We start from the raw sequence: 55,638 nt of genomic DNA on the forward strand, positions 1-55,638 counted from the left end.
CGCGCCGCCGGCGAAGAGCGCGCTCATGTGCGCGCGCCGGCCGAACGCGCGGATCACCCGGATACCCTGCGCGGACTCCTCGACCCGGGTGGTCAGGTCGCCGATGGAGTCCTGCAGCTCGCGGGAGGCGGCGAAGTACCGCGCGGTGAACCGGCGCACGATCAGGAACAGTGGGATCGCGCTGAGCGCCACGAAGACGCCGAGCGGCCAGTACAGGTGGATCAGCAGGCCCGACACCGCGACGTACGTGGCCAGGTTGAGCACGAAGAAGAACAGCCCGAACGACAGGAACCGCCGGATCGAGGACAGGTCGGCGGTCGCGCGCGAGAGCAGCTGGCCGGACTGCCACTTGTCGTGGAACTCGATCGGGAGGCGCTGCAGGTGCGCGTACAGGTCCTCGCGCAGCCGGGCCTCCATGCCCACCGACGACGCCGACTGCGCCCACCGGCGGACGAAACTGAGCACACTCTCGGTCATCCCGAGCAGGATCGCCAGCCCGCCGAGCAGCAGCAGCCCGCGGGTGTCGCCGTGGCGCACGGGCCCGTCGACGACCCGCTGGATGAGCAGGGGGATCGCGAGGCTGGCGGCGGTGGAGGCGACCGCGGCGACCATCGACCAGGCGGTGAGCGCGTAGTACGGCCGCAGGTACACCCGCATCCGCCACAGCGCGTGCGCCTTGCCGCTGGACCGGCCACTGGACCGCCGCGCCTGCGGGGGCGCGGCGGTCGTGGGCATCACTCAAAAGTACGTGCCCGTTACATTGGTGCCAACCGATATTCAGATGGCTTCATGATCGAGCAGCCAGCGCTTGACCGGCAGCCCCCAGCGGAACCCGCCGAGCGTCCCGTCCAGGCGCAGCACGCGGTGGCAGGGCACGAACAGCGCGGCGGCGTTGGTCGCGCACGCCGACGCGGCCGCGCGCACCGCCGCGGGCCGGCCCGCCCGCTCGGCGAACTCGGTGTAGGTGACCGGTTCGCCCGCGGGCACCTGCCGCAGCACGTCCCACGCGTGCGCGATGAACTCGCCGCCCCGCTGGCGCACCGCGACGCCGTCGATCGCCTTGACGTCACCGTCCAAATAGGATTGCAGAGCCTTCAGCGGTACTCCCGGATCGCCCCGCTCCTCGGGCGTACCCGAGAGCCTGGCGAGCCGCATGAGCTCGGCCACGTCGGTCGTCCAGCCACTGGCCAGCACCGTCTCGTCGGGGTCGGTCAGCATCGTGAACGGGCCGGCGGGGGTGTCGGTCGTGGTGAAGTACACGGTCACAGCATCCTCCAGAGTCGAATGGCGGCGTAGGACCGCCAGGGCCGCCAGCGCTCGGCGTGCGCGGCCAGGGTCTTCGGGGTGTCGGGGAGCCCGGCGGCCTTCGCGCCGCGCAGCACTCCCAGGTCGGTCGGCAGGAAGGCGTCGGGATCGCCGAGGGCGCGCATCGCCGTGTACTGCGCGGTCCAGTCCCCGATGCCGGGCAGTGCCTTGAGCCGCTCGACGGTCTCGTCGCGGTCGCTGCCGCCGTCGAGGTCGAGCTCCCCGGACGCGACCGCGGCCGCCAGCCCGCGCAGCGTGCGCCGCCGGGCCTCCGGCATCGCGAACGCGTCGTCGGGCAGTTCCAGCAGCTCCTGGGCGCTCGGGAACAGCCCCGCGTCCGCGGCGATGAGCTTGCGCAGCACCGTGCGCGCGGCCGCCACCGAGATCTGCTGGCCGACCACGGCCCGCACGGCGATCTCGAACCCGTCGGTGGCCCGCGGCACCCGCACGCCCTCCTCCTTGAGCACGCTCGGCGCGAGCGCCGGGTCGGCCCCGAGCACCGCGTCGACGGCGGCCGGGTCCGCGTCGAGGTCGAACAGCCGCCGGCAGCGCGCCACCGCCGGGGCGAGGTCGCGCAGGTCGGCCAGGTGCAGGGTCGCGGCGACGTGGCCGACCTGCGGGGCCAGCGTCACGCGGCCGGTACCGTGGGGGAGCCGCAGATTTCGGTGGTACCCCTCGTCGTCCAGCGCGTCGATGCCCGTCACCGCGCGGTCGCCGAGGAACGTGAGCAGCGCCTCGGCGTGCAGCGGCGCGCGGTACGGCAGCCGGACCGAGACCACTCCCTCGTCCAGCTCGGGTTGGGTGCGCCGCTCCCGCAGCTGCGACGGGGTGCGGCCGTAGATCTCCCGGATCGTGTCGTTGAACTGGCGCACGCTGCCGAACCCGGCCGCGAACGCGATGTCGGCCAGTCCCAGCCGGGTCGTCTCGATGAGCACCCGCGCCGTCTGCGCGCGCTGGGCCCGGGCCAGGGCGAGCGGCCCCGCCCCGACCTCGGTGGCGAGCATGCGGTGCAGGTGGCGTTCGGTGTACCCGAGCCGCCCCGCCAGCCCCGGCACGCCGTCGCGGTCCACCACGCCGTCGGCGATCAGGCGCATCGCGCGCCCGACCACGTCCCCGCGCACGTCCCAGTCGGGCGAGCCCGGGGCCGCGTCAGGCCGGCAGCGCAGGCAGGCCCGGAAGCCCTCGCGCTGCGCGGCCGCGGCGGTCGGCAGGAACCGCACGTTCTCCCGCTTCGGCACGATCGCCGGGCAGGACGGGCGGCAATAGATCTTGGTCGACTTGACCGCGGTGACGAACACGCCGTCGAAGCGCGAGTCACGGCTGGTCGCCGCCTTGCGGCAGGTTTCGAAGTCGAGTTCCACGCCATCCATCCTGCCCCGCCCCGGACCCGTCGACTGGCGGGTTTCGGACGTCCATGTTCCGGGCCGTACCACCTAATCTGGTGGCCATGACTGAGCACGAGGCCACCGAGGGACTCGAGGCCGCCGACCACGGCACCTCGCACGCCGGACTGGGCGCGGCCGATGAGGCCAACGAGCCGCGGATCGTCCAGGTGCACGGCGAGCACGGCGAGACCATCTACGCGCTGGACCAGGACGGCGACAACGTGGCCGACGCGGCCGCGTACGACGACGACAACGACGGCGTGATCGACCGCATCGCGATCGACACCGACGGCGACGGCACGCTCGAGACCGAGCTGCGCGATCTCGACGGCGACGGGCGCATCGACGCCGTGTTCGTGGACACCGACGGCGACGGGCACAAGGACGTGGCGGCGCTGGACACGGACGGCGACGGCCGCTTCGACCGCGTGATCGTGGATTCCGACGGCGACGGCCGGATCGACACCGACATCCGCGACACCAACCACGACGGGTCGGCCGACTGGGTGGCCCGCGACGAGGACGGCGACGGCCGGCGCGATTACGTGGTGACCGACAGCGACCACGACGGCACGTTCGACACCGTCCATTACGACGACCCCAAGAACAATCCGTTGGCGCAAGCCTAGAAAGCTTTCCGGCGATTGGAAGATCGGCTTACGAATCGGTGGCCGCCCCTCGTCACGGGCGGCGGCCGTTCGTAGGCTGGCGATCATGTCCGAGGACACGGAGCTGCTGGATCCGGCCGAGCAGAGTGTGTACCGGCTGCTGGTGCGCCTTGCCGTCGCCGGCGCCGACGACCTCGCCGACCGCGCCGACATCCCGGCCGCCGAGGTCACGCGGCTGCTGGAGTCGCTGCGGGCCAAGGGCCTGGCGCGCGGTGGGCCGATCTTCGAGCCGCTGCCGCCCGACGTCGCGCTCGGTGACGCCCTGCTGCGCCGGCAGCGGTCCCTCGACTCGGCGCGCCGGGTGGTGGCCGGGCTCACCGAGGAGTACCGCGCGACCTCGCGCCGCCGCATCGCCGACCACCTCGTCGAGATCGTGGTCGGCGCGGCCGCGCTGCGCGAGCGGCTGCGCGACATGCAGGAGTCGGCCCAGGACGAGATCCTGTGGTTCTGCCGCGTGAACCCGATCGCGATGAGCGGCCCCGACAACGTCGAGGAGGGCACGGCGCTGGCGCGCGGGGTGCGGTACCGCGCGATCTACGAACGGGCGCTCATCGAGATGCCCGGCGAGCTGGAGGGCATCTCGTCCTCCGTGCGCCGCGGCGAGCGGGCCCGCGTGGTGGAGGCGCTGCCCGTCCGGCTCGCGATCGCCGACCGCAGCATGGCGATCTGCCCGCTCGTCCCGGACCACGAGCGCGACCTGGGTGAGCCGACTGCCGCACTGGTACGCCGCAGCGAGCTCCTGGACGCGCTCGTCGCCCTGTTCGAGAGCGTGTGGGAGCGCGCGACCCCGCTGCTCGACGGCGACGCGGGCGACGACCCGCTCGGGGCCGACCGGCTGCTGCTGTCGCTGTTCGTGGCCGGCTTCCCCGACAAGGCCATCGCGTCGCAGGTCGGCGTGAGCAAGCGCACAGTTCAGCGGCGCCTGGAACGCCTCATGCTGTTGGCGGGCGTCGATACGAGGGCGGGCCTGGCGTTCGAGGCGGGCCGGCGCGGGTGGCTCGGCTGAGCTGGGTCCTGAGTTCGGTGCCGCGGAACGAAACAGATGTCCACATCGCGCCATGTCCGCATTGCGGCACAGGCCGGACATGTCGCGAGAATGCTTCGGGATTCAGACTTCTCGGTCGGGTGGCCCGGACAACCCCCCCTCAGTCCGTGCGCCCGCGCAAGGGCCGCGTGTCGTCGTTCAGCCCTCCACCTCAGCGACGCCGCGCGGCCCGACCCCCGCATTCGCGGCCCGCAGCGACAGCCAGTGGACGCCGAAGTCGACCAGCCGCCGCTGCCGCATCAGGCGGCCGGTCCCGGCCCCGACCGGCCCGGTCAGCTCGCCGCCCGTGATCTCGGCGAAGTCCTTGCCCAGCGGCTCGAAGAGCGACGTGTCGCCGGCCAGCTCGCGGTAGGTGACCCAGCGCCGCTCGCCGTCGACGAGGACCGGGGAGCCCTGGCGTTCGTACCGCTTCGGGCCGTCCGCGCGGTACTCGGCCAGGTGCAGCGAGGTGTTGTTGTCGTGCCCGACGCCGAGCAGGAGGACCCAGGCGTCCAGCTCGTACAGCCGGGCCAGCGGGGAGCCCTCGCCCAGCCCGTCGTCCAGCTCGTGGCCGGCCGTGACGCGCTCCGCCCGCGGGCCGAGCGCGGCGAACGAGACCGTCGGGTGGGCGCTGCGCAGGACGCCCGGGAACGTGCGGAAGCAGTCGACGATCGCGCCCATGTACCCGGGCGGGCTGGTGCGCGGGTCGAACGCGGGCGTCTCCGCGCGGATCGTCGCCCACCAGGACTCCGGTACCGGCGGGTTGCCCCAGTCGGACGGCTCGGTCAGGTGCCGCGTGTGGGTCGGCATGACCAGCGTGCCGTCCGGGCCGATCGCCTCCAGCAGGGCCAGCACGACCGCGTGGGCGCCGCCCGCCACCCAGCCCAGGCGGGACAGCGACGAGTGGGTGACGACCGTGGCGCCCGCCGGCAGGCCGAGCGCCCGCACCTGAGCGGCAATCGTGCTGGTCGTGCCCGGTCGGGTCGTGCGGGCCACGGCATCGGCTTCCATGTCTCCCATAATTACGGGCATGGTGCGGTGGACGCTGTCCGGGTTCGGGGACGAGATCGACGCAGATCCGGCGGTACAACTGCCGGTTCTTCTGGCTCTTGGGTCGCGGCACGTCGAAGTGCGCAGCGCGTGGGGCGTCAACGTGGCCGACCTGGCCGACGAGGAGGTCGCGCGGCTCGCGGACCTGCTGGCCCGGCACAGCATCGGGGTGTCGGCGATCGCGTCGCCGATCGGCAAGAGCGGCGTCTACGACGACCCGGCGACCGAGCTGGCCCGGCTGGAGCGGGTGGTCTGGGTGGCCCGCAGGCTCGCCGCACGGTACGTCCGGATCTTCTCCTTCTACCGCCCGGACGGCGTCGACGTGGCCGCCACCCGCGACACGGTCCTGAGCCGGATGCGCGCGTTCGCCGACGTGGCCGAGCGCGAGTCGGTCGTCCTGGTGCACGAGAACGAGAAGCTCATCTACGGCGACACGCCCGAGCGCGTGCTGGACCTCGTGGAGTCGGTGGGGTCGTCGGCGCTCAAGGTGGCGTGGGACAACGCCAACTTCGTGCAGGTCGGGGTGCGCCCGTTCAGCGAGGGCTATGCGATGCTGCGGCCCTTCATCGTGTACCTCCAGGTGAAGGACGCCCGCGCGCCCGACGGCATCGAGGTGCCCGCGGGCCTCGGCGACGGTGAGCTGCGCGCGACCCTCACCGCCCTGCGCGACGACGGGTTCGTGGGCTTCGCCTCCCTGGAGCCGCACCTGTCCGATCCCGCCTTCCCGGACGTCCTGTCGGGCCCGCGGCGCTTCGGCGAGGCCGCGCGGGCGTTCCGGGCGCTCACCGATGACCTGGGGATCGAGCTGGGCTGAGAGCGGGCCGCGGCGTTGCGTAAGCTGACATGTCGTGGCACTCAGCATCGGCATCGTCGGCCTGCCCAACGTGGGCAAGAGCACCCTGTTCAACGCCCTGACCAAGGGGGACGCGCTCGCCGCGAACTACCCGTTCGCGACCATCGAGCCCAACGTCGGCGTCGTCGGGCTGCCCGACACGCGGCTCGGGCGGCTGGCCGAGCTGTACGACTCGCAGAAGATCATCCCGGCCCCGGTGTCGTTCGTCGACATCGCCGGGCTGGTGCGGGGCGCCTCGAAGGGCCAGGGCCGCGGCAACGCCTTCCTGGCCAACATCCGCGACGCCTCGGCCATCTGCCAGGTGGTGCGGGCCTTCTCCGACGAGAACGTGGTGCACGTCGACGGCAAGGTGTCGCCGCGCGACGACATCGAGACGATCAACACCGAGCTGATCCTGGCCGACCTGCAGACCATCGACAAGGCGCTGCCGCGGCTGGAGAAGGAGGCCAAGGTCCGCAAGGAGCGCGCGGGCATCGCGGCCGCCGCCAAGGCCGCGGGCGAGGTGCTGAACGAGGGCAACACGCTGTACTCGTCCGGCTTCGACGTCTCCGAGCTCGGCGAGCTGCACCTGCTGACGGCCAAGCCGTTCCTCTACGTGTTCAACGTCGACGAGGCCGGCCTGGCCGATCCCGCCTTCCTCGACGAGCTGCGCGCCCTGGTCGCCCCGGCCGAGGCCATCTTCCTCGACGCCAAGATCGAGTCGGAGCTCACCGACCTCGACGAGGAGGAGGCGCTGGAGCTGCTGGCGTCCATCGGCCAGCCCGAGCCGGGCCTGCACCAGCTGATCCGGGTGGGCTTCCGGACGCTGGGCCTGCAGACCTACCTCACCGCCGGCCCCAAGGAGGCCCGCGCCTGGACGATCCCGATCGGCGCGACGGCCCCGGAGGCCGCCGGCGTGATCCACTCGGACTTCCAGCGCGGCTTCATCAAGGCCGAGGTGGTGTCCTTCGACGACCTGATGGCGGCGGGCGCGATGAACGCCGCCAAGGCCGCGGGCAAGGTGCGCATCGAGGGCAAGGACTACGTCATGCAGGACGGCGACGTGGTGGAGTTCCGCTTCAACGTCTAGGGGGCACAGCGTGTCGTACGTGGTCGACTTCGAGAACGTCTCCACCACCGGCCTGGAGTCCTCGCCGGTGGCGGAGGCCCTGGCCGGGCTGCGCGCCAACGAGGCCCGGTACTTCAAGAACAAGTACGACCACGTCTTCACGGTCGAGCCGGCGGCCTCGGTGCCGGAGACGGTGGAGTACGTGCACCGCATCCTGCGCGAGGATCGGGACATCGCGATCGGCTCGCCGGCGCTGGAGGCCACGTCGTTCGAGGTCGAGGGCGTGCGCTGGACCTACGTGTTCTACGCGTCGGGCCTGTCGATCAACGTGCTGTACACCCTGGAGGACGGCGGGAAGCGCGCCGTGGGGTTCAAGCTCTCGGACGGCATGGACGTGCCGGAGGAGCTGGCCGAGCGCTTCAAGTTCGTCCGCCAGCGGTCGAAGCTCGCCGGGACCATCCGCGGCTCGTACTTCGTGATCAAGGGCGAGTACTAGACAGGGTGCCTAAGCCGCCCCGGCGATGATGTTCTTGTAGAGGTCCTCGATGCGGGCCGCGAGGGTCACCTCGCCGGGCGAAAGGTCCGAATCGTCCGATCCGGGGACCCGTAAGCGAATTTGGGTGTATCCGTCCAGGCGGCGGACGTCGGGGCGGACGCCGACGGCATCCGCGACCACTTTCATTCGCTCGGTCAGTGCCGCATGCTGGGAATCGTCGATTTGCAGCGTCCGGCGGATCTCGCCGCCGTCGTGCGTCCAGCCCTGTAATAAGGCCAGCGCATCGCTGAGATAGTCGCGGTGATCGTCGCTCCACCGGGCCCGCATGTCGACCTACCCTCCCTCGGCATCGTTGCCGGCTTGTGGCCGATTCGAAGCCTGCCCGTCATCAACGGTGTCTGCAAGTCTGACTAGCAACCGGTGGATCTGTCCACGGCCACTTTTCCCTCGTCTGGTGAACAACAGGGCATAGCCAGCCACCGGAACTTCATGTGGATCTGGCACCCTGGTTGCCCGTGCAGACCGAACGGTTGATGCCACGGATCATCGTCGGCGCGGCGATCATCTCCAACGGGCGAGTTTTGGCGTGCGAACGGGCCCAACCGCCCGAAATGGCCGGAAAGTGGGAGTTCCCCGGCGGCAAGGTCGATCCGGGCGAGACCGAGGTGCAGGCGCTGGTCCGCGAGTGCCAGGAGGAGCTCGGGGTCGACGTCGCCGTGGGCGACCGCGTCGGCGACGACATCGCCATGCTCAACGGCACCGCGATTCTGCGGGTGTACGTCGCGACGCTGCTCAACGGCGCCCAGCCCTTGGCCCTGGAGCACAGCGACCTGCGCTGGCTGGGCGTCGACGAGCTGGACAGCGTGCCGTGGCTGCCGGCCGACGCGCCGATCGTGCGCGCGGTGGGCCCGCTGCTGCCGCAGTAATCTCGTGCCCGTGGATGTGACCTACCCGGAGGTCGGCGCGACCCGCGAGGGACCGCTGCCGCCCGGCTATCACCATGTGACGCGCCGGGTCCGGCTCACGGCCGGCTTCGCGGAGGCGGTGGAGGCGCTGGCCCAATGGCGGCCGCAGCGCGGGGCGGGCCTGAGCGTGCGCACGGAGGCCGAACGGGCCGCGCTCGGGGTCGAGTTCGCCTCCGGCATCGGCGTGGGGCCGGTGCGGCTCTGGGTGCCGTGCAGGATCGTCTGGATCGTCGACAGGCCCACCGAGTACGGCTTCGGCTTCGGGACCCTGCCCGGCCACGTGGAGACCGGCGAGGAGGCGTTCCTGCTCTCCGCGGACGCGGCCGGCGACGTGTGGTTCGAGGCGCGGGCGTTCAGCCGCCCGGCGCTGTGGTGGGTGAAGCTGGGTGCGCCGATGGCCCGCCTGGTGCAGGCGCGGGTCACCGACCGCTACGCGGCCGCGATGCGGAGCCTCTGACCCCGCATCGCGGCCGGTACCGCTAGTGCGCGTCCGGGTGGTTGTACCGGATCTGGTCCGGCGGCAGCGGGAACTCCTGGTCGTCGCCGAACGGCGAGGCCGCCGCGGCGCGGTCCAGGTAGAGCTCGGCCACCGTGAGCTTGCCGTCGGCACCCACCGAGGGGTCCTGCGGCACGGGGCCCTGCTGGTTCCAGTGCGAGCCCGTGTCCGCCGCCGCGCCCGCCGGGCTCGACGCGTGGGCCAGGGCCGGCTCGTCGAGCTGGTCACGGCGGAAGATCTTGCGCCCAAGCCAGGTCACCGGGTCGTACCTCCGATCGACAACGCGTTCCTTCATGGGAATGATCGCATTATCAGTGATCTTGATGTGCTCCGGGCAGACTTCGGTGCAGCACTTGGTGATGTTGCAGTAGCCGAGGCCCTGTTCCGCCTGGGCCATGTCCTTGCGGTCGTTGCGCGCGTCGAGCGGGTGCATGTCCAGCTCGGCGGCCCGGATGAAGAACCGGGGACCGGAGAAGGCCCGCTTGTTCTCCTCGTGGTCGCGGATGACGTGACACACGTTCTGGCACATGTAGCACTCGATGCACTTGCGGAACTCCTGCGAGCGCTCCACGTCCATCTGCTGCATGCGGTACTCGCCGGGCTCCACGCCCTTCGGCGGCGCGAAGGCGGGCATCTCCCGGGCCTTCTGGTAGTTGAAGTTGACGTTCGTGACCAGGTCGCGGATCACCGGGAAGGTGCGCAGCGGGGTGACGGTCACGGTCTCGGTGTCGCCGAACGTCGACATCCGGGTCATGCAGCCCAGGCGCGGCTTGCCGTTGATCTCCATCGAGCAGGAGCCGCACTTGCCGGCCTTGCAGTTCCAGCGGACCGCCAGGTCGGGGGTCTGGGTCGCCTGGAGGCGGTGGATGACGTCGAGGACGACCTCGCCCTCGTTGACCTCCACCTGGAAGTCCTCCAGCGAGCCGCCCGTGTCGTCGCCGCGCCAGACGCGGAAATGGCGCTGGGTACCCATTACAGCTCCTCGTCGGTCATGTACTTGGACAGCTCGCTGTTGTCGAACAGGTCCTGCAGCTCCCGGCGCATCACCGGCAGCGGCTTGTGCTCCAGGCGGACGTCGTCGCCGTCGAGCGAGCAGACCAGGTTGACCTTGCGCCAGTTCGGGTCCATCTTCGGGAAGTCCTCGCGGGTGTGCCCGCCGCGCGACTCGTTGCGCTCGAGCGCCGCCTTCGCGGTGCACTCGGAGACGACGAGCATGTTGCGAAGATCAAGAGCCAGGTGCCAGCCCGGGTTGTACCGTCTGCCGCCCGTCGCGCCGACCTTCTGTACCCGCTCCCGGAGCTCGGCCAGGCGCACCAGCGAGTCCCGCAGCTCCTGTTCGCGGCGGATGATGCCGACCAGGGTGCCCATGATGTCCTGCAGTTCCTGGTGCAGCGTGTACGGGTTCTCGCCGCTGTCACCGCGCTGCAGCGGCGCGAGGGCCGTCTCCACGGCCGCCTCGACCAGCGCCGGGGACGGCTTGCGCCGGCCGGTCTCGGTCGCGTACGCCGCCGCGTGCTCGCCCGCCCGCTTGCCGAACACCAGCAGGTCGGACAGCGAGTTGCCGCCGAGCCGGTTGGAGCCGTGCATGCCGCCGGAGACCTCGCCCGCCGCGTAGAGCCCGGGCACCGCCGCGGCCGCCGTGTCGGCGTCCACCTCGACCCCGCCCATCACGTAGTGACAGGTCGGGCCGACCTCCATCGGCTGCTTGGTGATGTCGACGTCGGCCAGCTCCTTGAACTGGTGGTGCATCGACGGCAGCCGCTTGGTGATCTGCTCGGCCGGCAGGCGGCTCGCGATGTCGAGCAGCACGCCGCCGGCCTGGGTGCCGCGGCCGGACTTGACCTCGTTGTTGATCGCGCGGGCGACCTCGTCGCGGGGGAGCAGCTCCGGGGGGCGCCGGTTGTTGTCCGGGTCGGTGTACCAGCGGTCCGCCTCCTCCTCGGTCTCCGCGTACTGCTTGCGGAAGACGTCGGGGACGTAGTCGAACATGAACCGCTTGCCCTCGGTGTTGCGCAGCACGCCGCCGTCACCGCGGACCGACTCGGTGACCAGGATGCCCTTGACGGACGGCGGCCAGACCATGCCGGTCGGGTGGAACTGCAGGAACTCCATGTTGATCAGCGTCGCGCCGCTGCGCAGGGCCAGCGCGTGGCCGTCGCCGGTGTACTCCCACGAGTTCGACGTGACCTTGTAGGACTTGCCCACGCCGCCGGTGGCCAGCACGATCGCGGCCGTCTCGAACAGCACGAAGTCGCCGGACTCGCGGTAGTAGCCGAACGCGCCGGACACCGCGCCGTTCTCGATGAACAGCTCCGTGATCGTGCACTCCTGGAAGACCCGGATGCGCGCCTCGTAGTCGCCGTGCTCCGCGTAGTCCTCCTGCTGCAGCGACACGATCTTCTGCTGCAGGGTGCGGATCAGCTCCAGGCCGGTCCGGTCCCCGACGTGCGCGAGGCGCGGGTACTCGTGGCCGCCGAAGTTGCGCTGGCTGATCTTCCCGTCCTTCGTCCGGTCGAACAGCGCGCCGTAGGTCTCCAGCTCCCAGATCCGGTCCGGGGCCTCCTTGGCGTGCAGCTCGGCCATCCTGAAGTTGTTCAGGAACTTGCCGCCGCGCATGGTGTCGCGGAAGTGCACCTGCCAGCTGTCGTTCGCGTTCACGTTGCCCATGGCCGCGGCGGCGCCGCCCTCGGCCATGACCGTGTGCGCCTTGCCGAACAGCGACTTCGAGATGATGGCGGTCTTCTTGCCGGCCAGCCTGGCCTCGATGGCGGCCCGCAGCCCGGCGCCGCCCGCACCGATCACCACGACGTCGTAGGTGTGTCGCTCGATGTTCGTCATCGGGGGGTCCTAATTCCAGATTCGAAGGTCGGTGATCCAGTTCGCGGACACGGCCATGATGTACGCGTCCGTCAGGATGACCGTGAACAGCGACGTCATGGCGAAGGTGCCGTGCCGCGTGTTCAGCTTGGAGATGAGCGTCCAGAGCCGGTAGCGCACCGGGTGCTTCGAGAAGTGCTTGAGCCGCCCGCCCATGACGTGCCGGCACGCGTGGCAGCTGGCGGTGTACCCGGCCAGCGCGATCACGTTCACCAGGATGATCAGCGACCCGAGCCCGATGCCGAACCCGCCGTCATCCCCCTTGAACGCGTGCCCCGCGTCCCAGATGTTGATCAGCAGGATCAGCGACGCCACGTAGAAGAAGTAGCGGTGGGAGTTCATGAAGACCAGCGGGAAGCGCGTCTCGCCGCTGTACTTCTTGTGCGGCTCCTGCACCGCGCACGCCTGCGGGGACAGCCACAGCGAGCGGTAGCCGCTCTTGCGGTAGTAGTAGCACGTCACCCGGAACCCGGCCACGAACGGGAACGCCGCCAGCCCGAGCGGAAGCCACCGCGGGAACTCGCCGAACGGGGTGCCGAAGTGGCTCGACCCTTCGACGCAGGAGTCGCTCAGACACGGCGAGTACAACGGCGTGAGGTATCCGTGGGCCTCCACGAAGTACCACTTCGCCATGAAAATCCGGATCGTCGAATAGACGATGAAGAACAGCAGAATCGCCGCGATGGACAGCGGGGAGGTCCGCCACCCGTCCGTCCGCAATGTCTTGGCGCCGATCGCTGCGCGCGCCCCCGCGCCAGCTACTGACCGAGGCCGGGTAGGCGTCGTCGTCATGGTGAGTACTCCCTGGACGGGCTGGTGAAGAGTTCTCTGATGTACCGATCTATGGTCGGTGCACACGTTACGCCCGATCCCGCAGCGACGTGCGTTGGGAGTCTGGCGTGTAACGAGCGGCTTCGGAAAGACCTTCCGGAAATCGGAGCCGCCCTTGTGCAGAACTTCACTCAGCCCGCTTCGGCCACACCATTCACATGATCAAAAACTTTGGTAAGCATTACCTAACTTCACGGTTTTGCCTGTTCGCTTTACCCACCCTGGGCCCGATTGCGAACACTTGATCCACTTTGACGCCGAACACTACGATGATCAACTCCGCGCGGGCCGCTTCGACCGCACCGCGACGCCCCTTTGGATGGCGTCCACGGCCTTCCGCTTCGGCTGCTTCGGCTGCGTTCGGCTGCTTCGGCTGCTTCGGCTGCGTTCGGCTGCTTCGGCTGCTTCGGCTGCTTCGGCCGGTTCGCTTCGTTCGCTTTGCATGCGCACCGAGCGGCTCCACGGCGCGTGCCCACGCCTGATGGCGCTTGCCGCACCGCCACGTCTCGGCCACCCGCGCCGCGCGTGTCCGCCCGGTCCTCCCGGGCAGGTTGGTTTCGCCGCGCCCTACCCTGCGCTGCCCCTGCGCTGCCCCTGCCTTGGCCTGGCCGGTCTCACGGCGCGTTCGCCTCGGCGCTCCTGCCTTCGCCCCTTCGTCACTGTTCGCGCGGGCCGAGCAGCGGATCTGCGGCAGCCTCTGGCGGCGGCGCCGGTTCAGCCCCCTGAGGCGCCCGTCGCGGCCCCGCGCCGATCGGGGGCCGCCCCCTCCCCGCGTCGGCCTCTGGCCGCTGCGCTCGCTCAGCCCGAGGCGCCTCCGGTGTAGTTCCAGGACGCCAGCCGCAGCGCCGGCGCCACGAAGCCCGTCTCCATCCACGGCCCGGGCATCTCCACCGCGTGCGACCCGACCCCGAGCACCGCGCCCGGCCCGAGCGCCTGCGGGTACGACTGGGTGAACCGGAAGTTCCGCACCGGCGTCGTGATGACCCCGTCCTCGATGAGCCACACGCCGTTGCGCGTCAGCCCGGTCACCACCAGCGTCCGCGGGTCGAGCACCCGCGTGTAGTGGTTGTCCGTCACCAGCAGCCCGCGCTCGACGCCCGCGACCAGTGCCGCCACCGTCGAGTCGGCCGCCGGCCCGTCGACCTCCGTGGGTGCCGCCCCCGCCGACGGCAGCAGCCGCAGGCTCGACGGAATCGCCCCGAAGCTGGCCCCGCCGGGAATCGCGTGCCCGGTCGACGAGGCTCCGTTGCCGGCCCGCGCCGCCGTACGCCGGTCGTGCACCACCGCCGCCGACACGCCCCCGTCCACCAGCACCACCCGCCGCCGCGGCGTCCCCTCGGCGTCGAACGGCGTGGCGGTCGCATCCGGCTGCCCCGGGTCCTCGACGAGCGTCACCGCCGGGTCGAACTGCGCCTCGCCCACCTGCAGGAACGACTGCCGGTCGAGCACCATCTTGGCGTTGAACCCGTACATCGCCAGCATCTGCAGCACATCGGCGACCGCGGCCGCCTCCAGCACCACCTCGTACCGCCCCGGCGGCAGCTCCACCGGCTCCTGCCCGGCCCGCGCCTTCGCCGCCGCCCGCGCCCCGAGCACGGCCCCGTCGATGTCCCCGATCCGCACCGCCGCCAGCCGCGCCAGCCCGTCGGACGTCGAGGTCCGCGCGATCCCGTCCATGGCCGCCGCGCTGCGAGCCGCGGCCAGGTGCTGCCCCGCCGAGTTCGCGTACACCACCCGAGCCGCGGACGTCCGGCAGTACCCGGCCGTCTCCAGCCCTTCCGCCTGCGCCACGAACGCCCGCACCCGAGCCGCCCGATCATCCGGCGACGCGCTCGCGGTCTCCTCGTCCAGGTTCCCCCCGGCCAGCAGCGGCTGCGCCGGCGCCAGCCCCGGCCAGGTCGGATCGGCGGGCGCGAGCCGCATCGAGGCAACCGTCCGCCGCACGAGATCCTCGAGCCCGTCCAGCACCGTCGTCGACGCACTGGCCGTCCGCCCGTCGGCATGCAGCCGCAGCCGCACCCCGGTGACCTCGTCGGCCACGTTCTGATGGATGTACGACCCGGCAAACCGCGTCAGCGCCAGCGCCTGCCGCTCCACGGTCACCTCTGCCTCGATCCCGGCCCCGACCAGCTCCAGCACCCGCTGCGCCAGGTCGGTCTCGGTCGCCGTCACACTCATCGCCGCACCCCCACGCGCCCGTCCACGTCTGCCTCAATCCGGTCCGCCGCCCGGCCTGTGGCCCCGGCCGCGCCCTTGCTCCAAGCCGTCCTTGCCGCGCTGGCCACCGACGTTCCCGCCGCACTGGCCACCGACGTTCCCGCCGCACTGGCCACCGACGTCTCCGCCGCGCTGGCCACCGACGTTCCCGCTGCGCCTCGCACAACGCGATTGCCCGCATCCGTCACGGTCGTGCTCGCGACCCGGTCGGTCACCCCAGCGGCGTCCCGCGCGGCGCGACTACCCGCATCGGTCGTCAGCCTGTTCGCTGCCTCGGCCCTTTGTGTCGCGGTGACCGCCGGGTGCCGGTGTTCGAGTGCGGGCGTCATCCGCGGACTCCCACGCGGACGTTCTGGAAGCGGGCCGCGGCGGCCGGGTGCCCCGTGTGGCCGATCTGCCCCGGCTGGCCCTTGCCGCAGTTCGGCGTGCCCCAGGAGACGCTCTCCGAGCTCAGCATGTCCATCGAGCCCCAGAAGCGGGGGCCGATCCCCGTGTAAGTCGGGTTGCGGAGCATCCGGCCGCGCTTGCCGTTCTTGATCTCCCAGCCGATCTCGCAGCCGAACTGGAAGTTGAGCCGCTTGTCGTCGATCGACCAGGAGCGGTTGAGGTCCATGAGCACGCCGTCGTCGGTGGCCGCGATCATCTCGTCCAGCGTGTGCGGGCCGGGCAGCAGGCCGACGTTGGTCATGCGGACCATCGGCAGGCGGGCCCAGCCGTCGGCGCGCACGCTGCCCGCGTAGTCCAGCCCCGCGACCGCGGCCGAGTCGCGGCCGGCGAGCGTGCCGACCCAGATGCCGTCGCGTACCGCGAAACGCCGCTGGGCCGGAGTGCCCTCGTCGTCGTAGCCGAACGAGCCGAGGGCCCCCGGGATCGTCGGGTCGATCGTGATGTTCATGAGCTCAGAGCCGTACCGAAGCTGGTTGATTTTGCTCAGGTCCAGCCATGACGTGCCCGCGAACGCCGCCTCCCACCCCAGGATGCGGTCCAGCTCGATCGCGTGCCCGACCGACTCGTGGATCTGCAGCGCCATCTGCTCGCTGCCGAGGATGAGCGTCGTCTCGCCCGCCGGGCACTGCGGCGCCGTCAGCAGCGCCCGCGCCTCGTCGGCGATGCGCGCGGCGTGGGCGGTGAGGTCCAGTTCGTCGACGAGTTCCCAGCCGCGGGTGCCGTACTGCCCGCGGTACGAGGGATAGGAACGGCGCTGCGTCTCGCCGTCACCGATGACCGTGGCCGAGATTCCCGCCCCGGCCTCGCGGATGTGCTGGTCGATGCGGTGCCCCTGGGAGGAGACGAACCACTTGCGCGTGTCCCAGATCTGGTAGAGCCCCTCGGCGATGTCCGCGCCGGCCTTGTGCGCCTCGGCGGTCGCGCCCGTGAGCAGGTCGCCCTTGACCGACAGCGCCACCCCGAGGGGGTCGACGGCGCACGCACTCGCCCAGGAGTCCACCCGCGCCTCGACGTTCACCAGGTCGACCGCCGGCCCGGGCACCGTGGCCGAGGCCCGCGCGATCGCCGTCGCCCGCTCCCCGGCACGCTTGGCGGCGGCGGAGCTCAGATCGGGTACCGCGAAGAAGCCCCAGCTAGACCCCACTAATGCGCGCACGCCGACGCCCGCGTCCTCGTCCTGACTGAGCTCCTCGATCTCGCCATTGCGCGCGGTCATCGACTCGGAGCGGCGGTGCATCACGCGAGCATCGGCATACCGGGCGCCGGCCGCCAGAGCCGCCTCCACCGCCGCGGTCGCCACGTCGAAGTGGGTCATGGTTGGACCCTACCGAGGGGGTACGACACTTTGGGCGGACACGACCCTACGTCGATGTCCCGCTCACCCGATCAACTCGTTGATCTGCCCCGCGAGCGCGACATCCTTCTCCGTCACCCCACCCGCCGAGTGCGTCGACAGCCGGAACGTCACCGTCCGCCAGCGAATGTCGATGTCAGGATGATGATCGGCGTTCTCGGCCACGTGCGCGACCTCCGCGACCAGCCGAATCCCGTCCAGGAACGATGAAGCGGTCACCGAACGCTCGATCCCCTGCGCATCGCCGGACCACCCCGCAAGCTTCTCGAGCGCCGCGGAGACCTCGTCGTTGCCGAGTACGTCAGCCATGCCCCCGAACCTACCTCCGTTGCCGCCGCCCGCGGATGATGATCTGCAGTACGGCAATGAACACCATGACCAGGACGGCCACACCGATCGCGGCGATGACCGCCGGACCCTTGCCACTCCCACCCTCCGACGGCGACGATGGTCGGGGTGAGGCGGCGGGTGTGATTTCGGCGGTCAGCGCCTTGACGATGTCGAGGACGCCGTAGCCGTACACGGGATCGCGGCCGGGTTCGCCCTTGTCCTGCGCGGTCAGGGTGAGCCGGCGCACCACCTCGGGCCCGCTCAGCTGCGGGTACTTGGACCGGACGAGCGCGACGGCCCCGGAGACGATCGCGGCCGAGAAGCTGGTGCCGACGCCGTTGACCGCCGAGCCCCCGAGGGTGCGGGACACGATGTCGGTGCCGGGCGCGACCAGCGCGATCTCGGGGCCGGCGACCGAGACCGTGGCGCGCTCGCCGCTCCGGTCGACGGCTCCGACTGCGAGAACGCCAGGCACGCTTGCCGGGAACTCGATGTGGTCCGACTTCGACTTGTTGCCCGCGGCGGCGATGACCACGACGTCCGCGTCGATAGCCTTCTGAACCGCCGTGCGCACGGCGGCGAGCTCGTTGGTGCCGAGGGAGATCGATATGACCTTGGCGCCGCGGCTGACCGCGTAGTCGATGCCGGCCGCGAGATTCTTCCCATCGCCGGTGAAATCAAGACCGGGCTGCACTTGTACTGGAAGAATCCTGGCCCGCGGCGCGATGCCCAGCACGCCTTTGCCGACGCCTTGACCGCGACCCGCGACGAGTGTGGCCATCGCGGTGCCGTGGCCGTCGGCGTCACGACGGCCGTCACCGGAACCGCCTCCGATGTCCTTGCCGGGCTCAAGCGCGCCCGCGAGTTCCGGCACGCTCGCGTCGACACCGGAGTCCTCGACGGCGACCAGGACTCCGTCGCCTTGGCTGACTTGATGCGCCTCGGCGATGTGCAGGAAGTCCAGGTACCACTGCTGGTCGCGCACCGAGTCGGCCCAGGCGGCAGACGGGAAGGCGGAAGCCGCCAGCACCGCCGCCGCGAGGGCCGGCGCGATTCGCCGCAGGGTCAACGGTCGATTCCGATCACGCCCGGCGGTGGGTCATTGGGCGGCGGCGGGGGCGGCGGCGTGATAACCGGTGGAACTCCCTCGGCAACAGGCCACAGCTCGTCGCCGTCCCGCTGCCTGCGCGGCCGGCGTCGGGTGTATTCCTCGTAACTGCGGTCCCGCCAGCCGCCGCCCGCCGCGCGTTCGCCGGACCGGGCCGAGCGATCGGTGGTACCCCCGGCAACCGGCCGGCGAGGTCCGGCGGCGGCGGTCTGCCCCGGACGGCCGCCGATGAAACCGTTCGGCGACATCGGCGTTCGGCCGGACTCGCCCTCGACCGGGCCGGACCGCGTCACGCCGGCTCGGGACGATGGTCCGCCGATGACGCCGGGGCGGGTGATGGGCGGGCCGAACGGGCCCCATGCGATCGGCGGACTGGGAATTGGGGGTCGTACGGGCGAGACGACGGGCGGCGCGAGCGGAGGTGTGAGCACCGGCGGGCTGGCGACCTGGGCCGGCGATCCAGTCAGGAACGGGCCCGGATCAAAGGTCGCCGGCCCCGATTCCAGGTCTCCACTCACGCCCACCGGATCGGCGTTCGGCGCAGGTGGATCGAAGACAGGTGCGGCGATGTGACGACCTCCCCCGGCGCGATCCTGATTGGCCGGAGGGGGCAGGGTGGTCATAGTCTCGCCAAGGTCGGCGAACCGTGGCATGTCAGTCTCGCGGCTTGTGGCGGCGGCGACCTTCTGATCAGCCTGTTCCATAATCGCGCGGGCCTGCTCGTCGAGGCGAGACCGGTGCAACTTCATGACCGCGAAACCGGCCGCCTCGGGCATACCCGTGCTCGGTGACCAGTCGGCCGGCATGAATTTCAGCAAGCCGCCGGCCGGGGTGCTCAGGAGGAAATCGCGCCAGGCGACCTTCTCGTCGTCGTAGGCCGCCCGGAGCCGCCCCATCTGTTTTTTGGCTTCCAGCAATGCCTCCGTGACCGCTGTGTAGGAGTCGCGAGTCTCGATCGCGGCCTGTCGTGCACGCTGCATGACGGTGATGGTCTGGGTCACCCGGTCGGCGAAGGCTCGGGCCGCCTCGCTGTGCTCAGGTCGCCAGGCGTCTTCGAGCAGCCCTTTGAGCTTCTCGAGATGTCCGATCTGCGCCCTGAGCATCGACTCCTTGCGGTTCCAGGCCGCGCGATGCTCGTCGCCCGCGGATTCGCTCTCGTGGGCGAGCATTTCCCACAACGCGCGGACGTCGTATCCGTCGTAGGCCCCACTCATGCCTTCCCCCCGTGTAGGTCGCGGTGTTCGCTCAGCGCGGCGAGACGATCGTGCTCCGCCGCACGGCGATCGGCCTCAGCAACTGTCTGCTCGGCCCTCGACTGCGCCTTGGAAGCACCGTTCTCGATCGACCTGAGCGCCACGAGCGAGTCGACGTCGGCGTTGTGATACGTCGTTACGACGTCGATCGCGGCGCGCGCCATCGAACCGGTGAGGTGCGTGAGACCCTCCAGAAAGTCGATGCCGCCTTCCATCTGGTGCCAGTAGCGCAGGGCTGCGGCCTGGACCGCTGGGCTTGCGGTGTGGACGCCGAAGGGTGCCGCCCCCGTGAGTTGATGTCGTACCAAGCTGGCCGTCGGGGCGATGTCCTTGTCGACCAGGCTCTGCAACTGCGCGCTGAAGTCGCGCATGCCCTCTTGATCGATCTCGATGCGCTTGCCGTCTGCCACGGTGACCCTCCCCCGTCTGTGGTGACTTGCTCACCGTAGCGGGGGGCGGGTGGGGTAGAAAGGACGATATGTCGATACGTGCGGTAACGCGGGAACTGCTCGTGCGCTGCGTTGACACGTGGGCGCCCGCCAATTTGCATGCTCCGCATGGTGCTGCGTTTCTCTATGCGTCGGGTCGTGGGATCGATCACGATACCGCCGAGGCCGCGGTCCGGGCGTTCGGGGAATTTGGGGACCGGCTGCGCGGGCGGCTTACGCTGCTGTTCGTCGCGCCCGGGACCGAAGGGTTGCAAGGGCGGCTGGCGGATGTGCAGCGTGAGCTCAGTACACCTGCGGCATTGGCGGTTCACGTTGTTCCGAACACGAACGTCGGCGCTGTTCTGAAGGCGGCCGGGGCCGGTAGTGGGCCGGTGCTGGCGATGGTGGACGACAGTGTCGACAAAAGCTTCAAAGCGGCGGTCGTACTCCTCACCGCTCCCGCCGGTACCTGGGAACAACAGCGCGGGGAATTGCAGCGGGCGGGGCTGGAATTGACCGCCGGGGTTGAGCTCGTGGAGAAGGACGGCGAATTACTGATCGGATTCGGGACTCGGTCGGGGAAGAGTCTCGAGGCGTTCAAGGGCGAATTGTGGGCGCTGGACGAGTACGCCGGAGTGCGTTATCGCGATCCCAGGGATCCCGAGGGGCATCTCATGGACATATCGCTGGAGCCGAATCCCGGGGCGCTTCGGCGGGAACTGTTGGCGCGGCTCAAGGAAAACAGCCTGACGGTCACCGAGTTGAAGCGGTTTGCGCTCACGGACACGGTGTATCGGGCCGCTGATGCGCAGAAGGTCATTGTGGCCCTGCTGCATGCGGGGGCGGTGCGGCGGAATCCCGACGGCGGGCGGCTCGGCGGGGACGTCGTGATCAGTCTTGCGGGGGCAGCGAACGGCGGATGAAGTCGAGCTCGATGCGCAGGAGCTTCTCGGCCAGGCCGCCGGCGGCCATGTGGGTGGCGCCGGTCAGCGGGATCATGGAGTGCGGGCGGCCGGCGGCGAGCAGGGCGGCCGAGAGGCGCAGGGTGTGTGCGGCCACCACGTTGTCGTCGACCAGGCCGTGGACGAGCAGCATCGGGCGGGCGTCGTCGGGGCGGATGGGGGGTTCGGCGGCGAGTTCGACCAGGGAGTTGTGCGCGTACACCTCGGGGGCGTCGGCGGGCAGGCCCAGGTAGCGCTCGGTGTAGGCGGTGTCGTAGAGGGCCCAGTCGGTGACCGGGGCGCCTACCACCGCGCAGTGATAGACATCGGGGCGGCGCAGGACCGCGAGCGCTGACAGCCAGCCGCCGAAGGACCAGCCGCGGATCGCGACGCGGCCCAGGTCGAGGTCGGGGTGCTTGCCGGCCAGGGCCTCCAGGGCGTCGACCTGGTCGGCCAGGATGACGTCGGAGAAGCGGCGGTGGATGGCCTTGTCGAAGCTCGGCGCCACGCCGGGCGTGCCGCGGTTGTCGATCGACACGACCGCGAATCCCTGGTCCGCCCACCACTGCTTCTCCAGCCAGCGCGCCCGGGCCGCGACGACCTCCTGGTGGCCGGGGCCGCCATAGATGGCCACCAGCACCGGAAGTCGACGTCCGGCCACATGGTTTCGTGGGTACACCACGCCGGCCGGAACCCGCCGATCGGTCACGCGCTCCAGGGCCGGCCGCGGGGCGAACGGGGGCTGGGCGGCCTGCGATTCGATCGTGCCGATCTGGTCGCCGTTGTGCAGGATGCGGTACTCCCAGCCCGGGCGCTCGAGGGTCTGCGAGCCGATGACGACGGTACGCCCGGCCGCCTGGGCCACGTGCCAGCCCGGCTCGGTCGTCAGGCGCGTCGCGCGGGGGCTGGACTGGGTCACCGGGATGTGGAAGATGTGCTGCTCGCTCGGCTCGCCCTCGCTGGCCTCCACGATCAGGTCCCCGTCGAGGCGGCCGGCGACTCTCCGGACGTACAAGTTGGGCGGGGTCATGAGGCTGCCGTCGGCGAACAGGCAGCGGGCGTCGTAGCCGTCGTGGGCGAGTTCGCCGCCGACCAGCACGCGGCCGTCGGCCAGGTGGGCGGGGGTGCCCGGGACCGGCTCGACCCAGCGCGGGTCGGCGAGCTCGGCGTGGACCTGCGTCTCGCCGGTGCGCGGGTCGACCGCGATCACGAGGCCGTGTTGCTGCAGGCGGCGCAGGACCGCGAGGAGCGGGCCGCCCTGTTCGGTCCAGTTCGCCGCGACGAGGTACGGGTACGTCTCCCGATCCCAGTGCACGTCCACCCACCCGCCGTCGAGGTCGAGCACGTGCAGGGTGACCTTGGCGTTGGACGCGCCGGCGTGCGGGTACGCGATCGTGGTCGGCGGCTGCTCGGGCTGCGACGGGTCGTGCAGGTGCCAGCGGGGGACGCGGGACTCGTCCACGCGGGAGGTGAGGATGCTGCGGCCGTCGGGCGACCACCAGTACCCACGGAAGCGGTGAAATTCCTCGGCCCCGATGAACTCGGCGAGGCCCCAGGTCACGCCCTCCTCGCCGGCCAGCACGGCGTCGGTGCCGTCGACATCGATCACGCGCAGGGCGCCGCCGGTGACGTAGGCGATCCGGCGGCCGGTCGGGTCGAGGCGGGGGTCGACGACCGGTCCGGCGGTGTCGATCTCGGTGACGTCGCCGGTGAGCAGGTCGGCGCGGAACAGGCGGCCGCCGAGCGGGAAGACGGCCAGCACCCCGGCGCCGTCCAGCGCGAAGGCGCCGATGCCGCCCGCGGACAGGCGCAGCCGCTCGCGCAGCGCGCGCTCGGCCGGCGGCAGGTCGGGCTGGTCGCGCAGCAGCGTCGCCGGGTCGGCCAGGCAGCGCTCGGAGCGCGCGGCGACGTCGAAGACCCACAGCGCGTCGCTGGGGTCCTCGGGGCCCGAGGAGCGCAGGAAGATCACCCGAGCCCCGTCCGGGCTCACCGTCACGGCGCGGGGTGCGCCGTAGGAGAAACGTCGGGTTCGCGCGGCCAACTCCGGATAGTCCACCCCGGAATGTTGACTCCTGCCCGCCGGATTGTCATGTGATTGGGCCGGAACCGAGGATTGTCGTCACTCCTGGTATGCGCATGCTCACGCCCGACGTGGCGGTTGGGAAAAGTGTCAGAGGCAGGCCGTAGAGTTGCCCCCGTGACCGCTCGGAGCATCTTGTTCGTCCATGCACACCCCGACGACGAGTCGATGGGGACCGGCGCGTCCATGGCCCGCTACGCGGCCGAAGGCGCCCACGTCACCCTCGTGACCTGCACGCTCGGTGAGGAAGGCGAGATCCACGTGCCCGCGCTGGCCGGGATCGCCGCCGCCGAGGGGGACCAGCTCGGCGGCTACCGCATCGCCGAGCTCGACGCCGCCTGTCGCCACCTGGGCGTGACCGACCACCGCTTCCTCGGCGGGGCGGGGCGCTACCGCGACTCCGGGATGATGGACACCCCGGCCAACAAGCACCCGCGCGCCTTCTGGGGGGCCGACCTCGAGGTGGCGGCCGGCCTGCTGCTCGAGGTGATCCGCGAGACCCGCCCGCAGGTCGCGGTCACCTACGACCCCAACGGCTTCTACGGCCACCCCGACCACATCCAGGCCCACCGGGTGCTGACCCGCGCCGTCGAGCTCGCCGAGGCCGAGGGCATAGGGCCTTCCAAGGTGTACTGGACTGCTGTACCCCGTTCGGTCCTGATGGCCGGCATGGAGCAGTTCCGGGGGTCCTCCGACAACCCGTTCGCCGAGATCGAGCGGCCGGAGGACCTGCCGTTCGGCACGGCCGACGAGGACATCGCGGCGCGGGTGGACGGCCACGAGTACGCGGAGGAGAAGACGGCCGCCCTCAAGGCGCACGCCACGCAGATCCCGCCGTCGTCCTGGCTGTTCTCGATCGCGGGGAACTTCGGCGCCGAGTTCATGGGCGTGGAGTACTACCAGCTCGCGCGCGGCACCAAGGGGCCCGGCGTGGGGCCGTTCGGCTGGGAGGAGGACCTGTTCGCGGGGCTCGACGTGGCGGCCGCGGTGCGGGCGCCCGGGCCGCGGGCGGGGCTGGAGACGGCGGCGCTGGGTTCGGCGGGGCTGGAGGCTTCTGAGGCGTCGCATGCGGTGCTGGGGACGTCGGCGCTGGGGTCGTCGTCGGGGTTGGAGCCGGAGGAGTCGTGAGCGCGAAGCGCAATGGGCCGCCGCGGCCGGCCCCGGCTTTGGAGCAGCCTTTGCCGGAGCCCGTTGAGGAGCCTTTGGAGAAGCCTTTCGAGGAGCCTGCGGGCGTGGTCTGGCCTGAGCCGGAGCAGGAGCCGGCGGCGTCTCGGCGGCGGCTTTCGCCGGAGGCGGAGCGGGTGCTCGACATCTCGATCACGGTCGGGGGGCTGATCGTGGCCACCCTGCTGGGGGCCGGGCTGGCGATCGTGGAGGCGCTGTACTCGCCGTTGCGCGTGGGCGGGTTCCGGGTGCCGGTCTCGCTGCTCATGGCGATCGTGACGAACCCGCTGCTGGGCTGGTTCGCGTTCACCACGACGCGAAGCCGGCTGGCCGCCCTGTTGCCGGCGGCGGCGTGGTGCGTGGTGTGGATCCTCTCGGCCGGGCGGACCTCCGAGGGCGACCTGATCATCACCGACGACAACTGGGTGGGGCTGCTGACGCTGTTCGCGGGGCCGCTCGCGTTCGCGATCGGCATCTACCTCTCGGCGATGCGACCGCGGGCCGCCGCGCCGAGCACTCCGGACCCGTCTGCTCCGGCCGCGCACTGACCGTTCCGGGGCACCGCCCGGGGGCGCCGCCAAGTGTCGGGAAGACGGGGTTCAGCGAACTCTGAGGTGGCGGGTCTTGCGCGCACGCAGTGTAGACGGGTAAACACGTTCCCGCGCCGAGATTGCCAGGGTTCGGCGAATCGGGGAACTCACGTGACGGAGGCTGGCGATGAAGGAGCGGTGGTTGCCCGTCGGGCTCGTCGCGGCGGGCCTTTTCGTGGTCAACGTCATTGCGCGGCTCGTGGTGCGGGTCGGGGCCGGCGACGATGACGCGAAGCAGATCACCATCGGGCTGTGGGCGCTGTTCGCGGTGGGGGCGGTGATGATTCCCGTCGCCTTCTGGTACGGGCGGCGCGTGCCCATGATCCGCGTCGTCGGCGAGCTCGGGCTGGCGGTCGTGATCGCGTGCCTGCTCGCGGTGCTCATCGGGCCGTTCGTGTCCGGCGTGGGTCCGTTCGAGAACGGCGTGGGGCTGGTGTTCCGCCAGTTCTTCTACTTCCTCGGGCTGTCGGCGATCGGCGCGGTGATCGGGCTCGGCATCCTGATGACGACCGGGCTGGACTACAAGTCGCAGTCCTGGAAGCGGTACATCGAGCGCAACGACACCAAGCCCCGCAAGGCCGTCCGCCGCTAGGGCAGCAGGCGGCGGCTCGAGTACGCGTGGTGCACGGTGAAGCCGAGGCGCGTGTACAGCGCCACAGCCGCCGTGTTGCGCTGCTCCACCTGCAGGTAGACGTCCCGCGCGCCGACGGACTGGGCCCACTCGGCCAGGGCCGCCATCAGGCGCTGGGCCAGGCCGCGGCGGCGCAGCGACTCGTCCACGCCGATCAGGGACAGGCCGAGCCAGCGGGACTCGTCGTCGGCCACGCAGCCGCGGGCGGTGGCGAGGAGGGTGCCGGCTTCGTCGTACCAGTGGGCGAATCGCACCTGGCGGACCGCCGTCAGCACGTGCAGCGCGGAGTCCGGCAACTCGCCCTTGCGGCCCGCGACCGAGGCCAGCCACGCCTCGGTCGGCTCCGTGGCCAGCTCCAACCGCCCCACGGGCGCTGCGAGGTCGGAGCGTGCCTGAACGGCGGCGAGCAGCGCCGGGAGCGGGATCGTCATCACCTGGGAGACCGGCATCGCCGTCCAGCCGCGGCGCTCCAGTTCCTCGTCGAGGCGCTGGAAGAGCGGCACCGAGATGGAGAAGGCGGGGGTGAGGGAGCGCTCGCGGTACCAACGCTGCACGAAATCGATCGCCTCGCCCGTCGGCAGGTCGGGGGAGCCGATCGCCAGCACCGAGTTGCCGCGCTGGGTCCAGCCGTCGGTCGCGCGCAGGAGCCAGTCGCCGAGGTGGCCCTGCTCGCGGGCCGGCCAGCCCTGGGCCGCAGCGGCCTCGAGGGCTTCAGTCGGGGTGAAACGGCGGCGCGGCGGGACCGGCTTGGCCCGGGCGATCTCATGCAATGGAACGCGCACCGCTCCGGCGCGGGCACGGACTGTGATATGCGTCTCGGTCGCTTCGAGAAGCTCGCCCAGAATGTCCGAAAACACGGGTCGTGCGTCGCGCATCCCGGCGATTCGGCGTACCACAACGCGTTGTCCCACATGTTGTGGCCCGAGCACGATCGACCTCCCGTGAACCTGGATACTAGGCTCGTACCGCCGCGGTAGGGATGCGGCGGGGCTTGCCAACCCCAGGCTGGCAGCCTCAGGCGCGAAAGAGGGCGACCCGTGACATACATCATCGCCGAACCTTGCGTGGACCTGCTCGACAAGGCCTGCATCGAGGAGTGCCCTGTCGACTGCATCTACGAGGGCAACCGCATGCTCTACATCCACCCGGATGAGTGCGTGGACTGCGGCGCCTGCGAGCCGGTGTGCCCGGTCGAGGCGATCTTCTACGAGGACGACGTCCCGGAGAAGTGGAAAGACTTCACCGGCGCCAACTACGCGTTCTTCGACGACCTCGGCTCGCCCGGCGGCGCGTCGAAGGTCGGCAAGATCGAGAAGGACGCGCCGTTCGTGGCCACCCTCCCGCCGCAGGAGCGCGAACACTGACCGGCACCGCTTTCGGGGCCCGGCGCGCGCTCGCGGCCGGGCTTCCCGACTTTCCCTGGGACCGGCTCGAGCCGGCCAAGGCCACCGCGTCCCGCCACCCCGACGGCCTCGTCGACCTCTCGATCGGCACGCCGGTCGACCCGGTGCCCCCGCTGATCCGCGCGGCGCTGGCCGAGGCGTCGGACGCGCCCGGGTACCCGCTGACGGCCGGCACCCCGGCCCTGCGCGCGGCGATCCGGGCCTGGGTGACGCGCTCGTGCGGCCCCGCGTCCGACGAGTTCGGCGTGCTGCCCACGATCGGCTCGAAGGAGCTCGTCGCCTGGCTGCCGACGCTGCTCGGGCTGGGCGAGGGCGACACCGTGGTGATTCCGCAGGTGTGTTACCCGACGTACGAGGTGGGCGTCCTGCTCGCCGGCGCGCGCGTGGTCCGGGCCGACGCGCTGACCGCCCTCGGGCCGCAGCGGGTCAGCATGGTGTGGGTCAACTCGCCGTCCAACCCGACCGGCAAGGTGCTGCCCGAGGCGCACCTGCGCAAGGTCGTGACCTGGGCGCGGGAGCGCGGCGCGATCGTGGTCAGCGACGAGTGCTACCTGCCGCTGCCGTGGGAGTCCGAGCCCGTGTCGATCCTGTCGGTCTGCGACGGGAACTACGACGGGGTGCTCGCCGTACACTCGCTGTCCAAACGCTCGAACCTCGCCGGCTATCGGGCCGGGTTCGTGGCCGGCGACCCCGCGCTCATCGACGAGGTGCTCGCCGCGCGCAAGCACGCCGGCATGATCGTGCCCGCACCGGTGCAGGCCGCGATGATCGCCGCCCTCGGGGACGAGGAACACGTGCAAGAACAGCGGCAACGGTACTCCCGGCGCCGCGCCGTCCTCCGCCAGGCCTTCGAGCGCGCGGGGTTCACCGTCGAGCACTCCGAGGCCGGCCTGTACCTCTGGCTGACCCGTGGCGAGGACTCCTGGGCCACCGTCGGCTGGCTCGCCGAGCGCGGGATCCTGGCGGCGCCGGGCGCGTTCTACGGTCCGGCGGGCGCGGAGTACGTCCGGGTGGCGCTGACCGCCACCGACGAGCGCGTCGATTCGGCGGCATCGCGGCTCTGACCTGCGATTTCAAAGATCACCGTGAGCACTGAAAGCGACACATCCCCCGTCGGGGTATAAATCCGGATATGTCGCGGCGCGCCAGCGCCCGACATATCAGGCCCCAACCCGGGCGGGCCTGCAGCAAGCCCGCCCGGGACAAAGGCTCAGTTCGCGTGCAGCGCGGCGTTCAGCTCGATCCCGCGACCCTGCCGCTCGCGGACCTCCAGGCGCCCGGAGACCGAGTTGCGGATGTACAGCAGGTTCGGCACGCCCGACAGCTCGCGGGCCTTGACCACGCGGCCGTCCGGCAGGGTCAGCTTGGAGCCCGCGGTGATGTAGCAGCCGGCCTCGACCACGCAGTCGTCGCCGAGCGAGATGCCGATGCCCGCGTTGGCGCCGAGCAGGCAGCGCTCGCCCAGGGCGATGGTCTCCTTGCCGCCGCCGGACAGGGTGCCCATGATCGACGAGCCGCCGCCCACGTCGGTGCCGTCGCCGACCACGACGCCGGCCGAGATGCGGCCCTCGACCATGGAGTTGCCGAGGGTGCCGGCGTTGAAGTTCACGAAGCCCTCGTGCATGACGGTGGTGCCCGGGGCGAGGTGCGCGCCCAGCCGGACCCGGTCGGCGTCGGCGATGCGCACGCCCGACGGGGTCACGTAGTCGACCATGCGCGGGAACTTGTCGACGGCGAAGATGTTGAGCCGGCGACCGGCCCGGCGCTCGGCCACGCGCAGCTCGTCGACCTGCTCGGGCAGGCACGGGCCGGCCGAGGTCCAGGCGACGTTGGGGAGCAGCCCGAAGAGGCCGTCGAGGTTGGCCTGGTGTGGCCGGATGACGCGATGCGAGAGCAGGTGCAGCCGCAGGTACGCCTCGGCCGTGCTCGCCGGCGCGTCGCCGAGCGAGCCGATCTCCACCCGCACGACCTCGGTGCGCGAGCCGAGCGGGCCGTCGCCCTCCGGGAGGTCCGCGAAGTCCGTGCCGGCGCCGGTCGGGCCGGAGGCGGCCACGGCGGCGGAGACCGCGGCGGCGGCGCTGCCGGGATCGAGGACGGAGGCGGCGGTCGCGGCGGCGGCCGTGGCCGGGTCGAGCCCGGTCGCGGTGGTGCCGGCGGCGGCGTGGGGAGCTTGGCCGAGGCCGAGGTTGCCGGCCGGGAACCAGGCGTCCAGCACCTGGCCGGAGGCGGTCACGGTGGCCAGGCCCAGCCCCCACGCGGGCGAGTCGATGTAGGCGGTCGTCACGTGGTCGAACGCTACCGCACCCGCCCAGCGGCCCGTCCTACTAAGGTCGAGTCATGCTCACGCGCGCCACTCTCACCGATCCCGTGGCCCTGACCCGGGCGCTCGTCGACATCGAGTCGGTCTCCGGCAACGAGGCCGAGATCGCCGACCGCGTGGAGGAGGCCCTCGCCGGCACCGCGCTCAAGGTCGAGCGCTTCGGGCACACGATCGTCGCGCGGACCGAGCTGAACCGGCCGCAGCGGGTCGTGCTCGCCGGGCACCTCGACACCGTGCCGCTGCACGACAACTTCCCCTCGCGGACCGAGGGCAACCTGCTGTGGGGCTGCGGCACGTCGGACATGAAGGCCGGCACCGCGATCGCCCTGCACCTGGCGGTGACCGAGCCGGAGCCGCGGCACGACGTGACCTTCGTCTTCTACGAGTGCGAGGAGGTCGACTCCGCGCGCAACGGGCTGAACATCCTGGCCAAGCGCAGCCCGCACCTGCTGACCGACGCCTCGTTCGCGGTGCTGCTGGAGCCGACCCACGGGCTGATCGAGGGCGGCTGCCAGGGCACCCAGCGCATCCTGGCGCGGACCTACGGCAAGCGCGCCCACTCGGCCCGGTCCTGGCTGGGGGAGAACGCCATCCACAAGGCGGCGCCGATTTTGCAGCGGCTGGCGGAGTACGAGGCGCGCACGGTTGTGATCGACGGCTGCGAGTTCCACGAGGGCCTGAACGCGGTCCGCATCTCCGGGGGCGTGGCCGGCAACGTGATCCCGGACGGCTGCGAGGTGGAGGTCAACTTCCGGTTCGCGCCGGACCGGGACGAGGCGGCGGCCGAGGCGCACGTGCGCGAGGTACTGGACGGGTTCGAGCTCGAGTTCGTCGACTCGGCCCCGGGTGCACGCCCCGGCCTGGACGCGCCCGCCGCGCAGGAGCTGCTGGGCGCGATCGGCAAGCCGCCGCGGGCCAAGCTCGGCTGGACCGACGTGGCCCGCTTCGCGGTGCTGGGCATCCCCGGCCTGAACTTCGGCCCGGGCGACCCCAACCTCGCGCACAAGCAGGACGAGCACGTCGAGATCGACAAGATCACCGAGGGCGCCGAGGTGCTGCGCCGCTGGCTACGGGGCTGAGGGCGGCTGCTCCTCGGCGATCGGGTCCAAGCTGCGCAGCATCCGCCGGACCGCGAGCACCTCGCGGATCCGCCGGTTCATCTGCCGCTTCTGACGATCTTGATCGGTACGTGTCATGCCGGTCACACCCCCCACGCCGTGACCACCGGTATATCGGGTAGGACGCGACGGCAGTGGGAAACGTTGCGCTCTGCACCCGTTTTCCTACCGAGAATGTCCGATCATCGCGGCGCGGGTGGACCTGTGACGAAGGTCTTACCGTCCGGATAGGGCCACGCGTTGGCGACACAGCCCTCCAGCCCGAACGACTGGCGGGCCATGACCGGGGCGGGCGCGCCCTTGCGCGGGCAGATCGCGTGGCCGTTGCCGAGGAAGTGCCCGACCTCGTGGTTGACGACCATGTCGCGGTAGTCGGCGAGGCTCGGGTACCACGCGACCCCCAGCAGCCAGCGCTTCAGGTTGATGATCACGTCCCGGCCGCCGCGGCAGGAGACCTCGCCCTTGGTCCGCACGCCGCGCTTGGCGCACATCGTGTCGGTGGTCGAGGGCGTGGCCAGGTGCACCGTGAGCTCGGAGGCGCTGCCGGACGGCACCCGTTGGAAGGAGAACTTCCCGCCCGCGATCCAGCTGCGGTTGTCGCCGAGGGTGTCCTGGACCGCCGCCGCGAAGACCTCCGGATCGACGCCCGAACCCTGCTCGGTCGCGACGACATAGTGCACGAGGTGCCCGGCGGTGCCGACCCGGTCGCCGCCGCTGCCCGCGAAGTCGAACTTCCCGTTGCCCTTGGCCGGCACGACGACCGGCGCGGGCGACCCGGCCGGCGACGGGGCCCGCGACGGCGATGCGGCGGCCGACGGGGAGGTGGCCGACGGCGACTCCGCGGCGGCCGGCGCGGACGAGAGATCGAGCGACGGCGGCTCGGCGACCATGGCACCGGTGGCGGAGGAGGCGCTCAGGGAGTACCAAATCAGGGAAGAACCGGCCAGAAGGGCGCACGCCGCCAGAATCGGCAGCCACACCCGTCTCCCCATGGCGGTATTGGACCACGGGAAGGCCGTGCCGGTGGGCCCGGATGAGGGTGATCGTCGTACGGTGACAGCATGAGCGAGCCCAAGCGCAGCCGGCCGCGGGAGCGGCATCGCGGCATGGTGACCCTCCGACGCGACGCCATCCCGCCGAGCACCGCCGATCAGCGGCTGCTGGACTCCCACCTGCGCCACGAGTGGAAGACCAAGGACGCCTGGCGCGCGCTGCGCATCCTCAGCGAGTTCGTCGAGGGCTTCGACACCCTGGCCGACCTGCCGCCCGCGGTGAGCGTCTTCGGGTCCGCGCGCAGCAAGCCCGACAGCCCCGAGTACCGCCTCGGCGAGCAGCTCGGCGGCGCCCTCGCCCGGGCCGGCTACGCGGTCATCACCGGCGGCGGCCCCGGCGTCATGGAGGCCGCGAACAAGGGCGTCGCCGACGCCGGCGGGCTCTCCATCGGCCTGGGCATCGAGCTGCCGTTCGAGCAGGGCCTCAACGACTGGGTCGACATCGGCATCGACTTCCGCTACTTCTTCGCGCGCAAGACGATGTTCGTGAAGTACGCCCAGGCATTCGTCGTGCTCCCCGGCGGCTTCGGCACGCTCGACGAGCTGTTCGAGGCGGTCACGCTGGTCCAGACCCGCAAGGTCACTCGCTTCCCGGTCGTCCTCATGGGTACCGCCTACTGGCAGGGCCTGCTCGACTGGATCACCGACACGATGCTCCCCGACGGCAAGATCGGCCCCGAGGACCTCCAGTTGCTCCACCTCACCGACGACGTCGACGCCGCGGTCCAGCACATCCGGGACGCGGCCGAGCACGTGGACGAAGGCGACGACACCTGATGGCGCGGATCTGTGTCTTCTGCGCCTCCTCGCAGCGGCTCGACCGGCGCTGGCTCGACCTCGCCCACGACCTCGGGGTGGAGATCGGCCGCCGCGGCCACGAGCTGGTCTCCGGCGGCGGCTGCGTCGGCATGATGGGCGCGGTCGCGGACGGCGCGCGCGAGGGCGGCGGCCGCACGTACGGCGTGATCCCGCAGACCCTCGTCGACCTCGAGGTCGCCGACACCAAGTCGGACGAGCTGGTCGTCACCGACGGCATGGCGTCCCGCAAGACCCTGCTCATCGAGCGCGCGGACGCCTTCATCACGCTGCCGGGCGGGCTCGGCACGCTCGACGAGCTGTTCGAGGTCTGGACCACGGCCACGCTCGACCTGCACCGCAAGCCGATCCTGCTGCTGGACTACGACGGCTTCTACGGCGGGCTGCTGGCCTGGCTGCGCGAGAAGACGCAGCAGGAGTTCGTCCGCAGCTCGGCCCTGGCCATGCTGCTCACCTCCCGCAATGTCCACGAATCGCTGGACCTCATCGAGGCGTCACTGCTCGGCGCGTCCCGGCAATAGCATTGGCGCCGTGACCGCGATCGCTTCCCCCGCGGGCCCTCGCCGTGCCTACAAGCTCGTGCGGCGGGCCCCGGTCAAGGCCGTCCCGGTCCAGGTCGACCCCTGGCAGCGGCTCGTGGTCGAGCACACCCACGGGCCGCTGCTCGTGGTCGGCGGGCCCGGCAGCGGGAAGACCAGCACGCTCGTCGAGGCCGTCGCGCAGCGGGTCGTCGACGGCGAGGACCCCGAGTCGATCCTGGTCCTGACGTTCGGGCGGCGCGGCGCCGTGCGGCTGCGGGACCGGATCGAGGGGCGGCTCGGGCGGTCGAGCGGGCTGCGCACGACCGCCGAGCCGATGGTGCGGACGTTCCACGGGTACGCGTTCGGGCTGCTGCGCCGGGCCGCCGTCGAGCGGGGCGAGACCTCGCCGCGGCTGCTCACCGGCCCCGAACAGGACCTGGTGATCCGGGAGCTGCTGCGGGAGTCCACGGCGCCGTGGCCCGAGGCGCTGCGCTCCGCGCTCAACACCCGGGCGTTCGCGACCGAGCTGCGGGACCTGCTGCTGCGCGCCGTCGAGCGGGGGGTCTCGCCCGAGGGCCTGAAGGAGCTGGCGCGGATCCACCGGCGGCCGGACTGGGCCGCGGCGGCCGCGTTCTTCCGGGAGTACCTGCAGGTGCTCGCCCTGCGCGACGCCACCGGCCGCGGGTCCGTGGCCTACGACTACGCCGAGCTGGTCCGGGCGGCCGGGAGCCTGCTCGCCGACGACCCGAACCTGCTGGAGAGCGAGCGGCGGCGGGTCCGGTACGTCTACGTCGACGAGCTGCACGACACCGACCCGGCCCAGGTCGAGCTGCTCGAACTGGTCGCCGGCAACGGGAAGCACCTCGTCGGGTTCGCCGATCCGGACTCCTCCACGTTCGCGTTCCGGGGGGCCGACCCCGCGATCGTGCGCGACTTCGAACTGCGGTTCCCCGGCGCGGTACAGGTGGCGCTCCCGCATTCGCAGCGGCTCGGCGAGGGACTGCTCGCGCCGATCGGACGGCTCGCGGTGCGGCTGCGCGGGCCCTCGCGGCATCGGGCGATGCACCCCGCGAAGGCCGGCGGGGCGGTGGAGACGCGGACGTTCGCGTCGGAGACGTCCGAGGCCGCGTTCATCGCGCACCGGCTGCGGGAGGCGCACCTGCTGCGGGACGTGCCGTGGTCGCGGATGGCGGTCGTGGTGCGCTCGACGGCCCGGCAGCTGGCGCCGCTGCAGCGGGCGTTGCACACGGCCGGGGTACCGACGACGACCGAGTCCGAGGATCTCCCGTTGCACCTGCAGCCGGCGATCGCCCCGCTGCTGCTGTTGTTGCGCTGCGCGCTGGACGGCGGGCGGCTCGACGAGGACGCCGCCGTGGCGCTGCTGCACTCGCCGCTGGGCGGGGCCGATCCGCTGGCCGAGCGGCGGCTGCGGCAGGGGCTGCGGGCGCTCGCGCTGGCCGCGGGGGACCGGCGGCCGTCGGGCCTCCTGCTGCTCGCGGCGCTGCGCGACCCGGCCGAGCTGGCGATGATCGAGCGGCGCTGGGCCACCCCGGCGCGGGCCGTGGCCGGGCTCCTGCAGCAGGCCCGGGAGGCCGCCGCCCGCCCGGGCGCGACGGCCGAGGAGGTGCTGTGGGCCGTGTGGCACGCCAGCGGGCTGGCCGATCGCTGGTCGGCGCTGAGCGCCCGCGGCGGGCACCGGGGCGCGGCCGCCGATCGGGACCTGGATGCGGTCGTGACGCTCTTCGATGCCGCCGCGCGCTTCACGGACCGGCTGCCCGGTGCGGGTACCGGCGTCTTCCTGGACCACGTCGAGGGGCAGGACCTGCCGGCGGACAACCTCGCGCCCGCGGCCGACCGCGGCGACGCGGTGCGCATCCTGACCGCGCACGCCGCCAAGGGCCTGGAGTGGGACGTGGTGGCGGTGGCCGGGGTGCAGGAGGGCGTCTGGCCCGACCTGCGGCTGCGCGGCAGCGTGCTCGGCTCCGAGCTGCTGGTCGAGGTGCTGTCCGGGCGGAGCATGGAGACCATCGGGCGGCTGTCGGCCCTGCTGGACGAGGAGCGGCGGCTGTTCTACGTGGCCGTCACGCGGGCCCGGGAGCAGGTGCTGGTGACCGCGGTCGCATCCGGGGACGGCGAGGAGCAGCCCAGCCGGTTCCTCACCGAGCTCTCGATCGACGACGAGCAGCCCGCGTTCGAGGCGCCGCGCGCGCTCACGCTGCCGACGCTCGTCGCCGAGCTGCGGGTCGCGCTGGTCGATCCCGACGCGCCGGAGCCGCGGCGCCGGTCCGCCGCGGCGCTGCTGGCCAAGCTCGCGCAACAGGAGGTACCAGGGGCGGATCCCGACTCGTGGTGGGGCCTTCCGGTGCTCTCGGACGAGCGGCCGCTCGTCGACCCCGGCGAGGCGGTGCAGGTCACCCCGTCGACCGTGGAGAGCGTCGAGCGCTGCAGCCTGCGCTGGCTGCTGGAGCGGCACGGCGGGGCGCTGACCCCCTCGCCGGAGCAGTCCATCGGCAACCTCGTGCACGCCGCGGCGATGCTGGCCTCCGACGCCTCGGCGGACCGGGCGCAGCTGGTCGCGTACGTGGCCGACCGCTTCGACGCGATCGAGCTCTCGGCCCGCTGGCTGGCCGGGCGGGAGCGGGAGCGCGCGGAGACGATGCTCGACAAGCTCATCGGCTGGCTGGCCGGCAACCCGCGCCGGCTCGTCGCGATCGAGCAGGACTTCCTGGTCGAGCTGGCCGACCCCGAGGCGCCGGTGGAGATCAAGGGGCGGGTCGACCGGCTGGAGCTCGACGAGCAGGGCCGCCTCGTCGTGGTCGACCTCAAGACCGGCAAGTCGATCCCGGCCAACGCCAACCTGGCCGAGCACCCGCAGCTGGCGGCCTACCAGGCGGCGATCGAGCTGGGCGCGTTCGAGGAGTCCACGGTCGCGGGCGGGGCCTCGCTGGTGCAGCTCGGCGGCGAGACGAACACGGCCCGCGAGCAGGTCCAGCCCCCGCTCGGCGAGGCCGACGACCCCAACTGGGCCCAGGCTCTGGTACGCCGCACCGCCCAGACCATGGCCGCCTCCACCTTCAGCGCCGTGGTCAACAACAAGTGCCGGGTCTGCCCGGTGCGCACCTCCTGCCCGGTCTCCGGCAAGGGCCGGCACGTCACATGACCCCGCTCGAACTCTCCCGGCTGCTGCGGCTCCCCGCGCCCACGCCGCAGCAGGCCCAGGTGATCTCGGCGCCGGTCGGGCCGCTGCTCGTGGTGGCCGGGGCCGGCTCGGGCAAGACCGAGACGATGGCCGCCCGGGTCGTGTGGCTGGTCGCGAACGGGCACGTGCGGCCGGAGCAGATCCTCGGCCTGACCTTCACCCGCAAGGCGGCGGGCGAGCTGTCGCACCGCATCCGCCAGCGCCTCGGCCAGCTGGTGCGCCGGCTCGGGCGGGACGACCTCATCGCGGGCGAGCCGACGGTGGCCACCTACCACTCGTACGCGGCCCGGGTGGTGCGCGAGCACGGCGTGCGGGCCGGGTTCGAGCCGTCCACCCGGCTGCTGACCGAGGCCGCGTGCTGGCAGCTCGCCGACACGGTCGTGCGCGCGTACGACGGGGACATGACCGCGGTCTCCTCCGCCCCGTCGACCGTCGTCGACGCCGTGCTGCACCTGTCCGGCGACCTGGCCGAGCACCTGCGCGAGCCGGCCGACGTGGCCGCGTGGACCGGCCGGTTCTTCGCCGAGGTGAGCGGCAAGACGGGCAAGATGGCCAAGCCGGTGCGCGACGTGCTGTCCCGGCAGCAGGCGCGCCTGCAGCTGTTGCCGCTGATCCGGCAGTACAGCGAGAAGAAGGCGCTGCTGGAGGCCATGGACTTCGGCGACCAGCTGTCCCGGGCGGCCCGCGTCGCGACCGCGCATCCCGAGGTCGGCCAGGTCGAGCGGGACCGCTTCCGGGTCGTGCTGCTCGACGAGTACCAGGACACCTCGCACGCCCAGGTCGTGCTGCTGCGGGCGCTGTTCGGCGGCGGCCACCCGGTGACCGCGGTCGGCGACCCGTGCCAGTCCATCTACGGCTGGCGCGGCGCCTCGGCCGGCACCCTGGACCGCTTCCCGGTCGAGTTCCCGCTCGCCGACGGCGAACAGGCGCCGCTGCGCGAGCTGACCACGAGCTGGCGCAACCGGCCCGAGATCCTCGACGTGGCCAACACGCTCTCGGCCCCGCTGCGCTCCTACGGCGCGCGGGTGCGCGAGCTCGCCCCGGCCGACGTGCTGGCCGAGCCCGCCTCGACCGCGACCGTGCACTGCGCCCTGCTCGACACGTACACCGAGGAGGCGGCCTGGGTCGCCGACCGGGTGCTGGCCTCGTGGCGGCTGGCGGCCAAGGTCGACCCGGACACGTTCCCCTACGACATCCCGGTCGAGGACCGCCCGTCGACCGCGGTCCTCGTGCGGACCCGGGCCCAGATCCCGGCGCTGGAGAACGCCCTGCGCTCGCGCGGCCTGCCGGTCGAGGTCGTCGGCCTGGGCGGGCTGCTGGACACGCCCGAGGTCCGCGACGTGGTGAGCACCATGCGGGTGCTCGCCGACCCGGCCGAGGGCGCCGCGCTGCTGCGCATCCTGACCGGCCCGCGCTGGCGGATCGGCCCCCGGGACCTGGTCGCCCTGTACCGCCGGGCCCGCTCCCTGGCCGCCGCCCGCCGCACCGGCGACAGCGCGGCCGAGCCCGAGCTCGCCGACCGGCTGGACGAGGCGGTCCTGGTCGAGGCCCTGGACGACCTCGGCGACCCCGAGCGGTACTCCGAGGAGGGCCACCGCCGCTTCGTCCGCCTCGGCACCGAGCTGCGGGCCCTGCGCCGGCGCCTCGACCAGCCGCTGCCCGACCTGGTGGCCGACCTGGAGCGGGTCACCGGCCTGGACGTCGAGGTCGCGGCCCGCCCCGGCGACGCCGGCCTGGCCCGCGGCCACCTCGACGCGTTCAGCAACATCGCCGCCCGGTTCGCCTCCGAGTCCGAGGGGGCCACGCTCAGCGCGTTCCTGGCCTTCCTGGCCGCGGCCGAGAACGAGGAGCGCGGGCTGGCCCCGGGCGAGGTCGAGGTCGTCGACGGCGCCGTGCAGATCCTCACCGCGCACGCCGCCAAGGGCCTGGAGTGGGACGTCGTCGCGGTCGCCGGGCTGTGCGCGGACGTGTTCCCGGGCCCGAGCAACGCCGGCGACCACTGGCTGCGCGGCCTCGGCGTGCTGCCGTTCCCGCTGCGCGGCGACCACGACGGGCTGCCGGCGCTGGACCTGACCGGCACCGCCGACATCAAGGGCGTCGTGGCCGCGCTGGAGGGGTTCACCCGGGACTGGCGCGAGCACGACGTCCGGGAGGAGCGGCGGCTGGCCTACGTCGCCGTGACCCGCCCGCGCCGCCTGCTGCTGGCCAGCGGGTACTGGTGGGGCGAGGGGGTCAAGCGGGCCCGCGGCGCCTCCGTGTTCCTGGACGAGATCCGCGAGCGCTGCCTGGCCGGCGCGGGGGTCGTGGACGCCTGGGCGCCGAAGCCCGATGCCGACGCGCAGAATCCGACCGCCGCGGATGTACCGTCCGCGAGCTGGCCCGCCGACCCGCTCGGCCACCGCCGGCCGCTGCTGGAGGCCGCCGCCGCCCTGGTCCGCACGGCCGACCCGGACGCGGAGCTCGCCGCCGACCCGCTCGTGGACCGCTGGGCCTCCGAGGCCGAGCTGCTGCTGGCCGAGCAGGCCCGGCTGGCCCCGCGGGCCGGCGGCGCGGTCGAGGTCGGCCTGCCCGGGCACCTGTCCGTGTCGCAGCTCGTGTCGCTGCGCCGGGACCCGCAGCGGCTGGCCCGCTCGCTGCGCCGGCCGCTGCCGGCCCGCCCCGACCCGTACGCGCGCCGCGGCACCGCCTTCCACCACTGGCTCGAGCAGCGCTTCCGGGCCGAGCGGCTGATCGACCTCGACGAGCTGCCCGGCGCCGCCGACGAGGACGCCGCGCCCGACTCGGCCCTGGCCGACCTGCAGGCGCGGTTCCTGGCCAGCGAGTGGGCCGACCGGGTGCCGCTGGACGTGGAGGTGCCGTTCGCGTCGGTGATCGCCGGGGTCGTGGTGCGGGGGCGGATGGATGCCGTCTACCGGTACGCCGACGGCCGCTACGACGTCGTGGACTGGAAGACCGGCGGGCGCCCCGGCGGGGCCGACGCGAGCGCGGCGGGGGTGCAGCTCGCGGCGTACCGGCTGGCCTGGGCCGAGCTGCGCGGAGTCCCGCTGGACACGGTCGGCGCCGCGTTCTTCTACGTGCGCGGCGGCGAGACGGTCCGCCCGGCCGACCTGCTCGACGAGGACGGTCTGCTGGGGCTGATCACCAGCCTGCCCGCCACCTAGATCACGACAGGCAGATCACGGGTTTGTCTCAATGAATTGGCAAGGTTCCGACATGCGGCTGTCGGTGGAACCGCGTCCTCCTCGAAGCTGTCCAAGAGGGCATGCGAGGGGGAGTGCTCAACATGCAGGCACCGCAGGTACGCGAGGTCGCTCTGGTGGTCGGCGTGGCCACCGCCGGGGTGCTGACCGCCGCGCTGATCGTGATCGGGCCCGTCGCGGCCGCTGATTCGCACCGGTATCCGCAGGTCACACAGCTGCACCCGCCGCCGCATCCGCAACCGTGACCCGGAATGCCCAGCAAACCCCCAGCTGAGCGGGGCGGGGGCTGCTGGCCGTCGTCGCATTCGGCTGCGACACTGGGGGCGAGATGACCGAGCAGCCCTCGCCGTGGGCGACGCCGGACACACAGACCGTGATTCAGCCGGTCACCGTGCCCGCGTCGCCGTCCGGCGCACCCTCCGAACCGGTGCAGGCGGCCCCGCAGCGGCCCGCGGCGGGCTACGCGTCCGGGCGCGTGGGGCGGTCGGGGACCCCACCGGTGGTACCGCCGCCGGATCTTCTGGAATATGGCCGGGGCGACGACGACGATCCGATCAAGCGGAACCAGCGCATCCTGAAGTGGCTCGGCGGCGGCGCGGTGCTCGTCGTCGCGATCGGCCTGATCGTGATCCTCGTGTCGGTGATGACGAACAACGCCACCACGCCCGGCGGCCTGTTCAACCGGCAGGCCGAGGGGCCCAGCGACACCCGCCCCGAGCTCGCGCGCCGCTGCCCGCCGCCGACCATCCCGCCGGACAACCCCAACCAGGGCGGCGAGGAGGTGCCGCCGGGGCCGCGGACCTCCGACAGCGAGTCCGGGATCAGCTACAAGTCCTTCGGCGACCCGTGGCGCCCGCTCGCCGAGAACTGGCGCGACCAGGGCGAACTGAAGATCACGTACCGCATCGGCCAGGACTTCGTGACCGAGCCCAACTACGACGGGGTGGGCTCGGACTACCACGCCACCATCCTGTCGGGCCACGTGCCGGCCGCGGTGAACGACGGCATGGTGCTCGACCTGCACTGCGTCGGCGACCAGATCGCGGCGGACGTGCGGGTCAGCTTCTACCCCAAGGGCAACCAGCTCGAGCAGCTCGAGGCCCGGGACCTGACGCTGGGCGGGCGCCCGGCGCGGCTGCTCAAGTTCCGGCTGCACTTCAGCCAGAGCGGGCTGCGGGCCAAGAGCGAGCTGGTCTCGATCGCGCTGGTCGACCTGGGCAAGCCGGAGGCGGCGATCCTGTACGTGTCGATCCCCGACACGCACCGTCAGTTCGACTACGTCGCCGACGAGGCGCCGGAGAGCATCCGCCCCGTCTGACGCTCGCGCTGATCAGGGCGAGTGGCGCCACTTGCATTGATCCGGCACGCTAGCCCGCATGAAGCAGCGGCTGGCCGCGGTGATCTTGGGTGCGGGTCTCGCACTGGTGGCGCCCGCCGGCGTCGCCCGGGCCGATGTCATTCGCGACAATGAGTGGCATTTGCGGTACCTCGGGGTCGCCGAGGCCAACCGCGTGACCCGGGGCGAGGGCGTGACGGTCGCGGTGATCGACCGCGGCGTCGACCGCTCCCACACCGACCTCGCCGGCGCCGTGCTCGACCCCGTCTTCGTCAACGCCGGATCGGCCGGCGACGAGCCCGGCGGGCCGATCGACCCGGACGGCCACGGCACCGCGCTCGCCGGCATCATCGCCGGTCAGGGCCACGGCGCCGACCGCGCCGACGGCATCGTGGGGATCGCGCCCGGGGCCAAGGTGCTGCCGATCCTGCTCAGCACCCCGGCCGGCGAGGAGCCCACCGCGGACGAGATCGCGGCCGGCATCGAGGCGGCGGTCGTCCAGCGCACCTCGGTGATCGTGGTCGGGTACTCGGTGGCCCGCAGCGACCGGCTCCAGCAGGCGGTCCGCGACGCGCAGGCGGCCGACGCGATCGTCGTGGCGGCCGACGGCGACCAGCCCGGCCGCGCGTTCGAGCCCTTCCCGGCGGCCTACGACGGCGTGCTCGCCGCGGTCCCGCTCACCCGCACGGGTGACGTGCGGGTGCCCTCCAGCAGCGGGCGCAAGCTCGGCCTGGGCGTCCCCGGGTTCCAGATCATGACGACCAACAGCGGCAACCGGTACCGCGTGGACGACGGCTCGGCCTCGCCCGCCGTGCTCGGCGCCGCGGTGGCCCTGGTGCGCTCGGCGTTCCCCGGGGCCAAGGCCGACGAGATCGTTCGGCGCCTCACGATCACCGCGGTCGACGCCGGCCCCGCCGGACCCGACCCGGACAACGGGCTCGGCCGGCTCGAACTGGTCCAGGCGCTGACCCGGAAGCTGCCCACGCCCTCGCCGTCACCCTCGCGGGCCGCGGCCGTGCCCGGCGTGTCGGCCTCCGCCACGCCGCTCGCGGCGCCCGCCGCCCCGCGCTCCCGCGGGCCCTATGGCTGGCTGCTGGGCCTGCCGCTGCTCGCCGTCCTCGCCGGCGTGGGCGCCTACGCGGGACTGGCAGAACGCCGAGTCAGGCTTTCGGGCCGGAACGAAGTAGATTCGGTGGGTGTCCAGTCGTAGCCCTGCTGTGCGGATCCCGGCTTCCAAGTACCCCGTCGAGCGCTTCACCCTGCCCAACGGCCTGCGGGTGGTGCTGACCCCAGATCGCGCCGCGCCGGTCGTCGGCGTCGCGGTGGTCTACGACGTCGGCATCAGATCGGAGCCCCAGGGGCGGACCGGCTTCGCCCACCTGTTCGAGCACCTGATGTTCCAGGGCTCGGAGAACCTCGAGAAGCTCGCCCACTTCCGCCACGTGCAGGGCTCGGGCGGCACCTTCAACGGCTCGACGCACTTCGACTACACCGACTACTTCGAGACCCTGCCCTCCAACGCGCTGGAGCGGGCGCTGTTCCTCGAGGCCGACCGCATGCGCGCGCCGCGGCTGACCGAGGAGAACCTCCGCAACCAGATCGACGTGGTCAAGGAGGAGATCCGGGTCAACGTGCTCAACCGGCCCTACGGCGGCTTCCCCTGGCTGCGGCTGCCCCCGGTCATGTTCGACACGTTCGCCAACGCCCACGACGGCTACGGCTCGTTCGAGGACCTCGAGTCGGCGACCGTGGCCGACGCGGCCGACTTCTTCGACCGGTACTACGCCTGCGGCAACGCGGTCCTCGCGGTCTCCGGCGACTTCGACGTGGCCGTCGCGACCGAGCTGGTCGAGCGGCACTTCGGCGACGTCCCGGCCCGGCCCGCGCCGGTCCGCCCGGACTTCACCGAGCCCGACCTGACCGCCGAGCGCCGCGCCTCCTACGAGGACCGCCTCGCCCCGCTGCCGGCCATCGCGGCCGCGTGGCGGGTGCCGGACCCGATCAGCGACCTGGAGGGCTACCTCCCGTACGTCGTGCTGGCCGAGGTGCTCACCGACGGCGACGCCTCCCGGCTGGTCGAGCGGCTGGTGCTGCGCGACCGGTCGGTGACCAGCGTCGGCGGGTACATCGGGTTCATGGGCGAGCCTTTTGCGGTACGGGACCCAACCGCCCTTGTGTTGCAGGCCCATCTCCCTCCTGGCGGCGACGTGGACAAGGTCCTGCGCACGATCGAGGAGGAGTGCGCGCGGATCGCGAGCGACGGCCTGGCCGCCGACGAGCTCAGCCGCACCCAGGCGCGCATGGCCACCCACCTGCTGCGCGACACCGACGCGGTGCTCGGCCGCGCCCTGCAGATGGCCGTGCTGGAGCAGCAGCGCGGCGAGCCGGAGCTGCTCAACCAGCTGCACACCCTGATCGGTGACGTCACCGAGGAGCAGATCGTCGCCGCCGCGGCGCGGCTCGTGCCGTCCCGCCGGGCCGCGGTCGAGGTCATCGCCGGAGGAGCCAAGTGACTGTGACAACCCCGCTGCGCGCCCTGCCGGTCCTCGGGCCGAACCGCGCCCTCAAGGTGCCCGGCACCGTCGAGCGCACGCTCGACAACGGGCTGACCGTGATCGCGCTGCGCCGCTCGTCGGTGCCGCTGGTCGAGGTCCGCCTCCGGGTCCCCTTCGCCCAGGCCGACCTGGCCCGGGCCGCCCTGCTCACCCAGACCGTGCTGTCCGGCACCTCGACCATGTCGACCGTGGACATCGCGGCCGAGCTGCAGAAGGTCGGCGGCGGGCTGTCCGCCGGGGCCGACCCCGACCGGCTGATGATCTCCGGCAACGCGCTGGTCGACGGGCTCGACCGGCTGCTGGACATCCTGTCGTCCGTGCTCACCGACGCCTCGTACCCGGCCGAGGAGGTCGACACCGAGCGCGCCCGCCTCGTCGACCGGATCCGCGTCGCGCAGAGCCAGCCGAGCCACCTGGCCCGGGTCGCGCTGCTCAAGCGGATGTACGGCAGCCACCCGTACGCGATCCAGACCCCCGCCCCGGAGCTCGTCGAGGCGGTCGTCCCCGACGAGCTGCGCGGGCTGCACGCCGAGCGGCTGCACCCCAACGGGGCCATCCTGGTGATCGTCGGCGACCTCGAGCCGGAGGCCGCGATCGCCTCGGCCGAGCGGATGCTGGGCAAGTGGAACGGGGGCGGCACCCTCGCCGAGCTCCCGCCCGCGCCGGCCCTGCAGCCGGGCCCGCTGACGCTGGTCGACCGGCCCGACTCGGTGCAGTCCTCGCTGCGCCTGGCGCTGCCGGCGGTCTCCCGCCGGCACCCGGACCACGCCGCGCTGCAGCTGGCCAACCTGATCTTCGGCGGCTACTTCTCGTCCCGCTGGGTCGAGAACATCCGCGAGGACAAGGGCTACACCTACGGCCCCCACTCGCTGATCGAGCACGCCGTCGCGGGCTCCGCGCTGGTCGTCTCGGCCGAGGTGGCGACCGAGGTCACCGGCCCGGCGCTGCTGGAGACGCTCTACGAGCTGGGCCGGATCGCCAGCCTCCCGCCGAAGGACGAGGAGCTGGAACAGGCCCGCCAGTACGCGCTGGGCACCCTCCAGCTCGGCATGTCCACCCAGGCCGGGCTGGCCGGGCTGGTCTCCACGTACGCGGGCTTCGGGCTGCGGCTGGACTACCTGGCCGAGCACGCCGCCCGCCTGGCCAAGGCGAGCAAGGACGACGTGGCCGCGGCGGCCGCGCAGTACCTGGCCCCGTCCCAGGCCGCGGCCGTCGTGCTCGGCGACGCGAGCCGGGTCGAGGCCTCGCTCGCGGCGCTCACCCAGGTCCAGCGCGCCGAGGGGTCATGACGCCTGGCTTTCCGCCGTTCGCGCGCGGCCCGCTCGACCGGGCCGCGCACCGGCGCACCGACGAGGAGTGGCTGAAGGCGGCCTTCGAGCGGTCCCGGGTCGTGGTGGTCGACGACGGCCACGTCCTGGTCCACCCCGGCGACCGGCCCGAGCTCGTGCTGATCGACCCGGCCGACGCGCCCGAGGGGGAGCGATTCTTCCTCGGCGAGGAAGCCGGCGGCACCGTGTACTTCGCGGTCGCCGCCGACGTCGCCGAGGCCGAGGGCACCAGCCGGGTCAACATCCGCCAGGTCGGCGCGGCGCTCGACGCGCTCCCGGCGGAGCTGTTCATCACGTCGGTCGCGCTGGCCAACTGGCACTCGCGGCACCCGTACAGCCCGCTGAGCGGCAAGCTGACGCGCGCGGCGCAGGGCGGGTGGGTGCGGGTGACCGAGGGCGGCGAGGAGACGCTCTGGCCGCGCACCGACCCGGCCGTGATCATGCTCGTGCACGACGGCGTCGCCGGGCCGGAGGGGCGCTGCCTGCTCGGGTTCAACGCGCAGTGGAAGGCCCTCGGGGCGACGGTGCCGCGGTTCTCGACGCTGGCCGGGTTCGTGGAGCCGGGGGAGTCGGCGGAGATGGCGGTGGCGCGGGAGGTCCTGGAGGAGGTGGGGGTGCGGGTCGACTCGGTCACGTACCTCGCCAGCCAGCCCTGGCCGTTCCCCGGTTCCCTGATGCTCGGGTTCCACGCGCACGCGCCGGAAGGTGCGGCGATCACCGTGGACGAGGAGGAGATCGCGGAGGCGCGGTGGCTGACCCGGCGGGAGATCGGCGCCGTGCTGGACGGCTCCTCGCAGGACTTCGGGCTGCCGTTCCCCGCCTCGATCGCGCACTTCCTGATCACCAACTGGTTGAACGCGTAGCGGTGCGGTTGAGCGCCTCGCGATGCCAGGTGGCGCACCAGCGGTCCAGCACGTCGGCGGCGTGCGCGGGGGAGACCTCGCGCAGCTCGTCGTCGATGCGCTGGCTCCCGAACGCGTTGGTCGGATGCCAGTCCAGGTCGCGCCAGACGGCCTCCTCGGTCACCTCGCCCGCCGGCGTGACCGTGCGCCGCAGCAGCGAGAGCGGCCGTTCCGCCGTGGTCTCCTGGCTGACCCGCACGAAGTACGTGATCAGCAGCCGCGGATCGCCTGGCGGTCCGGCCCGCCAGGAGCGCATCGCCTCGTCGTTGAGCTGCTCGCCGGGCCTCGGGGAGTCGGGGCGGTAGGAGTACACGTGCATGCGGGTGAGGAAATCCGGCTCGGGCGCCAGGCCCTCGTCGAGGATCTCGCCCACGAAGCGCTCGGGCCACAGCCACTGCCCGTCGGTGTGCAGCACGGCGGGTCCGTGGCCGTGGCCGATCGTCGTCCCGCCGGCGAGGTACTCCGCGATCCGTCGGCGCCGCTCGGGATCGGCGACTCGCGGGCGCTCGGGCGCGTTGCGTACCGCGTACAGACGGGCAACCCGCATGGTGGCCGGCCTCCCCAGGCGTCCCGGCGTTCTAGCCAGCCACCGTAACGGATTTGCTCCCGTTCAGCTACCGACGGTTTCCAGGTGCTTCTTGACCTGCACGATCGTCGGGTTCGTCATGGACGTCCCGTCGTCGAAGCGCAGGGTCGGCACGGTCTGGTTGCCGCCGTTGACGGTCTCGACGAACTTGGCCGCCTCCGCGTCCCGCTCGATGTCGATCACCTGGTACTGGATGCCCTCGCGGTCCATCTGGGTCTTGAGGCGGTGGCAGTAACCGCACCAGGTGGTGGAGTACATGGTGAGCATGGGGTGGTTCCTCCAGAAAGCATCGGCGGGGTCACACAAGGCGATACCGCATAACGTCGTACCCAACTGGAATGATGTCCAGCTGTGGCGGACTCCTCAGAGATTCTGGCGGGACTGGACCGGGACCAGTCCATCGCCGTCACCGCCCCGGCGGGACCGCTGTGCATCCTCGCCGGTGCGGGGACCGGCAAGACCAGGGCGATCACGCACCGGATCGCCCACCGCGTCCGCTCCGGGCAGGTCCGGGCGCAACACGTCCTGGCCGTCACGTTCACCGCCCGGGCGGCCGCCGAGATGCGCGAGCGGCTGGGCCGGCTCGGGGCGGCCGGGGTCCAGGCGCGCACGTTCCACGCGGCGGCGCTGCGGCAGGTGCGGTACTTCGCGCCCCGGCTCTTCTCCGGCCGGGACATGCCCGAGCTGCTGGACAGCAAGGCCCGGCTGGTCGGCCTGGCCGCCACGAAGGCCGGGCTGAAGACGGACCGGGAGGTGTCCCGGGACCTCGCCGGCGAGATCGAGTGGGCCAAGGCCTCGCTGATCGAGCCGGACGACTACGCCGCGGCGGCCAAGAAGGCCCTGCGCGAGCCGCCGTTCGACGGGGCGCTGGTGGCCAAGGTCTACGCGCACTACGAGCGGGCCAAGCGGGCCCAGGGCGTGATCGACTTCGAGGACATGATCCGCGCCGCGATCTGGGCCGTGGAGGAGCACCCCGACGTCGCCGAGCAGGTGCGGGCGCAGTACCGGCACTTCGTCGTGGACGAGTACCAGGACGTCAACCCGATGCAGCAGCGGCTGCTCGACGCCTGGCTGGGCGAGCGGGACGACCTGACCGTCGTCGGCGACGCCAGCCAGACGATCTACTCGTTCACCGGGGCGAGCGCGGCGTACCTCGTGGACTTCAAGCGCCGCCACCCCGGCGCCACCGTGGTCCGGCTGACCCGCGACTACCGGTCCACCCCGCAGGTCGTCGACCTGGCCAACGCGGTCATCTCGCGGGCCCGCGGCGAGCTGTCCCGGCTGCGGCTGGAGCTCGTCGGGCAGCGCCCGGCCGGCCCGGAGCCGACCGTGCGGACCTTCGCCGACGAGCCGGAGGAGGCCTCGGCGGTCGCGGCCCGCTGTGCGGAGCTGATCGCGGCCGGCACCCCGGCGCGCGAGATCGCGGTGCTGTTCCGGGTCAACGCGCAGTCCGAGGTCTATCAGGAGGCGCTCGCGGAGGCCGGCATCCCGTACGTCGTGCACGGCACCGAGCGCTTCTTCGAGCGCACCGAGGTCCGCGAGGCGATGATCGCGCTGCGCTCGTACCGCGGCGCTGACGACGGCGGGCTGGTCGCCACCGTGCACACCGCCCTCGACCGGGTCGGCTGGCGGCCCGAGAACCCTCCCGCCGGTGGCGCGCAGCGGGAGCGGTGGGAGGCGGTCTCGGCCCTCGTCAGCCTCGCCGAGGGCATGGCCACCCTGACCCTCGACGAGTTCAACACCGAGCTGCAGCGGCGCGCGGCCGTCCAGCACGTCCCGACCGTCGAGGGCGTGACCCTGTCGTCGCTGCACTCGGCGAAGGGCCTCGAGTGGGATGCGGTCTTCCTCGTCGGGCTCACCGAGGGGACCCTCCCGGTGATCCACGCGCGCACGCCGGACGCCGTCGAAGAAGAACGGCGGCTCTTGTACGTGGGGGTCACCCGCGCCCGCCACACGCTCTGGCTGTCGCATGCGGCCGCCCGCACCCCCGGCGGCCGCCAGCGCCGCCCGAGCCGGTTCGTGCCCTCGACGACCCCGGCGGGCGCGGCGTCCGGTCCCTCCGCGGGCCACGGCGCCGGCGGCTACCCGCGCCGCTCGCTGGACAAGGCGACGGTGGCCGGCCGGGCCAAGCGCGTCATGGCGGTGTCCTGCCGGGTGTGCGGCACCGGCCTGGTCAACGGGGCCGACCGCAAGCTCGGGCGCTGCGCGACCTGCCCGTCCGACGTCGACGAGGACCTGCTGGCCCGGCTGCTCGACTGGCGCAGCCGGCTGGCCGCGATCCAGAAGGTGCCCGCGTTCGTGGTCTTCACCGACGTGACCCTGGCGGCCATCGCCGAGCGGCGGCCGTCGCGGCGGGAGGAGCTCGCGGCGATCGCGGGCATCGGGCCGCGGAAGCTGATGCTGTACGGCGACGATGTCATCGCCCTCGTCCGCGGCACGAGCGTCGACGCCCTCGCCCGCGAGAGTGACTGAAGATTATCTATCGATTCGGGGCACCATGAGCTGCGCCGACATGGCACACTGAGTGCCGGTGCACGGGGTTGCCCGGGGGCTGGAAACTGACAAAAAACTTTCCCCGGAAAATCGTTTGCCCTACCGTTGAGGCACGGCATAGCCTGCGAACACGACGCCGGACGACCGGCGGTCGCACATCACGACGAGTTGCTAGAGAAGAGGTGGGTCCACGTGAAGCTCTATCTGACATCGGAGCGGCACGCGCTAACGCCTGCCCTCTGCTCGGCTGCCCGCCGGCTGTCGCCGACTGCCGCCCTGCAATGGCAGGAGTCTGTCCCGACCGTCGCCACCGCTGCCCTGGTTCCGGCTGGGATTCCGGCTGCCCTGGCTCCGGCTGCTCTGGCTCCGTCGGCTTTGGTTCTGTCCGCTCTGGTTCCGGCCGCGCATGTCGCGGGCGCTACCGGGTCGGTCCGGGGCGATCTGACGGTTCGGGTGACCGAATCGGCGGACCGGACCGACGTCGTCGCCACCGTTACCACCGATGAGCTCCACGTCGCCTCGGCGGCTCTGCTCGACCAGCGCGGGATCCGGGTTCAGGGGACCACTGGATTCAGCGCGAAGCACAGCATGACGGCTCCGAAGCCCAATGGCGGAGTCCGCGGCATACCACCTCGAGGCAGGCCGGTCTAACAAGACCGACTCACCGGCTCACCTCGAGGCCGCGGAACCCGACACCGGGATCCGCGGCCTCATTCATTTGCACCAGACGATCACACCAAACGATCGACAAACAGAAAGGGGTGACCGGGATGAGCCTGGCCTTGGCATCGATCGATGTGCGCATCGACCCGGCCTCGGACGAGCGCCTGCGTGCGGCTGCACGGGGCGTCAAGTCCGACCTGCCGTGCCGCACCTTCGACCCGGACCTGTGGTTCGCCGACTCGCCGGCGGAGCTCGAGCTCGCGAAGTCCCTCTGCGTGGAGTGCCCGCTCCGCGCCGAGTGCCTGGCGGGCGCCATCGAGCGCGCCGAGCCCTGGGGTGTCTGGGGTGGCGAGATCTTCGAGCGCGGCGCAGTTGTGCCGCGCAAGCGTCCGCGGGGCCGCCCGCGCAAGGAGGACGTCGCCCGCGACGCCGTCCTGCGCGGCGAGGTCGCTGCCCGTACGGCGGCCGTGGTCGCCGGTGTGGCGGCCTGAGATGAGCGCACATCGCCGCCCGGCCAGCCGAGGACTGCGCGCCGCGCAGCCGACCCGGCTTCTTCGTTCCACCGACTTCGTTCCGACCCGACCCAGGAGTTCCGCGATGACCTTGCAACTTCTCCACGAAGCCCTGTCACGAGCGCGAATGCGTCGGCCTCAGACTGCGAACCACTCTGAGGCTTACCCGTCCGCCCGCCAGGTCGCCATGCGCGCGCGCCGCGAGCAGGAGAGCTACCTGACCCGATCCTGAACCGCACGAGAAAACGGGCCCCTCGCCAACGCGAGGGGCCCGTTCCCGTGTTCGCGGTAGCGTCAGCCGTCAGTCGCTGAGGTGGTCGGCCGGGACGGTCTGGAGCAGCCAGGCCAGCGGCATCTTCGCCGCCACTTCGTACATGGCGTCCGTGCCGAGCCGGTGCAACGTCACCGTCTGCGCCGGGTCCCGCGCCACTGTCCAGTACTGCGGGATGCCGGCTGCCGCGTACTCCGAAACCTTGGCGCCCTGATCGATCGCCTCCGAGCCCCGCGACACGATCTCGATGACGAGCACGAGATCGGCGACCGCCATCCAGACGGCTCGCGGTTGCGGCCGCGACCACACGGTCAGGTCCGGAATCCGGCCGCCCTCCCCATCGGGGCCGGGGATGCGGATGCCCGCGACCTGCATGATCTGCTCGAGCGGCCACGCCGCCGCGATCAACCAAGCCATCAGGCGGGTAGCGATGACGGCATGCTCGCTGTCCGGCGGCGGCACGACCGAGAGCACTCCCTCGGGGCTGGTCTCATACCGTCGGCCATGCGTATCAGCGGAAATCATGGCGGCCAGGTCGTCGAGCGTGATGATGGCCGGCATGTGCCTGCCAACAGCCTCCGCGCTCATGGGCCAGATGTTACCTCTCGCCGGGTCTACTCGGCTTCGTCGGCGGCCGGCGCGGCCTTCTTGCGGCGGGTCGCTTTCTTGGCCGGCACCGCCGCAACTGGCTCGGCGAACCCGGGCAGCCAGTCGGTCAGGATCGACCGGTACGCCGCCCGCGCCTCCAACTGGCACAGCACGCCGATCGACCCCAGCGTCACGCGGTGCACCAGCATGTACGACGGCGGCAGGTTGAGCTGCCGGCTCAGCGCGTACGCGGGGCTCTTCGGGTTCGCCAGCCGCGTCGCCTCCGAGCGCAGCCACGCCCGCGTGAACTGGAACTCGTCCTCGGCCAGCGGATCCAGCATCGGGCGGATGTAGCCCAGCACCGCCACGGCGTCGACCTTGGCGTCGCCCTTGATGAAGCCCTCCTGCCGCAAGCCCTCCAGGACCGCCTCGGCGTCGCCGGCCAGGGCCAGGCGGGTCAGCCGGCCGATGATCTCGGGGTGGCCGCCGGGGAGGCGGGCCACGGCGCCGAAGTCCAGCACGCCGAGCCGGCCGTCGGAGAGCAGGCGGTAGTTGCCCGGGTGCGGGTCGGCGTGCAGCATCTCGGCGCGCGCGGGGGCGGAGAAGTGCAGGAGCGCCATGAGGTGCCCGGCCCGGTTGCGCTGTTCCTCGGTACCGCTCGCGATGATCGTGGACAGCGGCGTGCCGTCCACCCACTCCGTGACGAGGACGCGCGGGGATGTGGCGAGCACGGGCGGTACGAAAATGTCGGGATCGCCGGCGAAGGCCTCGGCGAAGGCGGTCTGCGAGCGGGCCTCCAGCTCGTAGTCGAGCTCCTCGGTGACGCGGTCGCGGATCTCGGCCACGAGGGGCTTCACGTCCAGGCCCGGCTGGATCGCCTTGAACAGGCCGGCGAAGCGGGCGAGCTGGTTGAGGTCGGAGCGCAGGGCCTCGCCGGCGCCGGGATATTGCACCTTGACCGCAACCGGGCGCCCGTCGGACCAGACCGCGCGGTGCACCTGGCCGATCGAGGCGGCCGCGGCCGGCTTGTCGTCGAACTCGGTGAACAGGTCGCGCCAGTCCGGGCCGAGCGACTCGCTGAGCACCTTGTGGACGCTCGCGGCGGGCAGCGGCGGCGCGGCCTCCTGCAGCTTGGTCAGGGCGGCGCGGTACGGCCCGGCCAGCTCCTCCGGCAGCGCCGCCTCGAACACGCTCAGCGCCTGGCCCATCTTCATGGCGCCGCCCTTGAGCTGCCCGAGCACGCTGAAGAGGTGCTCGGCGGTGCGGCGCTGGACGTCGGCGGAGACGACCTCGGCGGCCATGCCCGTGACGCGCTTGCCAAGCCCGAGCGCGGCCCGGCCGGCCAGCCCGAGGGGCAGCGACGCCAGTCGTGCGGTGCGGGCGACTGCGCCCCTAGGGATCTCGGTCACATGTCATTCTTACCCGCTCTTGCCACCACGACGACGGCGACGGCAGTCACAGCGGGGATGGGCCGCCCATTCCCGCCGCCGAAACTCGCCGGGGCGCGGGATCTCGACGATGGCCGCCTCGGTCCGCACGGCCCCGCCGTCGAGGTAGGACAGCACCTCGTCGGCCGCGAACGCCGCCCCCGCCATGGCCGTGGTCAGGCTGCACGGCTCGCCGAGGCCCGGCGGCGCGGTGGCCAGCTGCGCGGCGAGCGCGGGCCACGCCGGATCGCGGTCGCGGCGGTGCAGGTCGAGGCAGACCCGGCACGGCGAGCGCGCCGGGCGCACCAGAGGACCGACAAGAACAGTTCCAAGGCGCACCTGTACCTCCAGTCGTGGCAGAAGATGCAGCCGCACTCCCCGCCGGGCCAGGGCGTCGCCGTCGCGCTCGCCGATGCGCACCACGAAGTCGATGCCGTCCCCGCGGGCCGCTTCGAGCCGCATCCAGGGTGCCTGCCGCGCGATGGCGGTCGAGGTGGCCAGGGCGCGCGAGGCCCGCACGTCGTCGCGGGCGAGGCCGCCGACCGCCACGTCGGCATCGGTCGCGCTGCCCTCGACGAGGGGCTCCACGTGCCCGACGCCGGCCCCGGCGAGCACGGTGGCCAGGGGCGCCACGAGCGGGCCGTCGCCGGCCACGAGCACGCGGGATCCGTTGCGTCTGCGCAGTACACCCGCGGCGGTTTGATCGGACGGCGCCCGGGCGCCGGTGCGCAGGCGGAGGCTGATCGCGGCCGCCTCGGGCAGGAGCCCCGCGCCGATCTCGGGGGCCAGGCCGGTCGGCAGCAGGGCGTGGGCCGCGACGACCAGTCCGCTGGCGCGCAGGGCCTGCACCAGGTCCAGCACGTCGGCCCCGGCCAGCCCGATCGGCCGGGTCTCGGCCAGCACCCGCGGCAGCGTGCGGGAGCCGTCGAGCAGGTCGAGCACCCGGGCCAGCTCCGGGCGGCGCAGCTCCAGCACGACGGCGCTGGCCGGGTCGGTGCCCAGCTGGATGGTTCGCTCGCCGCGCCAAAGGCGCCGCAGCCCCGGAAGCAGCCTCGGTCGCATGGCTGCCACGCTTTCACGCCCGCGCCGGGCCGACGGCGGTTGTCCACAGGACGGTCCACCGTCGGCCGGCGTTATCCACAGCCCGCGAGCCGGTTATCCACAGGGAAAGGTGCAAAGGCCGCGTACCGCGCGGGGTTCGCGCGAGATGGTGAAGCTTCGGTCCCTCCGGCGTGGATGGGACTCGCCCTCCCCCGATTGCCGCTTGACCGGAATTTCGGATTTGTCCGCCCAGAGGGCGGACTCATCCGGGCCGAATGCCGGGCGGATGTGCGCACTCGGCCGCGGTACTGCGCCGCGAGCCAGTCCGAGCTTGTGTCGTAGTGCGAGGTAGATCGGCAAGCGGAGCTGCTCGCTCGCTCAGGCCTTCCCGAGGATCCGGTTGACCGTCGTGCCGCAGACCGGGCACGCGCCCTTCGCCATCTTCATGCCGGTCTTCGAGATGGCGATTTCGCCCTCGAAGTCCCGCTTCTCCTTGCACTTGACGCAGTAGCCGTTGTAGGTCTCGGCCACGATGCCCTCCTCATCTCGGTCCGGCACGTTCCGCGCACCGGTGCTGACCAGCTAGGCCAACGTGGTGAGTGTGCCTTGTCGGACACTCGGGGAAAGTGCGGTTAGACGGGACACGCCGAGCGTAATCGGAAGATCTTCCTCCAACCGCACCGTACACACTATGCACAGCCTGGGGATAACTGTGTGGGCAACGGTGTGGGTTGCTGTGGATGAAATCGCGCGAGTACCCGGAGCAGGCCGGACTTCCGGTGGAATCTTTCCGGCGAGTGCCCACGAATGGGTGACTTCCGGACGCGCTCGCGGAGATTGGGCCTTGCGAAGGGATGGCCGCTTCCGGCTAGCGTTCCTCCGTGAGCGGGACCCGAGGGGGGCCGGCATGACCCGCAAGCCGGTCATCGAGGTGCGGCGCAGCAAGCGCCGCCGACGCACGGTGTCGGCCTACCGCGACGGCGAGCGCGTCGTGGTGCTGATCCCGGCGCAGTTCTCCCGCGCCGAGGAGCGCGAGTGGGTCGACCGCATGCTCGAGCGCCTGGCGGTGCGGGAGCAGCGGGCCCGGCGTACCGATGTCGAACTGGCCTCCCGGGCGCAGCGCCTGGCCGCCCGCTACCTGCCCGACCACCCGGAGGCCGGTCGTCCGGCCAGCGTGCGGTGGGTGCAGAACCAGAACGGCCGTTGGGGATCTTGCACGCCGGCAGACGGTACCATCCGGATTTCCCACCGCGTGCAGGAGATGCCCGACTGGGTGATCGACTACGTGCTGCTGCACGAGCTGTCACACCTGGTCATCCCCAGCCACAGCACCGCCTTCTGGGCGCTGGTCGCGCGGTACCCGAAGGCCGAACGGGCCCGGGGGTATCTTGAGGGGGTGTCAGCGGCCGCCGGTCTGGGGATCACCGAATGACCGTGGCCGCCGTCGTCGCGCTGCTGGTCCCGGTGCAGTGGGCGCCGCCCGGGTCCGACCTGGCCGCCTGGCGCGCCGCCATGGCCGAGGACCTGGTCGACCTCCTCACGCCGCTGCCGCGCGTCCAGCCCGCGATCGCCGCGGTCGCCGCCGACCTGCCGCTGGCCGCCAAGATCGCCTGGCCGTCCACGCGGATCTACGAGGTGCCGGCCCCGACCATCCGCGCCGCGCTCACCGCCGCGTTCGAAGACGGACAGGACAAGGCCGCGGTTGTACTGGCCGATGCCCCCGACCTGCCCGCCATGCTCATCGGCAAGCTGCTGCGGCCGCTCTCGACCCGCGCGCTGGCGGTCGCCCCGGCGCACAACGGCGGCCTGCTGGGCGCGGCCGCGAACCTGCCGCTGCCGGAGTGGGTCCCGGAGCTCGACGCGCTGCACGGCGATGTGGCCGCGGCGCGCCGCCCGGCCCCCGAGCCCACGATGGTGGCCTCGGCGCCGGGCTGGCACCGCCTGCGCGGCCCGGACGACCTCCGCCGTCTCGACCCTGGTCTGGACGGCTGGGAGGCGACGCGGGCGATGCTGAGCTAGTCCTCGTCGGGCTTCTTCTCTTCCTCGCCGATCTCGTCCAGGAAGCCCAGGTCGCCGAGATCCAGCTGGGTGCGGGCGAACATGTCGGGGTCCGCGAAGGCCTCCTCGTCCGGCAGCAGGTCCGGGTGCCCCCAGAGCGCGTCGCGGCCGCTGACCCCGCGGTGCTCGGTCAGCGCGTTCCACAGCGCCGTCGCCTCGCGCAGCCGGCGCGGGCGCAGCTCCAGCCCGACCAGCGCGGCGAACGTCTGCTCCGCGGGCCCACCGGCCGCGCGCCGGCGGCGGAAGGCCTCGGAGAGCTTCACGACATCGGGCAGCCGGTCGCCGGCCGCGCGGTCCACCACGTGGCAGACCCAGCCCTCGACGAGCGCCAGCGCGGTCTCCAGCCGGGCCAGCGCGGCCCGCTGCTGCGGGGTGTCCTCGGGCGTGAAGATGCCCTCGAGCACCAGCTCCTGCGGGTCGTTGCCGAGCGTCGAGGGGTCGATGCGGCTCATCGCCTCCTCGATCGCCTCCCGGTCGACGTGGATGCCCGCCGCATAGGCCTCGACCGCGGCGAAGACGTGCCCGCGCAGCCACGGCACGTGCCCGAAGAGCCGCTGGTGGGCCGCCTCCCGCAGGGCGACATAGAGGCGGACCTGGTCGTCCGGGATTTCGAGCCCTTTGCCGTACTCCGCGATGTTCGCCGGCACCAGCGCCGCCGTCCCGGCCGGGCCGAGCGGCAGGCCGATGTCGCCGGCGGACAGCACCTCG

55 protein-coding genes (2 of these 55 only partly in view) are annotated in these 55,638 nt (G+C 72.2%); 29 read left to right on the forward strand and 26 right to left on the reverse strand.

What is annotated here, in order from left to right; translation table 11 throughout:
• The 3 genes from ACQPZ4_RS04760 to ACQPZ4_RS04770 all read right to left on the reverse strand — a co-directional run.
• Positions 1-657, reverse strand: the 5' portion of a protein-coding gene (locus tag ACQPZ4_RS04760; RefSeq protein WP_433066243.1) for an ABC transporter ATP-binding protein. It extends 1,035 nt beyond the left edge of the window; the window shows 657 of its 1,692 coding nt (coding positions 1-657); it begins with the start codon at positions 655-657; its stop codon lies off the left edge, out of view.
• Between the two features lie 120 nt (positions 658-777).
• Positions 778-1,218 carry a methylated-DNA--[protein]-cysteine S-methyltransferase gene (locus tag ACQPZ4_RS04765; RefSeq protein ID WP_433066246.1) on the reverse strand — a complete coding sequence of 147 codons (441 nt, stop codon included), beginning with the start codon at positions 1,216-1,218 and terminating at the stop codon, positions 778-780.
• 44 nt (positions 1,219-1,262) lie between these two features.
• Positions 1,263-2,666, reverse strand: a complete 1,404-nt coding sequence (locus ACQPZ4_RS04770) for an AlkA N-terminal domain-containing protein (protein WP_433056502.1) — start codon at positions 2,664-2,666, stop codon at positions 1,263-1,265.
• An 86-nt stretch (positions 2,667-2,752) separates the two neighbouring features.
• Here ACQPZ4_RS04770 and ACQPZ4_RS04775 point away from each other — a divergent pair, with 86 nt between their 5' ends.
• Entirely contained in the window at positions 2,753-3,319 is a 567-nt protein-coding gene (locus ACQPZ4_RS04775) for a hypothetical protein (protein WP_433056504.1), read from the forward strand.
• An 85-nt stretch (positions 3,320-3,404) separates the two neighbouring features.
• Entirely contained in the window at positions 3,405-4,364 is a 960-nt protein-coding gene (locus ACQPZ4_RS04780; protein WP_433056506.1) for a helix-turn-helix domain-containing protein, read from the forward strand.
• A 177-nt stretch (positions 4,365-4,541) separates the two neighbouring features.
• Here the strand turns inward: ACQPZ4_RS04780 and ACQPZ4_RS04785 are convergent, their stop codons facing one another.
• Entirely contained in the window at positions 4,542-5,393 is an 852-nt protein-coding gene (locus ACQPZ4_RS04785) for an aminoglycoside N(3)-acetyltransferase (RefSeq protein ID WP_433056508.1), read from the reverse strand.
• 19 nt (positions 5,394-5,412) lie between these two features.
• Here ACQPZ4_RS04785 and ACQPZ4_RS04790 point away from each other — a divergent pair, with 19 nt between their 5' ends.
• From ACQPZ4_RS04790 to ACQPZ4_RS04800, 3 genes are read left to right on the forward strand one after another with little or no spacing between them, the layout of a single operon-like run.
• Positions 5,413-6,246: a sugar phosphate isomerase/epimerase family protein gene (locus ACQPZ4_RS04790; RefSeq protein WP_433056510.1), complete on the forward strand. Its 834-nt coding sequence runs from the start codon at positions 5,413-5,415 to the stop codon at positions 6,244-6,246.
• A gap of 34 nt (positions 6,247-6,280) precedes the next feature.
• On the forward strand, positions 6,281-7,354 hold the full coding sequence (ychF, locus tag ACQPZ4_RS04795; protein ID WP_433056512.1) for a redox-regulated ATPase YchF: 1,074 nt from the start codon (positions 6,281-6,283) through the stop codon (positions 7,352-7,354).
• A gap of 10 nt (positions 7,355-7,364) precedes the next feature.
• Positions 7,365-7,829 (forward strand): phage tail protein, encoded by a 465-nt coding sequence (locus ACQPZ4_RS04800; protein ID WP_433056514.1) that lies wholly within the window; start codon positions 7,365-7,367, stop codon positions 7,827-7,829.
• Positions 7,830-7,838: 9 nt separating this feature from the next.
• On the opposite strand, the gene ACQPZ4_RS04805 is transcribed toward ACQPZ4_RS04800, so the two are convergent.
• Positions 7,839-8,156 carry a 4a-hydroxytetrahydrobiopterin dehydratase gene (locus tag ACQPZ4_RS04805; protein ID WP_433056516.1) on the reverse strand — a complete coding sequence of 106 codons (318 nt, stop codon included), beginning with the start codon at positions 8,154-8,156 and terminating at the stop codon, positions 7,839-7,841.
• A gap of 206 nt (positions 8,157-8,362) precedes the next feature.
• Between ACQPZ4_RS04805 and ACQPZ4_RS04810 the strand changes: the two genes are divergently transcribed.
• Both ACQPZ4_RS04810 and ACQPZ4_RS04815 read left to right on the forward strand, forming a co-directional pair.
• Positions 8,363-8,755 (forward strand): (deoxy)nucleoside triphosphate pyrophosphohydrolase, encoded by a 393-nt coding sequence (locus ACQPZ4_RS04810; protein ID WP_433066249.1) that lies wholly within the window; start codon positions 8,363-8,365, stop codon positions 8,753-8,755.
• A 10-nt stretch (positions 8,756-8,765) separates the two neighbouring features.
• A complete protein-coding gene (locus tag ACQPZ4_RS04815) occupies positions 8,766-9,251 on the forward strand; it encodes a DUF1990 family protein (RefSeq protein ID WP_433056518.1) in 486 nt (161 codons plus the stop codon).
• 22 nt (positions 9,252-9,273) lie between these two features.
• Here the strand turns inward: ACQPZ4_RS04815 and ACQPZ4_RS04820 are convergent, their stop codons facing one another.
• From ACQPZ4_RS04820 to ACQPZ4_RS04860, 9 genes are all read right to left on the reverse strand, one after another.
• On the reverse strand, positions 9,274-10,263 hold the full coding sequence (locus tag ACQPZ4_RS04820) for a succinate dehydrogenase/fumarate reductase iron-sulfur subunit (RefSeq protein ID WP_433056520.1): 990 nt from the start codon (positions 10,261-10,263) through the stop codon (positions 9,274-9,276).
• Positions 10,263-12,128, reverse strand: a complete 1,866-nt coding sequence (locus ACQPZ4_RS04825) for a fumarate reductase/succinate dehydrogenase flavoprotein subunit (RefSeq protein WP_433056522.1) — start codon at positions 12,126-12,128, stop codon at positions 10,263-10,265. The genes ACQPZ4_RS04820 and ACQPZ4_RS04825 overlap by 1 nt, the downstream gene beginning before the upstream one ends.
• Positions 12,129-12,137: 9 nt before the next feature.
• The gene (locus ACQPZ4_RS04830; RefSeq protein ID WP_433056524.1) at positions 12,138-12,959 is read right to left on the reverse strand and encodes a hypothetical protein; all 822 of its coding nucleotides are present in this window, start codon (positions 12,957-12,959) and stop codon (positions 12,138-12,140) included.
• Between the two features lie 837 nt (positions 12,960-13,796).
• Positions 13,797-15,176: a TldD/PmbA family protein gene (locus ACQPZ4_RS04835; RefSeq protein ID WP_433056526.1), complete on the reverse strand. Its 1,380-nt coding sequence runs from the start codon at positions 15,174-15,176 to the stop codon at positions 13,797-13,799.
• 364 nt (positions 15,177-15,540) lie between these two features.
• Complete coding sequence (locus tag ACQPZ4_RS04840) at positions 15,541-16,977, reverse strand: TldD/PmbA family protein (protein ID WP_433056528.1); 1,437 nt, start codon at positions 16,975-16,977, stop codon at positions 15,541-15,543.
• A 63-nt stretch (positions 16,978-17,040) separates the two neighbouring features.
• A complete protein-coding gene (locus ACQPZ4_RS04845) occupies positions 17,041-17,325 on the reverse strand; it encodes a 4a-hydroxytetrahydrobiopterin dehydratase (RefSeq protein ID WP_433056530.1) in 285 nt (94 codons plus the stop codon).
• A 10-nt stretch (positions 17,326-17,335) separates the two neighbouring features.
• Entirely contained in the window at positions 17,336-18,331 is a 996-nt protein-coding gene (locus ACQPZ4_RS04850; RefSeq protein WP_433056532.1) for a S8 family serine peptidase, read from the reverse strand.
• 80 nt (positions 18,332-18,411) lie between these two features.
• On the reverse strand, positions 18,412-19,668 hold the full coding sequence (locus ACQPZ4_RS04855; RefSeq protein ID WP_433056534.1) for a hypothetical protein: 1,257 nt from the start codon (positions 19,666-19,668) through the stop codon (positions 18,412-18,414).
• Positions 19,665-20,117 (reverse strand): hypothetical protein, encoded by a 453-nt coding sequence (locus tag ACQPZ4_RS04860; RefSeq protein ID WP_433056536.1) that lies wholly within the window; start codon positions 20,115-20,117, stop codon positions 19,665-19,667. The genes ACQPZ4_RS04855 and ACQPZ4_RS04860 overlap by 4 nt, the downstream gene beginning before the upstream one ends.
• A gap of 68 nt (positions 20,118-20,185) precedes the next feature.
• On the opposite strand from ACQPZ4_RS04860, the gene ACQPZ4_RS04865 reads away from it, so the two are divergent.
• Complete coding sequence (locus ACQPZ4_RS04865; protein WP_433056538.1) at positions 20,186-21,058, forward strand: hypothetical protein; 873 nt, start codon at positions 20,186-20,188, stop codon at positions 21,056-21,058.
• On the opposite strand, the gene ACQPZ4_RS04870 is transcribed toward ACQPZ4_RS04865, so the two are convergent.
• Complete coding sequence (locus ACQPZ4_RS04870) at positions 21,027-23,132, reverse strand: prolyl oligopeptidase family serine peptidase (protein ID WP_433056540.1); 2,106 nt, start codon at positions 23,130-23,132, stop codon at positions 21,027-21,029. The two genes, ACQPZ4_RS04865 and ACQPZ4_RS04870, sit on opposite strands and share 32 nt — an antisense overlap.
• A gap of 192 nt (positions 23,133-23,324) precedes the next feature.
• On the opposite strand from ACQPZ4_RS04870, the gene mshB reads away from it, so the two are divergent.
• From mshB to ACQPZ4_RS04885, 3 genes are all read left to right on the forward strand, one after another.
• Positions 23,325-24,284: an N-acetyl-1-D-myo-inositol-2-amino-2-deoxy-alpha-D-glucopyranoside deacetylase gene (gene mshB / locus ACQPZ4_RS04875; RefSeq protein ID WP_433066252.1), complete on the forward strand. Its 960-nt coding sequence runs from the start codon at positions 23,325-23,327 to the stop codon at positions 24,282-24,284.
• 104 nt (positions 24,285-24,388) lie between these two features.
• A complete protein-coding gene (locus tag ACQPZ4_RS04880; protein WP_433056541.1) occupies positions 24,389-24,868 on the forward strand; it encodes a hypothetical protein in 480 nt (159 codons plus the stop codon).
• A gap of 169 nt (positions 24,869-25,037) precedes the next feature.
• Positions 25,038-25,502, forward strand: coding sequence for a hypothetical protein (locus tag ACQPZ4_RS04885; protein WP_433056542.1), 465 nt, complete (start codon positions 25,038-25,040; stop codon positions 25,500-25,502).
• Here ACQPZ4_RS04885 and ACQPZ4_RS04890 read toward each other — a convergent pair.
• Positions 25,499-26,470: a GNAT family N-acetyltransferase gene (locus ACQPZ4_RS04890; RefSeq protein WP_433056543.1), complete on the reverse strand. Its 972-nt coding sequence runs from the start codon at positions 26,468-26,470 to the stop codon at positions 25,499-25,501. The two genes, ACQPZ4_RS04885 and ACQPZ4_RS04890, sit on opposite strands and share 4 nt — an antisense overlap.
• Before the next feature lie 108 nt (positions 26,471-26,578).
• On the opposite strand from ACQPZ4_RS04890, the gene fdxA reads away from it, so the two are divergent.
• The gene (fdxA, locus tag ACQPZ4_RS04895) at positions 26,579-26,905 is read left to right on the forward strand and encodes a ferredoxin (RefSeq protein WP_433056545.1); all 327 of its coding nucleotides are present in this window, start codon (positions 26,579-26,581) and stop codon (positions 26,903-26,905) included.
• Positions 26,902-28,008, forward strand: a complete 1,107-nt coding sequence (gene dapC / locus ACQPZ4_RS04900) for a succinyldiaminopimelate transaminase (RefSeq protein WP_433066255.1) — start codon at positions 26,902-26,904, stop codon at positions 28,006-28,008. The genes fdxA and dapC overlap by 4 nt, the downstream gene beginning before the upstream one ends.
• A gap of 146 nt (positions 28,009-28,154) precedes the next feature.
• On the opposite strand, the gene ACQPZ4_RS04905 is transcribed toward dapC, so the two are convergent.
• Positions 28,155-29,228: a DapH/DapD/GlmU-related protein gene (locus ACQPZ4_RS04905; RefSeq protein ID WP_433056547.1), complete on the reverse strand. Its 1,074-nt coding sequence runs from the start codon at positions 29,226-29,228 to the stop codon at positions 28,155-28,157.
• Between the two features lie 53 nt (positions 29,229-29,281).
• On the opposite strand from ACQPZ4_RS04905, the gene dapE reads away from it, so the two are divergent.
• Complete coding sequence (gene dapE, locus ACQPZ4_RS04910; RefSeq protein WP_433056549.1) at positions 29,282-30,343, forward strand: succinyl-diaminopimelate desuccinylase; 1,062 nt, start codon at positions 29,282-29,284, stop codon at positions 30,341-30,343.
• On the opposite strand, the gene ACQPZ4_RS04915 is transcribed toward dapE, so the two are convergent.
• Together ACQPZ4_RS04915 and ACQPZ4_RS04920 are read right to left on the reverse strand one after the other, a co-directional pair.
• On the reverse strand, positions 30,332-30,460 hold the full coding sequence (locus ACQPZ4_RS04915; RefSeq protein ID WP_433056551.1) for a hypothetical protein: 129 nt from the start codon (positions 30,458-30,460) through the stop codon (positions 30,332-30,334). The two genes, dapE and ACQPZ4_RS04915, sit on opposite strands and share 12 nt — an antisense overlap.
• A gap of 104 nt (positions 30,461-30,564) precedes the next feature.
• Positions 30,565-31,374: a DUF3152 domain-containing protein gene (locus ACQPZ4_RS04920; protein ID WP_433056553.1), complete on the reverse strand. Its 810-nt coding sequence runs from the start codon at positions 31,372-31,374 to the stop codon at positions 30,565-30,567.
• A gap of 69 nt (positions 31,375-31,443) precedes the next feature.
• Between ACQPZ4_RS04920 and ACQPZ4_RS04925 the strand changes: the two genes are divergently transcribed.
• The 10 genes from ACQPZ4_RS04925 to nudC all read left to right on the forward strand — a co-directional run bounded on the left by ACQPZ4_RS04925 (position 31,444) and on the right by nudC (position 45,252).
• Positions 31,444-32,211, forward strand: coding sequence for a TIGR00730 family Rossman fold protein (locus tag ACQPZ4_RS04925; RefSeq protein WP_433056555.1), 768 nt, complete (start codon positions 31,444-31,446; stop codon positions 32,209-32,211).
• A complete protein-coding gene (locus ACQPZ4_RS04930) occupies positions 32,211-32,771 on the forward strand; it encodes a TIGR00730 family Rossman fold protein (protein WP_433056557.1) in 561 nt (186 codons plus the stop codon). Before ACQPZ4_RS04925 ends, ACQPZ4_RS04930 begins: the two co-directional genes overlap by 1 nt.
• Positions 32,772-32,829: 58 nt before the next feature.
• Positions 32,830-35,931 carry an ATP-dependent helicase gene (locus tag ACQPZ4_RS04935; protein ID WP_433066258.1) on the forward strand — a complete coding sequence of 1,034 codons (3,102 nt, stop codon included), beginning with the start codon at positions 32,830-32,832 and terminating at the stop codon, positions 35,929-35,931.
• Positions 35,877-39,131, forward strand: a complete 3,255-nt coding sequence (locus ACQPZ4_RS04940) for an ATP-dependent helicase (RefSeq protein WP_433066261.1) — start codon at positions 35,877-35,879, stop codon at positions 39,129-39,131. Before ACQPZ4_RS04935 ends, ACQPZ4_RS04940 begins: the two co-directional genes overlap by 55 nt.
• A gap of 122 nt (positions 39,132-39,253) precedes the next feature.
• Positions 39,254-39,415, forward strand: a complete 162-nt coding sequence (locus tag ACQPZ4_RS04945; protein WP_433056559.1) for a hypothetical protein — start codon at positions 39,254-39,256, stop codon at positions 39,413-39,415.
• An 83-nt stretch (positions 39,416-39,498) separates the two neighbouring features.
• Complete coding sequence (locus ACQPZ4_RS04950; protein WP_433056561.1) at positions 39,499-40,488, forward strand: hypothetical protein; 990 nt, start codon at positions 39,499-39,501, stop codon at positions 40,486-40,488.
• A 58-nt stretch (positions 40,489-40,546) separates the two neighbouring features.
• Positions 40,547-41,716: a S8 family serine peptidase gene (locus ACQPZ4_RS04955; protein WP_433056563.1), complete on the forward strand. Its 1,170-nt coding sequence runs from the start codon at positions 40,547-40,549 to the stop codon at positions 41,714-41,716.
• Positions 41,717-41,723: 7 nt separating this feature from the next.
• A complete protein-coding gene (locus tag ACQPZ4_RS04960) occupies positions 41,724-43,019 on the forward strand; it encodes a M16 family metallopeptidase (RefSeq protein ID WP_433066264.1) in 1,296 nt (431 codons plus the stop codon).
• Positions 43,016-44,350 carry a M16 family metallopeptidase gene (locus tag ACQPZ4_RS04965; RefSeq protein ID WP_433056565.1) on the forward strand — a complete coding sequence of 445 codons (1,335 nt, stop codon included), beginning with the start codon at positions 43,016-43,018 and terminating at the stop codon, positions 44,348-44,350. Before ACQPZ4_RS04960 ends, ACQPZ4_RS04965 begins: the two co-directional genes overlap by 4 nt.
• The gene (nudC, locus tag ACQPZ4_RS04970; protein ID WP_433056567.1) at positions 44,347-45,252 is read left to right on the forward strand and encodes an NAD(+) diphosphatase; all 906 of its coding nucleotides are present in this window, start codon (positions 44,347-44,349) and stop codon (positions 45,250-45,252) included. Before ACQPZ4_RS04965 ends, nudC begins: the two co-directional genes overlap by 4 nt.
• Here the strand turns inward: nudC and ACQPZ4_RS04975 are convergent.
• Entirely contained in the window at positions 45,230-45,838 is a 609-nt protein-coding gene (locus ACQPZ4_RS04975) for a hypothetical protein (RefSeq protein WP_433056569.1), read from the reverse strand. The genes nudC and ACQPZ4_RS04975 overlap by 23 nt on opposite strands.
• A 63-nt stretch (positions 45,839-45,901) precedes the next feature.
• The gene (locus ACQPZ4_RS04980) at positions 45,902-46,144 is read right to left on the reverse strand and encodes a mycoredoxin (RefSeq protein ID WP_433056571.1); all 243 of its coding nucleotides are present in this window, start codon (positions 46,142-46,144) and stop codon (positions 45,902-45,904) included.
• A gap of 84 nt (positions 46,145-46,228) precedes the next feature.
• Here ACQPZ4_RS04980 and ACQPZ4_RS04985 point away from each other — a divergent pair, with 84 nt between their 5' ends.
• From ACQPZ4_RS04985 to ACQPZ4_RS04995, 3 genes are all read left to right on the forward strand, one after another.
• Positions 46,229-48,349, forward strand: a complete 2,121-nt coding sequence (locus tag ACQPZ4_RS04985; RefSeq protein ID WP_433056573.1) for an ATP-dependent DNA helicase UvrD2 — start codon at positions 46,229-46,231, stop codon at positions 48,347-48,349.
• Between the two features lie 213 nt (positions 48,350-48,562).
• Positions 48,563-49,021 (forward strand): hypothetical protein, encoded by a 459-nt coding sequence (locus ACQPZ4_RS04990; protein ID WP_433056575.1) that lies wholly within the window; start codon positions 48,563-48,565, stop codon positions 49,019-49,021.
• Between the two features lie 119 nt (positions 49,022-49,140).
• Entirely contained in the window at positions 49,141-49,524 is a 384-nt protein-coding gene (locus ACQPZ4_RS04995; RefSeq protein ID WP_360379792.1) for a WhiB family transcriptional regulator, read from the forward strand.
• Positions 49,525-49,846: 322 nt separating this feature from the next.
• Here ACQPZ4_RS04995 and ACQPZ4_RS05000 read toward each other — a convergent pair whose 3' ends face one another.
• From ACQPZ4_RS05000 to ACQPZ4_RS05015, 4 genes are all read right to left on the reverse strand, one after another.
• On the reverse strand, positions 49,847-50,404 hold the full coding sequence (locus tag ACQPZ4_RS05000) for a Uma2 family endonuclease (RefSeq protein ID WP_433056577.1): 558 nt from the start codon (positions 50,402-50,404) through the stop codon (positions 49,847-49,849).
• A 26-nt stretch (positions 50,405-50,430) separates the two neighbouring features.
• Positions 50,431-51,813, reverse strand: coding sequence for an ABC1 kinase family protein (locus ACQPZ4_RS05005; protein ID WP_433056579.1), 1,383 nt, complete (start codon positions 51,811-51,813; stop codon positions 50,431-50,433).
• Positions 51,814-51,822: 9 nt separating this feature from the next.
• Positions 51,823-52,893 carry a hypothetical protein gene (locus ACQPZ4_RS05010; RefSeq protein WP_433056581.1) on the reverse strand — a complete coding sequence of 357 codons (1,071 nt, stop codon included), beginning with the start codon at positions 52,891-52,893 and terminating at the stop codon, positions 51,823-51,825.
• Between the two features lie 357 nt (positions 52,894-53,250).
• The gene (locus tag ACQPZ4_RS05015) at positions 53,251-53,406 is read right to left on the reverse strand and encodes a DUF5679 domain-containing protein (RefSeq protein WP_425516560.1); all 156 of its coding nucleotides are present in this window, start codon (positions 53,404-53,406) and stop codon (positions 53,251-53,253) included.
• A 373-nt stretch (positions 53,407-53,779) separates the two neighbouring features.
• On the opposite strand from ACQPZ4_RS05015, the gene ACQPZ4_RS05020 reads away from it, so the two are divergent.
• The gene (locus tag ACQPZ4_RS05020) at positions 53,780-54,304 is read left to right on the forward strand and encodes a M48 metallopeptidase family protein (RefSeq protein WP_433056583.1); all 525 of its coding nucleotides are present in this window, start codon (positions 53,780-53,782) and stop codon (positions 54,302-54,304) included.
• Complete coding sequence (locus tag ACQPZ4_RS05025) at positions 54,301-54,891, forward strand: hypothetical protein (RefSeq protein WP_433056585.1); 591 nt, start codon at positions 54,301-54,303, stop codon at positions 54,889-54,891. The genes ACQPZ4_RS05020 and ACQPZ4_RS05025 overlap by 4 nt, the downstream gene beginning before the upstream one ends.
• Here ACQPZ4_RS05025 and ACQPZ4_RS05030 read toward each other — a convergent pair.
• On the reverse strand, positions 54,888-55,638 hold the 3' portion of the coding sequence (locus ACQPZ4_RS05030; RefSeq protein ID WP_433056587.1) for a zinc-dependent metalloprotease. 608 nt of this gene lie beyond the right edge of the window; the window shows 751 of its 1,359 coding nt (coding positions 609-1,359); the start codon falls outside the window, past its right edge; its stop codon occupies positions 54,888-54,890. The genes ACQPZ4_RS05025 and ACQPZ4_RS05030 overlap by 4 nt on opposite strands.

Source organism: Dactylosporangium sp. CS-033363 (assembly GCF_050942475.1).
Taxonomy (GTDB): Bacteria; Actinomycetota; Actinomycetes; order Mycobacteriales; family Micromonosporaceae; genus Dactylosporangium.

Coding starts and splice junctions, on each gene's coding strand:
- ACQPZ4_RS04835 (WP_433056526.1), bottom strand. CDS start 15,176: ATGAGTGTGACGGCGACCGAGACCGACCTGGCGCAGCGGGTGCTGGAG.
- ACQPZ4_RS04765 (WP_433066246.1), bottom strand. CDS start 1,218: ATGCTGACCGACCCCGACGAGACGGTGCTGGCCAGTGGCTGGACGACC.
- ACQPZ4_RS04945 (WP_433056559.1), top strand. CDS start 39,254: ATGCAGGCACCGCAGGTACGCGAGGTCGCTCTGGTGGTCGGCGTGGCC.
- ACQPZ4_RS04920 (WP_433056553.1), bottom strand. CDS start 31,374: ATGGGGAGACGGGTGTGGCTGCCGATTCTGGCGGCGTGCGCCCTTCTG.
- ACQPZ4_RS04980 (WP_433056571.1), bottom strand. CDS start 46,144: ATGCTCACCATGTACTCCACCACCTGGTGCGGTTACTGCCACCGCCTC.
- ACQPZ4_RS04825 (WP_433056522.1), bottom strand. CDS start 12,128: ATGACGAACATCGAGCGACACACCTACGACGTCGTGGTGATCGGTGCG.
- mshB (WP_433066252.1), top strand. CDS start 23,325: ATGGGGACCGGCGCGTCCATGGCCCGCTACGCGGCCGAAGGCGCCCAC.
- ACQPZ4_RS04925 (WP_433056555.1), top strand. CDS start 31,444: ATGAGCGAGCCCAAGCGCAGCCGGCCGCGGGAGCGGCATCGCGGCATG.
- ACQPZ4_RS04855 (WP_433056534.1), bottom strand. CDS start 19,668: ATGAGTGGGGCCTACGACGGATACGACGTCCGCGCGTTGTGGGAAATG.
- ACQPZ4_RS04790 (WP_433056510.1), top strand. CDS start 5,413: ATGGTGCGGTGGACGCTGTCCGGGTTCGGGGACGAGATCGACGCAGAT.
- dapE (WP_433056549.1), top strand. CDS start 29,282: ATGCTCACGCGCGCCACTCTCACCGATCCCGTGGCCCTGACCCGGGCG.
- ACQPZ4_RS04955 (WP_433056563.1), top strand. CDS start 40,547: ATGAAGCAGCGGCTGGCCGCGGTGATCTTGGGTGCGGGTCTCGCACTG.
- ACQPZ4_RS04830 (WP_433056524.1), bottom strand. CDS start 12,959: ATGACGACGACGCCTACCCGGCCTCGGTCAGTAGCTGGCGCGGGGGCG.
- ACQPZ4_RS04930 (WP_433056557.1), top strand. CDS start 32,211: ATGGCGCGGATCTGTGTCTTCTGCGCCTCCTCGCAGCGGCTCGACCGG.
- ACQPZ4_RS05000 (WP_433056577.1), bottom strand. CDS start 50,404: ATGAGCGCGGAGGCTGTTGGCAGGCACATGCCGGCCATCATCACGCTC.
- ACQPZ4_RS04865 (WP_433056538.1), top strand. CDS start 20,186: ATGTCGATACGTGCGGTAACGCGGGAACTGCTCGTGCGCTGCGTTGAC.
- ACQPZ4_RS04840 (WP_433056528.1), bottom strand. CDS start 16,977: ATGACCCACTTCGACGTGGCGACCGCGGCGGTGGAGGCGGCTCTGGCG.
- ACQPZ4_RS04805 (WP_433056516.1), bottom strand. CDS start 8,156: ATGCGGGCCCGGTGGAGCGACGATCACCGCGACTATCTCAGCGATGCG.
- ACQPZ4_RS04810 (WP_433066249.1), top strand. CDS start 8,363: ATGCCACGGATCATCGTCGGCGCGGCGATCATCTCCAACGGGCGAGTT.
- ACQPZ4_RS05010 (WP_433056581.1), bottom strand. CDS start 52,893: ATGCGACCGAGGCTGCTTCCGGGGCTGCGGCGCCTTTGGCGCGGCGAG.
- ACQPZ4_RS04915 (WP_433056551.1), bottom strand. CDS start 30,460: ATGACACGTACCGATCAAGATCGTCAGAAGCGGCAGATGAACCGGCGG.
- ACQPZ4_RS04975 (WP_433056569.1), bottom strand. CDS start 45,838: ATGCGGGTTGCCCGTCTGTACGCGGTACGCAACGCGCCCGAGCGCCCG.
- ACQPZ4_RS05025 (WP_433056585.1), top strand. CDS start 54,301: ATGACCGTGGCCGCCGTCGTCGCGCTGCTGGTCCCGGTGCAGTGGGCG.
- ACQPZ4_RS04950 (WP_433056561.1), top strand. CDS start 39,499: ATGACCGAGCAGCCCTCGCCGTGGGCGACGCCGGACACACAGACCGTG.
- ACQPZ4_RS04775 (WP_433056504.1), top strand. CDS start 2,753: ATGACTGAGCACGAGGCCACCGAGGGACTCGAGGCCGCCGACCACGGC.
- ACQPZ4_RS04780 (WP_433056506.1), top strand. CDS start 3,405: ATGTCCGAGGACACGGAGCTGCTGGATCCGGCCGAGCAGAGTGTGTAC.
- ACQPZ4_RS05020 (WP_433056583.1), top strand. CDS start 53,780: ATGACCCGCAAGCCGGTCATCGAGGTGCGGCGCAGCAAGCGCCGCCGA.
- nudC (WP_433056567.1), top strand. CDS start 44,347: ATGACGCCTGGCTTTCCGCCGTTCGCGCGCGGCCCGCTCGACCGGGCC.
- ACQPZ4_RS04995 (WP_360379792.1), top strand. CDS start 49,141: ATGAGCCTGGCCTTGGCATCGATCGATGTGCGCATCGACCCGGCCTCG.
- ACQPZ4_RS04845 (WP_433056530.1), bottom strand. CDS start 17,325: ATGGCTGACGTACTCGGCAACGACGAGGTCTCCGCGGCGCTCGAGAAG.
- ACQPZ4_RS04785 (WP_433056508.1), bottom strand. CDS start 5,393: ATGGAAGCCGATGCCGTGGCCCGCACGACCCGACCGGGCACGACCAGC.
- ACQPZ4_RS04820 (WP_433056520.1), bottom strand. CDS start 10,263: ATGGGTACCCAGCGCCATTTCCGCGTCTGGCGCGGCGACGACACGGGC.
- ACQPZ4_RS04885 (WP_433056542.1), top strand. CDS start 25,038: ATGAAGGAGCGGTGGTTGCCCGTCGGGCTCGTCGCGGCGGGCCTTTTC.